Origin of the sequence: Thauera phenylacetica B4P, assembly GCF_000310225.1 — a bacterium.
Taxonomy (GTDB): Bacteria; Pseudomonadota; Gammaproteobacteria; order Burkholderiales; family Rhodocyclaceae; genus Thauera; species Thauera phenylacetica.
Genome location: NZ_AMXF01000007.1, coordinates 1 through 50,569 on the forward strand (window position 1 = coordinate 1; position 50,569 = coordinate 50,569).

General features: G+C 67.6%; 48 protein-coding genes and 1 pseudogene. 19 read left to right on the top strand and 30 right to left on the bottom strand.

Annotated elements, in window-relative coordinates; all coding sequences use genetic code 11:
* The 5 genes and pseudogenes from C667_RS02425 to acs all read right to left on the bottom strand — a co-directional run.
* Positions 1-864: pseudogene (locus C667_RS02425) on the bottom strand (DNA polymerase III subunit epsilon); the annotation flags it as partial.
* Positions 865-867: 3 nt separating this feature from the next.
* Positions 868-1,236 (bottom strand): response regulator transcription factor, encoded by a 369-nt coding sequence (locus tag C667_RS02430; protein ID WP_004356430.1) that lies wholly within the window; start codon positions 1,234-1,236, stop codon positions 868-870.
* A gap of 29 nt (positions 1,237-1,265) precedes the next feature.
* Positions 1,266-4,007 carry a sensor histidine kinase gene (locus tag C667_RS02435; protein WP_004356431.1) on the bottom strand — a complete coding sequence of 914 codons (2,742 nt, stop codon included), beginning with the start codon at positions 4,005-4,007 and terminating at the stop codon, positions 1,266-1,268.
* Positions 4,008-4,020: 13 nt separating this feature from the next.
* A complete protein-coding gene (locus C667_RS02440; protein ID WP_004356432.1) occupies positions 4,021-4,218 on the bottom strand; it encodes a hypothetical protein in 198 nt (65 codons plus the stop codon).
* A gap of 195 nt (positions 4,219-4,413) precedes the next feature.
* A complete protein-coding gene (gene acs, locus C667_RS02445) occupies positions 4,414-6,378 on the bottom strand; it encodes an acetate--CoA ligase (protein ID WP_004356433.1) in 1,965 nt (654 codons plus the stop codon).
* A gap of 289 nt (positions 6,379-6,667) precedes the next feature.
* Here acs and C667_RS02450 point away from each other — a divergent pair, with 289 nt between their 5' ends.
* A complete protein-coding gene (locus C667_RS02450) occupies positions 6,668-8,200 on the top strand; it encodes a fumarate hydratase (protein ID WP_004356434.1) in 1,533 nt (510 codons plus the stop codon).
* 67 nt (positions 8,201-8,267) lie between these two features.
* On the opposite strand, the gene C667_RS02455 is transcribed toward C667_RS02450, so the two are convergent.
* On the bottom strand, positions 8,268-11,909 hold the full coding sequence (locus tag C667_RS02455) for a bifunctional diguanylate cyclase/phosphodiesterase (protein WP_004356436.1): 3,642 nt from the start codon (positions 11,907-11,909) through the stop codon (positions 8,268-8,270).
* 261 nt (positions 11,910-12,170) lie between these two features.
* Positions 12,171-14,537, bottom strand: a complete 2,367-nt coding sequence (gene ppsA, locus C667_RS02460; RefSeq protein ID WP_004356438.1) for a phosphoenolpyruvate synthase — start codon at positions 14,535-14,537, stop codon at positions 12,171-12,173.
* Positions 14,538-14,674: 137 nt separating this feature from the next.
* Between ppsA and ppsR the strand changes: the two genes are divergently transcribed.
* The 3 genes from ppsR (at position 14,675) to msrB (ending at position 17,203) form a co-directional block, all read left to right on the top strand.
* Positions 14,675-15,508, top strand: coding sequence for a posphoenolpyruvate synthetase regulatory kinase/phosphorylase PpsR (ppsR, locus tag C667_RS02465; RefSeq protein ID WP_004356440.1), 834 nt, complete (start codon positions 14,675-14,677; stop codon positions 15,506-15,508).
* Positions 15,509-15,614: 106 nt separating this feature from the next.
* The gene (locus C667_RS02470; RefSeq protein ID WP_004356443.1) at positions 15,615-16,784 is read left to right on the top strand and encodes a DUF2863 family protein; all 1,170 of its coding nucleotides are present in this window, start codon (positions 15,615-15,617) and stop codon (positions 16,782-16,784) included.
* Positions 16,785-16,801: 17 nt separating this feature from the next.
* The gene (msrB, locus tag C667_RS02475) at positions 16,802-17,203 is read left to right on the top strand and encodes a peptide-methionine (R)-S-oxide reductase MsrB (RefSeq protein ID WP_004356445.1); all 402 of its coding nucleotides are present in this window, start codon (positions 16,802-16,804) and stop codon (positions 17,201-17,203) included.
* A gap of 26 nt (positions 17,204-17,229) precedes the next feature.
* On the opposite strand, the gene C667_RS02480 is transcribed toward msrB, so the two are convergent.
* The 9 genes from C667_RS02480 to C667_RS02520 all read right to left on the bottom strand — a co-directional run bounded on the left by C667_RS02480 (position 17,230) and on the right by C667_RS02520 (position 27,364).
* Positions 17,230-17,811: a DUF6036 family nucleotidyltransferase gene (locus C667_RS02480; RefSeq protein WP_039920613.1), complete on the bottom strand. Its 582-nt coding sequence runs from the start codon at positions 17,809-17,811 to the stop codon at positions 17,230-17,232.
* Between the two features lie 3 nt (positions 17,812-17,814).
* Complete coding sequence (locus C667_RS26315) at positions 17,815-17,991, bottom strand: hypothetical protein (protein ID WP_245538410.1); 177 nt, start codon at positions 17,989-17,991, stop codon at positions 17,815-17,817.
* Between the two features lie 606 nt (positions 17,992-18,597).
* Positions 18,598-19,779 (bottom strand): acetyl-CoA C-acyltransferase family protein, encoded by a 1,182-nt coding sequence (locus tag C667_RS02490; RefSeq protein WP_004356452.1) that lies wholly within the window; start codon positions 19,777-19,779, stop codon positions 18,598-18,600.
* Positions 19,780-19,808: 29 nt separating this feature from the next.
* Entirely contained in the window at positions 19,809-20,732 is a 924-nt protein-coding gene (locus C667_RS02495; protein WP_004356455.1) for a CobD/CbiB family protein, read from the bottom strand.
* 113 nt (positions 20,733-20,845) lie between these two features.
* The gene (locus C667_RS02500) at positions 20,846-21,469 is read right to left on the bottom strand and encodes a CoA pyrophosphatase (RefSeq protein WP_004356458.1); all 624 of its coding nucleotides are present in this window, start codon (positions 21,467-21,469) and stop codon (positions 20,846-20,848) included.
* An 8-nt stretch (positions 21,470-21,477) separates the two neighbouring features.
* Positions 21,478-22,119: a retropepsin-like aspartic protease family protein gene (locus C667_RS02505; protein WP_004356459.1), complete on the bottom strand. Its 642-nt coding sequence runs from the start codon at positions 22,117-22,119 to the stop codon at positions 21,478-21,480.
* 40 nt (positions 22,120-22,159) lie between these two features.
* Positions 22,160-25,474: a pilus assembly protein gene (locus C667_RS02510; RefSeq protein WP_157302124.1), complete on the bottom strand. Its 3,315-nt coding sequence runs from the start codon at positions 25,472-25,474 to the stop codon at positions 22,160-22,162.
* A gap of 140 nt (positions 25,475-25,614) precedes the next feature.
* Positions 25,615-26,283 carry a pilus assembly PilX family protein gene (locus tag C667_RS24255; protein ID WP_004356464.1) on the bottom strand — a complete coding sequence of 223 codons (669 nt, stop codon included), beginning with the start codon at positions 26,281-26,283 and terminating at the stop codon, positions 25,615-25,617.
* 10 nt (positions 26,284-26,293) lie between these two features.
* Complete coding sequence (locus tag C667_RS02520; protein WP_004356465.1) at positions 26,294-27,364, bottom strand: PilW family protein; 1,071 nt, start codon at positions 27,362-27,364, stop codon at positions 26,294-26,296.
* 67 nt (positions 27,365-27,431) lie between these two features.
* Between C667_RS02520 and C667_RS02525 the strand changes: the two genes are divergently transcribed.
* Positions 27,432-28,790: an IS1182 family transposase gene (locus C667_RS02525; RefSeq protein WP_004356467.1), complete on the top strand. Its 1,359-nt coding sequence runs from the start codon at positions 27,432-27,434 to the stop codon at positions 28,788-28,790.
* A 130-nt stretch (positions 28,791-28,920) separates the two neighbouring features.
* On the opposite strand, the gene C667_RS02530 is transcribed toward C667_RS02525, so the two are convergent.
* Genes C667_RS02530 through C667_RS02540 form a run of 3 tightly spaced genes read right to left on the bottom strand, consistent with a single transcriptional unit; the run spans position 28,921 to position 30,347 of the window.
* Positions 28,921-29,316: a type IV pilus modification PilV family protein gene (locus C667_RS02530; protein WP_004356469.1), complete on the bottom strand. Its 396-nt coding sequence runs from the start codon at positions 29,314-29,316 to the stop codon at positions 28,921-28,923.
* A 2-nt stretch (positions 29,317-29,318) separates the two neighbouring features.
* Positions 29,319-29,888, bottom strand: coding sequence for a GspH/FimT family pseudopilin (locus tag C667_RS02535; protein WP_245538412.1), 570 nt, complete (start codon positions 29,886-29,888; stop codon positions 29,319-29,321).
* A gap of 39 nt (positions 29,889-29,927) precedes the next feature.
* Positions 29,928-30,347, bottom strand: a complete 420-nt coding sequence (locus C667_RS02540) for a type IV pilin protein (protein WP_004356473.1) — start codon at positions 30,345-30,347, stop codon at positions 29,928-29,930.
* Between the two features lie 313 nt (positions 30,348-30,660).
* Here C667_RS02540 and C667_RS02545 point away from each other — a divergent pair, with 313 nt between their 5' ends.
* The gene (locus tag C667_RS02545) at positions 30,661-31,293 is read left to right on the top strand and encodes a PEP-CTERM sorting domain-containing protein (RefSeq protein ID WP_004356474.1); all 633 of its coding nucleotides are present in this window, start codon (positions 30,661-30,663) and stop codon (positions 31,291-31,293) included.
* A gap of 1 nt (position 31,294) precedes the next feature.
* Here the strand turns inward: C667_RS02545 and C667_RS02550 are convergent, their stop codons facing one another.
* The 7 genes from C667_RS02550 to C667_RS02580 all read right to left on the bottom strand — a co-directional run bounded on the left by C667_RS02550 (position 31,295) and on the right by C667_RS02580 (position 36,159).
* Positions 31,295-31,486, bottom strand: a complete 192-nt coding sequence (locus C667_RS02550; protein ID WP_004356476.1) for a YjfB family protein — start codon at positions 31,484-31,486, stop codon at positions 31,295-31,297.
* A 172-nt stretch (positions 31,487-31,658) separates the two neighbouring features.
* A complete protein-coding gene (locus tag C667_RS02555; RefSeq protein WP_004356479.1) occupies positions 31,659-32,144 on the bottom strand; it encodes a YajQ family cyclic di-GMP-binding protein in 486 nt (161 codons plus the stop codon).
* Between the two features lie 16 nt (positions 32,145-32,160).
* Complete coding sequence (gene ppnP / locus C667_RS02560) at positions 32,161-32,484, bottom strand: pyrimidine/purine nucleoside phosphorylase (RefSeq protein WP_004356481.1); 324 nt, start codon at positions 32,482-32,484, stop codon at positions 32,161-32,163.
* 14 nt (positions 32,485-32,498) lie between these two features.
* Positions 32,499-32,729 (bottom strand): DUF2788 domain-containing protein, encoded by a 231-nt coding sequence (locus tag C667_RS02565; RefSeq protein WP_004356483.1) that lies wholly within the window; start codon positions 32,727-32,729, stop codon positions 32,499-32,501.
* A gap of 21 nt (positions 32,730-32,750) precedes the next feature.
* Positions 32,751-33,980, bottom strand: a complete 1,230-nt coding sequence (locus C667_RS02570) for an argininosuccinate synthase (RefSeq protein WP_004356485.1) — start codon at positions 33,978-33,980, stop codon at positions 32,751-32,753.
* 67 nt (positions 33,981-34,047) lie between these two features.
* Positions 34,048-34,974, bottom strand: a complete 927-nt coding sequence (gene argF / locus C667_RS02575) for an ornithine carbamoyltransferase (RefSeq protein WP_004356488.1) — start codon at positions 34,972-34,974, stop codon at positions 34,048-34,050.
* A 9-nt stretch (positions 34,975-34,983) separates the two neighbouring features.
* Entirely contained in the window at positions 34,984-36,159 is a 1,176-nt protein-coding gene (locus tag C667_RS02580; protein ID WP_004356490.1) for an aspartate aminotransferase family protein, read from the bottom strand.
* Between the two features lie 246 nt (positions 36,160-36,405).
* On the opposite strand from C667_RS02580, the gene C667_RS02585 reads away from it, so the two are divergent.
* The gene (locus C667_RS02585; RefSeq protein WP_039920625.1) at positions 36,406-36,696 is read left to right on the top strand and encodes a DUF3579 domain-containing protein; all 291 of its coding nucleotides are present in this window, start codon (positions 36,406-36,408) and stop codon (positions 36,694-36,696) included.
* Positions 36,697-36,985: 289 nt separating this feature from the next.
* Here the strand turns inward: C667_RS02585 and rpsT are convergent, their stop codons facing one another.
* Entirely contained in the window at positions 36,986-37,252 is a 267-nt protein-coding gene (gene rpsT, locus C667_RS02590) for a 30S ribosomal protein S20 (RefSeq protein ID WP_004356493.1), read from the bottom strand.
* Between the two features lie 169 nt (positions 37,253-37,421).
* Here rpsT and murJ point away from each other — a divergent pair, with 169 nt between their 5' ends.
* A complete protein-coding gene (murJ, locus tag C667_RS02595) occupies positions 37,422-38,960 on the top strand; it encodes a murein biosynthesis integral membrane protein MurJ (RefSeq protein ID WP_004356495.1) in 1,539 nt (512 codons plus the stop codon).
* Between the two features lie 1,463 nt (positions 38,961-40,423).
* Here the strand turns inward: murJ and C667_RS02600 are convergent.
* Positions 40,424-41,350, bottom strand: coding sequence for a LysR family transcriptional regulator (locus C667_RS02600; RefSeq protein ID WP_004356497.1), 927 nt, complete (start codon positions 41,348-41,350; stop codon positions 40,424-40,426).
* Between the two features lie 107 nt (positions 41,351-41,457).
* On the opposite strand from C667_RS02600, the gene C667_RS02605 reads away from it, so the two are divergent.
* From C667_RS02605 to C667_RS02620, 4 genes are all read left to right on the top strand, one after another.
* Positions 41,458-42,234 (top strand): ferredoxin--NADP reductase, encoded by a 777-nt coding sequence (locus C667_RS02605; RefSeq protein WP_004356498.1) that lies wholly within the window; start codon positions 41,458-41,460, stop codon positions 42,232-42,234.
* Positions 42,235-42,344: 110 nt separating this feature from the next.
* Positions 42,345-42,827: a glutathione peroxidase gene (locus C667_RS02610; RefSeq protein ID WP_004356501.1), complete on the top strand. Its 483-nt coding sequence runs from the start codon at positions 42,345-42,347 to the stop codon at positions 42,825-42,827.
* Positions 42,828-42,958: 131 nt separating this feature from the next.
* On the top strand, positions 42,959-43,207 hold the full coding sequence (locus tag C667_RS02615) for a type II toxin-antitoxin system Phd/YefM family antitoxin (protein ID WP_004356505.1): 249 nt from the start codon (positions 42,959-42,961) through the stop codon (positions 43,205-43,207).
* On the top strand, positions 43,197-43,478 hold the full coding sequence (locus C667_RS02620) for a type II toxin-antitoxin system RelE family toxin (RefSeq protein ID WP_004356508.1): 282 nt from the start codon (positions 43,197-43,199) through the stop codon (positions 43,476-43,478). The genes C667_RS02615 and C667_RS02620 overlap by 11 nt, the downstream gene beginning before the upstream one ends.
* A 128-nt stretch (positions 43,479-43,606) precedes the next feature.
* On the opposite strand, the gene C667_RS02625 is transcribed toward C667_RS02620, so the two are convergent.
* Both C667_RS02625 and C667_RS02630 read right to left on the bottom strand, forming a co-directional pair.
* Positions 43,607-44,005, bottom strand: coding sequence for a type II toxin-antitoxin system VapC family toxin (locus tag C667_RS02625; RefSeq protein WP_004356509.1), 399 nt, complete (start codon positions 44,003-44,005; stop codon positions 43,607-43,609).
* Positions 44,005-44,241, bottom strand: coding sequence for an AbrB/MazE/SpoVT family DNA-binding domain-containing protein (locus tag C667_RS02630; RefSeq protein ID WP_004356512.1), 237 nt, complete (start codon positions 44,239-44,241; stop codon positions 44,005-44,007). Before C667_RS02630 ends, C667_RS02625 begins: the two co-directional genes overlap by 1 nt.
* Before the next feature lie 151 nt (positions 44,242-44,392).
* Here C667_RS02630 and ettA point away from each other — a divergent pair, with 151 nt between their 5' ends.
* The 7 genes from ettA (at position 44,393) to cpaB (ending at position 50,538) form a co-directional block, all read left to right on the top strand.
* A complete protein-coding gene (gene ettA, locus C667_RS02635; protein WP_004356513.1) occupies positions 44,393-46,057 on the top strand; it encodes an energy-dependent translational throttle protein EttA in 1,665 nt (554 codons plus the stop codon).
* Between the two features lie 209 nt (positions 46,058-46,266).
* Positions 46,267-46,494, top strand: coding sequence for a Flp family type IVb pilin (locus tag C667_RS02640; RefSeq protein ID WP_004356515.1), 228 nt, complete (start codon positions 46,267-46,269; stop codon positions 46,492-46,494).
* 62 nt (positions 46,495-46,556) lie between these two features.
* Positions 46,557-47,957 (top strand): hypothetical protein, encoded by a 1,401-nt coding sequence (locus tag C667_RS02645; protein WP_004356517.1) that lies wholly within the window; start codon positions 46,557-46,559, stop codon positions 47,955-47,957.
* Positions 47,954-48,724 carry a hypothetical protein gene (locus C667_RS02650; protein ID WP_039920620.1) on the top strand — a complete coding sequence of 257 codons (771 nt, stop codon included), beginning with the start codon at positions 47,954-47,956 and terminating at the stop codon, positions 48,722-48,724. The genes C667_RS02645 and C667_RS02650 overlap by 4 nt, the downstream gene beginning before the upstream one ends.
* A gap of 92 nt (positions 48,725-48,816) precedes the next feature.
* A complete protein-coding gene (locus C667_RS02655; RefSeq protein ID WP_004356521.1) occupies positions 48,817-49,494 on the top strand; it encodes a hypothetical protein in 678 nt (225 codons plus the stop codon).
* The gene (locus tag C667_RS02660; protein WP_004356522.1) at positions 49,491-49,670 is read left to right on the top strand and encodes a hypothetical protein; all 180 of its coding nucleotides are present in this window, start codon (positions 49,491-49,493) and stop codon (positions 49,668-49,670) included. The genes C667_RS02655 and C667_RS02660 overlap by 4 nt, the downstream gene beginning before the upstream one ends.
* Before the next feature lie 7 nt (positions 49,671-49,677).
* On the top strand, positions 49,678-50,538 hold the full coding sequence (gene cpaB, locus C667_RS02665) for a Flp pilus assembly protein CpaB (RefSeq protein WP_004356523.1): 861 nt from the start codon (positions 49,678-49,680) through the stop codon (positions 50,536-50,538).
* Positions 50,539-50,569 lie beyond the last annotated feature (31 nt).

Below are 50,569 nucleotides of genomic sequence, written 5' to 3' on the forward strand. Positions count from 1 at the left end.
GGGCGGCAACTCGCCCGCCGGGCCGACCGCGTCCGCCTCGCCCTGCGGCGCGGCGCCCTCCCCGCCCACGGCCTCACCCACGACCTCGCTCTCCGCCGCGGCCGCCAGCGCGGGCGCCGCCAGCGACAGCACCGGCGCCATCTGCACGCGCAGCAGCTGGCCGGCACGGGTGGTGGTGACGAAGTTGGCCTGGGCCTGGGTGGCGCCGCGGCGCAGGCGCTGCTGGATGGTGTCGAGCGCATGCGCGATCAGGTTGCGCTCGAAGACACCGTAGATCGAGCGCCCGAGGCCGATCAGCTCACCGCCGCCGGCCACGCCGGGCGCCTCGGAGAGCGCGCGGAACTGCGCGCGCGCGCGGTTGTTGTAGAGCAGCACGCGGCCGTCGAGGTTGCACACCACCACGCTCTGGGTGAGCTCGGACATCAGCGCGGCAAGGCGATCCTTCTCGAGCTCCACCGAGGCTTTGGCGCGCGCGATCTGCGCCTCCACGTCCTGCAGCAGCGCGTCGCGCTGGCTGGCGAGCTCGTTGGTGGCGAGCGCGAGGCGCTGCACCTCGGGCGGCCCCTCGGGCTGCACGCGGAAGCCGCGGTTGGCGCCCAGCATCAGGCGCAGGTTCTCCGACATGCGCAGCAGACCCTGGACGTACTGGCGGAACAGCACCCGCACCACGCCCACGCCGGCGGCGAAGCCCATCGCGGTGAGCAGGGTGCCGAGCGTGAGGTGCGGCGACAGCACCCGCACCAGCAGGTCGCGCGCCTCGCCCTCGGTCTCGAGCCAGACGATCAGCGCGGTGAGCAGGAAGGGTCCGGTCATCAGCAGGAACAGCACGACGACTGCGAGCATGAATCGCGCACGTGCCTGCATGGTTCACTGCTCCAGCAGGTTGCGCACCTTGTCCACCAGCTCGCGGGTGGAGAAGGGCTTGGTCATGTAGGCGTCGGCGCCGAGCGCGAGGCCCTTGGCGACCTCGGTGTCGCGGCCCTTGGCGGTCAGCATCAGGATGCGCACGCCCGCCATCTCGGGATCGGAGCGGATCTCCTGGCAGACCTCGAAGCCGCTCTTCTTCGGCATCATCACGTCGAGCAGCACCAGGTCGGGCCGCGACGCGCGGATCCGGCGCACGGCCTCCTCGCCGTCGTTGGCCACCTCCACCTGGTAGCCCTCGCGCTTCATGAGGAACTCCAGCGAAATGACGATGTTCTGTTCGTCGTCGGCAATCAGTACTTTCTTGTCCATCACGTCTCCTCCCCGCCCGATATTCTATGTCATCCCTCGCCTGCCGCCGACTTCAGCGGCAGCTCGAAGGAGAAGGTCGCGCCCTCGCCGGGCACCGACTCCAGCCACAGCCGGCCGCCGAAGTGCTCGACGATCTGGCGGCTGATCGGCAGCCCGAGGCCGGTCCCCTGCGGCCGCGAGCGCTCGTCGCCGCCCTGGCGGAACTTCTCGAACACCACCGGCTGCTGCGCGGGCTCGATCCCCGGCCCGTTGTCCTTGACCGCGACGCGGAAGCGCTCGCCGTCGCAGCTCAGCGTCACATCCACCCGCCCGCTGCCCGTGGGCACGAACTTCGCCGCGTTCGACAGCAGGTTGAGCATCACCTGCAGCAGGCGGTCGTGGTCGGCGCGCAGGGTCGGCACCGACTCCGGCAGGTGCAGGTGCAGCTCGGCGCCGCGGTCGCGGAAGAGCTGCAGGGTGGCGTCGCCGGAGTGGCGCACGAGCTCGCACAGGTCGATGTCGGTGTTGTGCCACTCGGCGTGGCCGGATTCGATCTTGGCCATGTCGAGCACCTGGTTCACCAGGCGCGACAGGCGCACCGTCTCGGACACGATGATGCCGAGGAAGCGCTGGCGGTCCTCGACGTCGATGTCGGGGTCGTCGAGCATCATCTCGGAGAGCGCGCGGATCGAGGTCAGCGGCGTGCGCAGCTCGTGCGTCACCGAGGACATGAAGTCGTCCTTGAGGCGGTCGAGCTCCTTCAGCTGCTCGTTGGCGGCGCGCAGCTCGGCGGTGGCGGCCTCGAGCGCGCGCGACTTCTCCTCGAGCTTGTGCGAGTAGGCGCGCACCTGCGAGGCCTCGTCGAGGATGTCCATGACCTCGCCGAGGCCGAGCGGCTCCGCCTGCACCACGGTCGACACCATCACCCGCGCCGAGGCGCTGCCGATGGCGCCGGCGAGCAGGGTCTCGGCGAAGTGCACCAGCTCGGGGTCGGCCTTGAGTTCGGAGACCTGCTGCAGGCCGTGCGAGCGCGCGTAGGCGCCGAAGGCCTCCTCGGTGCGGCGCTGGCCGAGGAAGCGCGCCACCAGCGGCACCAGCTCGCCGGCCTCGGCGCCGGTGCGCCAGAAGCTCGCCGGCGGCGCGTCGCCGCGCCGGAACACGTCCACGAAGAGCGCACCCTGGGTCGCCTCGGGCCCGGTCGGCACGCGCAGCATCGACACCCCGACGTAGCAGCCGATGTTGGCGAGCAGGCTCCAGAACAGCGCGTGGCTGATGTTGTCCAGGCCGGTGAGGCCGAAGAGCTGCTCGGGCTTGAGCCAGCCGAGGCCGAGCACGCCGTGCTCGAGGAAGCCCGGATCGAGCCAGCCCGACTTGGCAAAGGAGGGCAGCAGCAGCGTATAGACCCACACCGCGAAGCCAGCGAGCAGGCCGGCGAGCGCGCCCTCGCGCGTGCCGCCGCGCCAGTACATGCCGCCGATGACCACCGGGGCGAACTGCGCCACCGCGGCGAAGCTGATGAGGCCGATGCTGACCAGCGCGTAGGCCTCGCCGGCGAGGCGGAAGTAGAGGTAGCCGAGCAGCAGCAACACCACGATCGCGCCGCGGCGGATCCCGAGCAGCAGGCCGGTGAGGTCGCGCTCGCGCGCGAGGTCGAGGCGGCGGCTGCGCAGCAGCATCGGCATCACGAGGTCGTTGCACACCATCGTGGACAGCGCGATGGCCTCCACGATGACCATGCCGGTGGCCGCCGACAAGCCGCCGATGAACACGAGCAGGGCGAGCGCGTTCTGCCCGTGCGCGAGCGGCAGGGTCAGCACGAAGGTGTCCGGATCCACCGTACCGCTGCCGAAATGCAGCAGGCCGCCGATGGCGACCGGGATCACGAAGATGTTGATCGCCAGCAGGTAGGCGGGGAAGACCCAGGTAGCGCGGCGCAGGTGCTGCTCGTTGACGTTCTCCACCACCGCGATCTGGAACTGCCGCGGCAGGAAGATGATCGACAGCATCGCCAGCAGCACGTGGGCGAACCAGCCGCCGTAGCCGAGCCGGCCGGCGCCGTCGAAGGCGAGCAGACGCTGCAGTTCCGGCACCGCCGAGGCGCGCGCGTAGAGGTCGCCGAAGCCGTCGTAGAGCCAGTAGGTGACGTAGATGCCGACCGCGAGGAAGGCGAGCAGCTTGACCACCGACTCGAAGGCGATCGCCGCCACCATGCCCTCGTGGCGCTCGGTGGTGTCGAGGTGGCGCGTGCCGAACAGCACCGTGAAGGCGGCGAGCGCGAGCGCGATGTAGAGCGTGCCGTCCTGCCACCAGCCCGCCTGGCTCTCGATGCGGAACAGCGTGTCGTGCTCGCCCACCAGCAGCGCGTAGCCGCTGGAGATCGCCTTCAGCTGCAGCGCGATGTAGGGCACGATGCCCACCACCGCGATCAGCGTGACCAGCCCGCCGAGCAGGTGGCTCTTGCCGTAGCGCGAGGCGACGAAGTCGGCGATCGAGGTGACCCGGTAGCTGCGCGCGATGCGGATCATCTTGAGCACGACCAGCCATGCCAGGGTCAGGCCCAGCGTGGGCCCGAGGTAGGTGGGCAGGAACCACGGCCCGCCAGAGGCGGCGCGGCCGACGCTGCCGAAATACGTCCACGCGGTGCAATACACCGCGAGCGACAGACTGAACACCCAGGGATTGTCGATGACCGAGCGCCCGGCATCCGCACGCCGGTCACCGAAGTAGGCCACCGCGAACAGCAGCAGCAGGTAGGCGAACGAAGCGCCGACGATCAGCCAGCCCGGCAGCATCCCGACCTCCGCATCAGCGTGCCCCGTGCTCGGCGATCCAGGCCACGACCAGGATCAGCGCCAGCCACACCGAGAATAGATAGACGTGGAGCAGCGGCAGCCCGAAGACGGTCTGCGGCCGGTCGAACAGGGACAGAATGGGATAGTTCAGCAACACGAGGCCGGCGATGAACACGGCCACCAGCCGCTGCCCGGCCAGACCCTTGCGCATCCTGTCGCTCCCATGAAACGAGCCACGGCAAACGAAATGGCGAAGCACCGCCCTGCTCTTTGCGGCAGGGCCGGCGCGACGCACGAACAGGGGCACGCCTTGCGCGTACCCGGTCTCCCCCGGCACCGGCTCGCTGGCCGGCTTCCTCCTGTCGTTCAGGAGCGGCCGGGTGCGGGGCACCCGGCCTGCACTGCATCAGCCCTTGAGCTGCTCGAGGATGTGCGGGTTCTCGAGCGTCGAGGTGTCCTGCGTGACATCCTCGCCCTTGGCGAGCTGGCGCAGCAGGCGGCGCATGATCTTGCCGGAGCGGGTCTTGGGCAGGTTCTCACCGAAGCGGATGTCCTTCGGCTTGGCGATCGGCCCGATCTCGTGACCGACCCAGTTCTGCAGCTCCTTGATCATCTTGGCGGCTTCGTCGCCGGTGGGGCGCGCGCCCTTCAACACCACGAAGGCCACGATCGCCTCGCCGGTCAGGTCGTCCGGACGGCCGACTACGGCGGCCTCGGCCACCTTCTCGTGCGCGACCAGGGCGGACTCGATCTCCATCGTGCCCATGCGGTGACCGGAGACGTTGAGCACGTCGTCGATACGGCCGGTGATGGTGAAATAGCCGGTCTCGGCGTCACGGATGGCACCGTCGCCCGCGAGGTAGAGCTTGCCCTTGAAGTCCTCGGGGTAGTAGGTCTTCTTGAAGCGGTCGGGGTCGCCCCAGACGTTGCGGATCATCGCGGGCCACGGCTTGGTAACCACCAGGATGCCACCCTGGCCCCAGGGCACCTCGGTGCCGGTCTCGTCCACCACCGCGGCCATGATGCCCGGGAAGGGCAGCGTGCACGAACCCGGAACCATCGGCGTGGCGCCCGGCATCGGGGTGATCATGTGCGCGCCGGTCTCGGTCTGCCAGAAGGTATCCACGATCGGGCAGCGGCCACCGCCGACGTTCTCGTAGTACCACTCCCAGGCCGCCGGGTTGATCGGCTCGCCGACCGACCCCAGGATGCGCAGCGACGACAGGTCGTACTGCTTCGGATGCACGGCCGGGTTGTTGTCGGCCGCCTTGATCAGCGAACGGATCGCGGTCGGCGCGGTGTAGAAGATGCTGACCTTGTGGTCCTGGATCATCTTCCAGAAGCGGCCGGCGTCCGGGTAGGTGGGCACGCCCTCGAACACGATCTCGGTCGCGCCGCAGGCGAGCGGGCCGTAGGTGATGTAGGTGTGGCCGGTGACCCAGCCGATGTCGGCGGTGCACCAATAGACGTCGTCGGCCTTGATGTCGAAGGTGTACTTCATCGACAGCACGGCCTGCAGCAGGTAGCCGCCCGACGAGTGCTGCACGCCCTTCGGCTTGCCGGTGGAACCCGAGGTATAGAGCACGAACAGCGGATGCTCGGCCTCGACCCACTCCGGCTCGCAGACCTCGGACTGGGTGGCGACCACGTCGTGGAACCAGCTGTCGCGGCCGGCGACCATGGCGACGTCGGCGCCGGTGCGCTTGACGACGATGACGTTCTTGACGGTATCGCAGCCGCCGAGCGACAGCGCCTCGTCGGCGATCGGCTTGAGCGGAAGCGCCTTGCCGCCGCGGAACTGGCCGTCGGAGGTGATCACGGCGACCGCCGCCGCATCCTCGATGCGGTCGCGCAGCGCCTGGGCGGAGAAGCCGCCGAACACGATCGAGTGGGTCGCGCCGATGCGGGCGCAGGCCTGCATCGCGACCACGCCTTCGATCGACATCGGCAGGTAGATGATGACGCGATCGCCCTTCTTGACGCCCATGCCGCGCAGGGCGTTGGCGAACTTGCTGACGCGGGCGAGCAGGTCCTTGTAGGTGACCTTGGTGACTTCGCCGCTGTCGGCTTCGAAGATCAGCGCGACCTTGTCGCCGAGGCCGTTGGCGACGTTGCGGTCGAGGCAGTTGTAGGAGACGTTGAGCTTGCCGTCGGCGAACCACTTGAAGAAGGGCGCGTTCGACTGATCGAGGACCTGGGTGAACGGCACCTTCCAGTCCAGCAACTCCTTGGCGCGACGGCCCCAGTAACCCTCGTAGTCGTCCTCGGCCTCCTTGCACAGCGCGCGATAACCGTCCATGCCGGACACGGCTGCGTTCTTGACCATCTCTTCCGAGGGGTTGTAAATGCGGACTTGTTGCTCGTTGGACATGCTCACCTCTCCTCAACTGTTCAAATGGTTGAAGCTACCCGTTGCGGGTGGGCTGGTTGAACCCAGCCTTTGATTCGCCCGAACGCCGGTGCCCCCTTGCGGACCATCCCCGTCCGGGCACTCTAATGCCGTTCGAAACGCCGGCATTAGAGAACAGCTATCTTACACAGGACTTACACCGCCCCGCCAGCGACGGCCGGCGGGGCCGGTGGTAGAATCCGGCGCCACTCCGGGCCTTCCGGTCCGGTCGCGTCATTCTGCCCCCATGTCATTCCGGAGACCAAGCGCCATGACGATCATTCGCCAGGAAGACCTCATCCAGTCGATCGCGGATGCCTTCCAGTACATCAGCTACTACCACCCGCTCGACTACATCCAGGCGCTCGGCGAGGCCTACGCGCGCGAGGAAAGCCCGGCCGCGAAGGACGCGATCGCGCAGATCCTGACCAACTCGCGCATGGCCGCCGAAGGCCATCGCCCGATCTGCCAGGACACGGGCATCGCGGTGGTCTTCCTCAAGGTGGGCATGAACGTGCAGTGGGACGCGAAGATGAGCGTCCAGGGAATGATCGACGAGGGCGTGCGGCGCGCCTACAACCATCCCGACAACAAGCTGCGCGCCTCGGTGCTGCTCGACCCCGCCGGCAAGCGCCAGAACAGCAAGGACAACACCCCGGCGGTGGTGCACTACGAGCTCGTCGCGGGCGACGACGTCGAGGTCATCTGCGCGGCCAAGGGCGGCGGCTCCGAGAACAAGACCAAGATGGTCATGCTCAATCCCTCCGACTCGATCGTAGACTGGGTGCTCAAGACCGTGCCGACCATGGGCGCCGGCTGGTGTCCGCCGGGCATCCTCGGCATCGGCATCGGCGGCACGCCCGAGAAGGCGATGCTGCTGGCGAAGGAGTCGCTGATGGAGCCGGTCAACATCCACGAGCTGCGCGAGAAGGCCGCCTCGGGCGCCACGCTCTCCCGCGTCGAAGAACTCCGCCTCGAGCTCATGGACAAGGTGAACGCGCTCGGCATCGGCGCCCAAGGCCTGGGCGGCCTCACCACCGTGCTCGATGTCAAGATCATGGACTACCCGACCCATGCCGCCTCGCTGCCGGTCGCGATGATCCCCAACTGCGCCGCCACCCGCCACGTGCACTTCCACCTCGACGGCTCGGGCCCCGCCCACCTGCCGACGCCCAAGCTCGAGGACTGGCCGCAGGTCACCTGGAAGGCCGACACCAACGTCGCCACCCGGGTCAATCTCGACACATTGACCCGCGAAGAGGTCGCGTCCTGGAAGCCGGGCCAGATCCTGCTCCTCAACGGCAAGATGCTCACCGGCCGCGACGCCGCGCACAAGCGCATCGCCGACATGCTCGAGAAGGGCGAGAAGCTGCCGGTCGACTTCACCAACCGCGTCATTTACTACGTCGGCCCGGTCGACCCGGTGCGTGACGAGGTCGTCGGCCCCGCCGGCCCCACCACCGCCACGCGCATGGACAAGTTCACCCGCATGATGCTGGAGAAGACCGGCCTCATCTCGATGATCGGCAAGTCCGAGCGCGGCCCGGTCGCCATCGAGGCCATCAAGGACAACGAGTCGGCCTACCTGATGGCGGTGGGCGGTGCGGCCTACCTGGTGTCGAAGGCGATCAAGGAAGCCAAGGTGGTCGGCTTCGCCGACCTGGGCATGGAAGCGATCTACGAGTTCACCGTGCAGGACATGCCGGTGACGGTCGCGGTCGACGCCAAGGGCACGAGCGTGCACAACACCGGCCCGCAGGAGTGGCAGGCGAAGATCGGCAAGATCCCGGTCGTCGTCGCCTGAGCCGCTTCCCGAAGCGCCCTCGCCCTCGGCATCTCGGGGGGCGGGGCGCAGGGCGCGGGCTGCGGACTCAGCCCTGTGCCCGCAGCCACGCCACGGGCGGTCTCCAGCTCGCCGCCCAGGACGGAATCTCCTCCGCCGGCATCGGGCGCGCGATCCCGTAGCCCTGCGCCACCTCGCAGCCGAGCTCCAGCAGCAGGCTGCCATGCTCGACCTCCTCCACGCCCTCCGCGATCACCTCGCGCTTGAAGGCATGGGCCAGCCCCATGATCGCCTCCAGGATGGCGAGGTCCTCGGCGTCATCCACCATGCCGCGCACGAACAGCTGGTCGATCTTGAGGCGCGCCGCCGGCAGGCGCTTGAGGTAGGCGAGCGAGGAGTACCCGGTGCCGAAGTCGTCGAGCGCAAAGGACACGCCGATGTCTGCGCAGGCCTCGACGATGCGCGTGACCTGGGCGATGCTCTCCAGCGCACTCGTCTCCAGCACCTCCAGCTCGAGCGCACCCGGACCCAGCTCGGGGTGGCGTGCGAGCGCAGCCTGCAGCCGCGGCATGAAATCCGCAGCCTGCAGGTGGCGCGCGCCCACATTCACGCTCACCGGCAGGAACAATCCCTCGCGTTGCCAGGCCACGACCTGCGCGAGCGCCTGCTCGATGACCCAGTCGCCGACCTCGACCGCGAGCGGGTGGTCGGCCACCACCGGCAGGAAGGCCGCCGGCTCGAGCTCGCCCTGGCGCGGATGCCGCCAGCGGATCAGCGCCTCGGCGCCCACCACCGCACCGCTGCGCATGTTCACCTTGGGCTGGTACAGAAGCTGGAACTCGCCCGCGCGCAGCGCGCCGCGGATCGCCGCCAGGGTCTGGTGGCGGCCGCGCTGGGAGCGGTCGTGCGCGGTGTCGAAGAGGTGGTAGCGATTCTTGCCCGCGAGCTTCGCCTGGTACATGGCGAGGTCGGCCTGGCGCAGCAGCTGGTCGGCGTCGACCTCCTCCGCCTGCGGATACAGCGTGAGGCCGACGCTCGCCGAGACCTTGACCTCCTGCCCTGCGAGCGCAACCGCCTGCGAGACCGCGCCGAGCAGGCGGCGCACGAGCAGCTCGCAGGCCTCGACGTCGGGCAGGTCGAGCAGCAGCGCCACGAACTCGTCGCCGCCCAGGCGCGAGATGCTATCGCCCTCGCGCAGCGCCGCCTTCATGCGCGCCGCCACGACCGCGAGCAGTTGGTCGCCGGCCTGGTGGCCGAGGGTGTCGTTGATCGCCTTGAAGCCGTCGAGATCGATGTAGGCGAGCGCGAGCTGCTGGCCGCGTCGGCGCGCCTGCGCCATCCCGCGCTGCATGCGGTCGCTGAGCAGGACACGGTTGGGCAGCCCGGTGAGCGCGTCGTAGTGCGCGATGTACTCCAGGCGGGACTCGTGCTCCTTCTGCCGGGTGATGTCGGTCAGCGTCCCCGACAGGCCCGCAGGCGCGCCCTGCGCATCGAAGGCGCGCCGCGCGCTCATCTCCAGCCAGCGGAAGCCACCGCCCGCGCAGCGGTAGCGCGCCGCGTGGGTGCAGGACTCGAGCTCGCCGGCGAGCACCTGCTCGACCATCTCGCCGTGCTGCTCGCGATCGTCCGCATGCACGTGCGCCAGCACGTGACGCCCGCGGCTTTCTTCCAGGGGGTAGCCGGTGATGTCGGCCCAGGCCTTGTTGAGGAAAGTCCAGCGCCCCTCCCCGTCGAGCTGGAAGATCACCTCCCGCACGCTCTCGACCACCGAGCGGTAGCGCGCCTCGCTCGCCTTCAGCCCGCCGTGCGCGCGCTTGCGCTCGATGACCCCGCTGAAGGCGTTGCCCACCAGGGTCATCAGGGTCTTGTCCTCGTCGGTCCAGGTGCGCTCGCGGCACACCGCGTCGAGCCCGATGATGCCGCGCACCTGCCCGTCCACCACCATGGGCACCCCGAGCACCGACTGGATCGACTGCGCCTCGAGCAGCACGCGGTCGGCCTCGGCCTCGGCCGGCAGCGCGGCGACGCTGGGGTAGTCGACGATCCCGAGCTGCTTGATGGTGCGCAGGAAGAGCAGCGAATCGTCGAAGGGCAAGCCCTGGAGCTTGTCGATCTGCGGCTCGATGCCCTCGGCGCACCACTCGTGGGTGTTGTCGAGCTGGCAGCCGTCCTCGGAGACCTGGAACACATAGGCGCGATCGGCCTCGGCGAAGCGGCCGAGCTCGCCGAGGGCCTGGTCGAGGTGCCCGTCCAGCTCGGCCGGCGCGGCCAGGATCAGCTCGGACGAGATCCGCCCCACGAGGCGCTCGAACGCGATCCGCCCGGTCAGCACGCGCTCGGCGCGCTCGCGCACCAGCTCGGCCGCCACCCGGTCGTCGAAGATCTCGAGCAGGGTGCGCACCGCCGCGTCGTCGTCGAAGGGACGGCGACGCAGCGCGACGATCAGCCCGAGCACGTCCCCCTCGCGATCGAACAGCGGCATGCCGGCATAGGCCTCGATCCCCATGCGCACGAGTTCGCGGTCGCGCGGAAAGCGTTCATGCACCCCGCGCGGGTAGATGCAGGCCCCCCGCCCGATCGTGCCGTCGCAGGGAGACTCGGCGAGCGCGTAGCGGAACGGGCGCATCGAGCCGCCATCGCCCCAGCCCGCGCGTACCTCGATGTGCGCGCCGTCGGCGCAGAGCTGGCCGACGAAGACGATGTCGACATCGAGCGCCTCGACGATGTGCCGGCACACCGCCTCGTGGAAGGCTTCGCCCGAAAGCCGCGCGTAGCGCGCGGCGAGCGCATCGAGCGCGAGGTCGCCGCGCTTGCGCTCGGTGATGTCGTAGCAATATCCGATGTAGCCGACAAAGGCGTCGTCCGCGTCGCGGCGCGGGTTCCCCTCGTCCGAGATCCAGCGGTAGCCGCCGTCGGCGTGGCGCAGGCGGTATTCCATGCGGAAGGGCTCGCGGCGCGCGAAGGCCTGCTGCCAGGTGCCGAGGCAGCCGTCGGCGTCGTCCGGGTGCACATCGGCCACCCAGCCGCTGCCCTGGGACTGCGCCAGCGTGCGCCCGGTGAACTGCAGCCAGGTGTCGTTGAAGTAGTTGCACCCGCCCTCGGCGTCGGAGGTCCAGATCAGCGCCGACTTGCTGTTGGCGAGCTCGCGGAAATGGCGCTCGCTCTCCTCCAGGGCGCGACGCGCGAGCTTGCGGTCCTGCTCGGTGCGCAGCGCGATGATCATGCTCGCGCAGGTGACCAGCATGGGCTCGAGCTCGACGATCAAGGCCTCGTCGTAGCCCTGCGCCGCGTTCGCCAGGCCCACCATGCCGATCAGCTGTCCGCCGTGGAACAGCGGCAGGCCCAGAAAGGCGCGCAGCTCGGGGTGGCCGGGGGGCACGCCGCCGCCGCGCGGGTCGTCCTTGGGCGCGTTGCAGATCACCGGCGTCGCGGTTCGCACGACCGAACCGAACAGGGTGTCGAGGTTGTGGAACTCGAAACCGCCGCTGCGCATGCCCTCGAACAGGGTGCGCGACTCGGGGCTCCAGGAGATGTCGCTGAGTCCGTGCATGCGCAGGAAGGACTCGCCCGCCTCGTCGTGCAGCACCTCGCCGATGAAGCCGTACTCGCTGCCGGTCAAGGCCACCAGCTGGTCGAGCATCGCGGAGAAGGTGTCGGCCGACGAACGCCCCACCAGCATGCCGCGCTGCAGCGTGGACAGCACCGCGAGCATCTGCGCCTGGCGCGCCACGGTGCGCTGCAGATCGGCAGGCGCAGCGGGCGCCGGCGACGGCGCTGGCGGCGCACCCCCTTGTCCTGGCCAGGCGGGCACCTCCCCCGGCGAATCGATCCGCAAGCCCGACATCCGATCCCCTCGAATCCGCAAGCACGACAAGCGCGCATCTTAACGGGAAGCATTTTCCTGCGGCATGGCTGCAACGACCGGATGCATAAAAAAAGGCGCCGACCTTGCGGTCGGCGCCCTCGACGCGAGAGCCGGTCGAAGCGACGCTCAGCGCTTGCCGTGCGCGGCGAGCTTGAGCCAGGTATCGACCACCGTGTCCGGGTTCAGCGAGATGGTCTGGATGCCTTCGTCCATCAGCCACTCGGCCAGGTCGGGGTGGTCCGACGGACCCTGGCCGCAGATGCCCACGTACTTGCCGAGCCTGTTGGCGGCCTGGATGGACATCGACAGCAGCTGCTTGACCGCCGGGTCGCGCTCATCGAAGGCGTGCGCCACCAGGCCGGAGTCGCGGTCCAGGCCCAGGGTGAGTTGGGTGAGGTCGTTGGAGCCGATCGAGTAGCCGTCGAAGTGCTCAAGGAACTGCTCGGCCAGGATGGCGTTCGACGGGATCTCGCACATCATGATCAGCTTGAGCTCATTGACGCCGCGCTTGAGGCCATGCTCGGCGAGCAGATCCACCACGCCCTTGGCCTCTTCGACGTTGCGCACGAACGGAATCATGATCTGCACGTTGGTGAGGCCGAGCTCGTTGCGCACCTTCTTCATCGCGGCGACTTCCATCTCGAAGCAGTCGCGGAAGCTGTGGGCGATGTAGCGCGAGGCGCCACGGAAGCCGAGCATCGGGTTCTCTTCTTCCGGCTCGTAGATCTCGCCGCCGAGCAGCTTGCGGTACTCGTTCGACTTGAAGTCGGACATGCGCACGATCACGGGCTTCGGATAGAAGGCCGCGGCGATGGTGGCGACGCCCTCGACCAGCTTCTCGATGAAGAACTGCTTGGGCGTCGCGTAGCCGCGCGAGCGGCGGGTGATCTCGTCGCGCAGGCTGGCCGGCACCTGGCCGATGTCGAGGATGGCCTTGGGGTGGATGCCGATCATGTTGTTGATGACGAACTCCAGGCGCGCCAGGCCGACGCCGCCGTTGGGGATCTGCGCGAACTCGAAGGCGAGCTCCGGGTTGCCCACGTTCATCATGATCTTCACCGGGATCTCGGGCAGGTTGCCCATGTCGGTGGTGATGACCTCGAACTCCAGCTTGCCGCGGTACACGTAGCCGGTGTCGCCCTCGGCGCAGGACACGGTGACCGACTCGCCCTCGTGCAGAACGTCGGTGGCGTTGCCGCAGCCGACGATGGCCGGGATGCCCAGCTCGCGCGCGATGATGGCGGCGTGGCAGGTGCGCCCGCCACGGTTGGTGACGATGGCGCTGGCGCGCTTCATCACCGGCTCCCAGTTGGGGTCGGTCATGTCGGTGACGAGGATGTCGCCGGCCTGCACGCGGTTCATCTCGGAGGCGTCGCTGACGATGCGGACCACGCCGGCACCGATCTTCTGGCCGATCGCGCGACCGTGGGTCAGCGCCTTGCCGTATTGCTTGAGGCGGTACTTCTCCATCACCAGGCCGAAGTCCTGGCTCTTCACCGTCTCGGGGCGGGCCTGCAGGATGTAGAGCTTGCCGTCGACGCCGTCCTTGCCCCACTCGACGTCCATCGGGCGGCCGTAGTGCTTCTCGATGATCACCGCGTAGCGCGCGAGCTCGAGCACGTCGGCGTCGGTCAGCGAGAAGCGGTTGCGGTCGGCCTCGGGCACATCGACCGTGCGCACCGACTTGCCGGCCACGGCCTTGTCGGTGAACACCATCTTGATGAGCTTTGAGCCGAGGTTGCGGCGGATGATCGCCGGCTTGTCGAGCGCCAGGGTGGGCTTGTGGACATAGAACTCGTCCGGGTTCACCGCGCCCTGCACCACGGTCTCGCCCAAGCCGTAGGAGGCGGTGATGAACACCACCTGGTCGAAGCCCGACTCGGTGTCGATCGAGAACATCACGCCCGAGGCGCCCGAGTCCGAGCGCACCATGCGCTGCACGCCGGCCGACAGCGCGACGTCGGCGTGAGCGAAGTTCTTGTGCACGCGATAGGCGATCGCGCGGTCGTTGTACAGCGACGCGAACACTTCCTTCATCGCGTGCAGGATGTTCTCGTAGCCGTGGATGTTGAGGAAGGTCTCCTGCTGGCCGGCGAAGGAGGCGTCCGGCAGGTCCTCGGCGGTCGCCGAGGAGCGCACCGCGAAGCTGCCCTCGCCCTCGGCGGTGATCTGCTCGTACGCGGTCTTGATCTCGGCCTCGAGCTTGGCCGGGAAGGGCAGGTCCACGATCCACTGGCGGATCTGCGCGCCGGTCTTGGCGAGCGTATCGACGTCATCCACGTCGAGCGCGTCGAGCGCGGCGTTGATGCGGTCGGCCAGGCCGTCGTGGGCGAGGAACTCGCGATAGGCCTCGGCGGTGGTGGCGAAGCCGCCCGGGACACGGACGCTGGAAGGCAGCTGGCTGATCATCTCGCCGAGCGAGGCGTTCTTGCCGCCGACCTTCTCGACGTCGGACATGCGCAGTTCGTTGAAAGGGATCACGTAACGTGTCATGGGTGGCTTCCGCAAATGTTGGGGAAAAAGCAAAATATCGCGAACGGCAGTGTACGATTTTTTGTGCTGTGCCGCATCACAGGGTTTGCCCCAATACTCGCCCCGCACCGCTGGTCGGGGCCGCAAGGTCCGAAATCATGAACGACATCGCCCGCCGCACCGTCTTCTTCGTCTCCGACGGCACCGGCATCACCGCCGAAACCCTTGGCCACAGCCTGTTGGCGCAGTTTCCCGAGGCGCGCTTCCGCCAGGTGCGCGCGCCTTTCATCGACGACATCGACAAGGCGATCGACTGCGCGACGCAGATCCGCGAGGCCGCGGCCGAGGACGGCGTGCGCCCGATCGTGTTCAGCACGCTGGTCAACCAGGCCACCGTTGATGCACTGCACAAATCCGACGCGCTCTTCCTGGACCTCTTCGAGCGCTTCATCGGCCCGCTCGAGGCCGAGCTCGGCCAGCGCTCCACCCATGCGGTGGGCCGCTTCCACGGCATCGCCGACAGCCTGAACTACAAGCACCGCATCGAGGCGATCAACTTCGCCATGGCGCACGACGACGGCATCTCCAGCGAGGGCGAGCTCGCCGAGGCCGACGTGATCCTGGTCGGCGTGTCGCGCTCGGGCAAGACCCCCACCAGCCTCTACCTGGCCATGCAGTTCGGCGTCAAGGCGGCCAACTATCCGCTGATCCCCGAGGACTTCGAGCGCAACAAGCTTCCCGGCGAGCTGCACAAGTACCGCGGCAAGCTCTTCGGGCTCACCATCGCGCCCGAGCGCCTGTCGCAGATCCGCCAGGAACGCCGCCCCAACAGCCGCTACGCAGCGCTGGAGAACTGTCGCTACGAGATTGACGCCGCGCACAAGCTGATGCGCCGCGAGAACATCCGCTGCCTCGACTCCACCACCAAGTCGATCGAGGAGATCTCCGCCACCATCCTGCAGACCATCCGGGTCGATCGCCCGGGTTTCTGAGCGTACGGCGGGCGCTTCGACCGGCGTTTTCCTGCGGCATTGGTAGAATGCGGGGTCATGGGTGTCGCCCAAGCCGGCACCCCGAACAGCGCAACAGGAAACCGACATGAAAAGAACGCGCCTCAAGCGCCGCGGCGGCCTCGGTCGCACTGCCGAACAACTCGTCTGGCTCGCCGGCGGGCTGGCCCAGTCCGGCAGCCGGATCGAGGACCACTACTGGGAGACGCAGCTCGCCAAGCTGATCGACGAGACCCTGGCCGACAACGACGAGGAAGTGCTCAACGCCGCGCTCGACCACCTCTACAGCGCCGACGCGCGCGCCTACGACGATCTCGCCGACAACATCGAGTCGCGCGCCGAATGCGCCGCCGGCAGCCTCGCCGAGCACGACGTCGTGCTGATCGCCGCGCCGGTGCTGGCGTGGTCGCGCTACCGCATCCCGGCCGCCAACATCCCCGCCGCGGTGCTCGCCAACCTGCGCGTGCACCTGCAGGCCCACGTGCTCGCCAAGGGCGCCAGGCTGTCCGTCGCCGACTTCCTCTTCAGCCCCGACCAGCTGCCGCAGGGCTACTGCAGCACCGCGGAGTTCGCCAAGGTGATCTGCGGCGCGGCGGCCGAAAACCTCGACCTGCACATTGACACCGACGGCATGCCCGAGACCGCGCAGTTCCTGTCCGACACCCGCTACCTGCTCGCCGCGGTGGCGGTGCCGCGCGGAGGCGCGCTGTTCCGCTGGCAGGAGCCCGACGGCACGCGCGACGGCGCGCTCGAGCAATGGCGCGCCCAGGGCGGCGCCTGCCTCACCCCGCTGCTGCCCGGCTGCGCGGTCGACCTCGTGCTGCCCGACTCCTACTTCGCCGCCAGCCGCGCCGCCGACAAGGACAGCCGACCCTACTCGGTGCGTGCCTCGGTCGCCTTCCTCGCCACCACGCTGGAGACACCCGCCGCCAGCCTGCGCGCGGTGGTCGCCCCCTTCTGGGATCGCAACCTCGAGGAATACCGCATCGGCTTCACCGCGCGGGGCCGCGACGCGGTGGTGCATGGCGTGGTGTGGCCGCTCCTGGGTGCCGAGGACGAGACCACCGACTGCGTCGCGCAGATCGAAACCGTATTGCGCGAATCCGGTCTCACCGACGTCGTGTCCCTCGAGCACCACTTCCCGCTCGAGTACTGCGACGACTGCGGCGCCCCGCTCTACCCCTCCCCCGAGGGCGAGGTCGTGCATGCCGAGATGCCCGAGGAACAGGGTGTGCAGGCGCCGCGCCATCTCCACTGATCCGGATCGAGGTCCCCATGGCCCGCGAAGTCGACAAACCCGACGCCGAGTGGCGTCGGAAGCTCTCCGACCTGCAATACCGCGTCACCCGCGAGAAGGGCACCGAGCGCGCCTTCACCGGCGAGTACTGGGACGTCTGGGACAAGGGCGCCTACAACTGCGTGTGCTGCGGCGCCCCGCTGTTCCGCTCCGAGCACAAGTTCGACGCCGGCTGCGGCTGGCCCAGCTTCTGGACCGCGGCCGAGCCCGACAACGTCGAGAGCGCGGTCGATCGCAGCCACTTCATGGTCCGCACCGAGGTGCTCTGCCACCAGTGCGGCGCCCACCTCGGCCACGTCTTCGAGGATGGTCCCCAGCCCACCGGCCTGCGCTACTGCATCAACTCGGCGTCGATCAAGCTGGAGAAGAACGAAGGCTGAAGGGACGCGGTTTCAGCGGGCTCCGTCTAAGCGCCGCGCCCCGCCTCGACCTCGCGCGCCAGCGCAACTGCATCACGCAAATTGAGCAACAACATCGACTGTCCACCCACGTAGCCGCCCAGCGCGGCTCTGGCGCGGGCATCGATCTCGTCTGCTGAGGTCAGTCCCAAGCGCACCAACTCCGCTACATCTTCACGATCGTTCGGCGCCCAGCGCGCGATCTTGCTCACCGCGAGATCGATCGGCGACAGCACAAACAGGTGAAAAGGCTCCACTCCAAGATCCACCGGGATTGCATCATCCTGGTAGTCCTCGTGCATCAAGGCAAAAGTCGGGTTGTAGTTGGTGTCGAAATAGATGACCTGACTGCTACCGTCTTCGAGTTGCACCTCGACCATCAGATCATTCGGCAGCAGGATCCGTGCGCCGAACTCGGCATCGACGTCGCAGGTGACACGCTTCGCGGTATAGAGGTGAACCGCCATGCCGCCCGCCAGGAAAACCTTGACCGGCCGACCGATGCGCAGACGCTGCTCAAGCTTCTCGAACAGCCGGCGCATGCCATCGGACAGCGCGGTATGCGTTTTCAGGACAGGTCGGCTCGACATGGGTCAGCGCCCCCGCAGTTCGCTGGTGAGGATCTGACGTGTGCGTGGAAGGCTGAACAGCCAACCCCGATGAATGACCTCCTCCGCAGCCAGTCTGTCGTCCGGACGCGTGCGGAAATAGGCCTCGCTCAACTGGCGCAGCCTTGCAGCCTCATCGGGGAAGGTGGAGCGCAGCAACATCGCGGCCAACCTGAAAACGTTGGCATCGGTTACGTCGTCCGCAGACAGTCGCTTCCCGGTCGCTGCATCCGTGCATCGTCGCAACAACTCGGCTTCTGTTGATCTGGCAGTCACGACTCACCTCGCAGCGAAATTTTCGCCTCAACCTTAGCGCAGCCGCAGAACGAGTGCCAGTTCGCCTGCGCTACTGCGTCAACTCCGCATTGACATGAAACAGTCAGCTCGGCGCCGAAGAACCACACAAGGGACGGCACGCGGCGTAGCGCGCTCTACCCGTCGCCCCGCCGCGGCATACGTCCGCGCCCAGCTCTTCAAACAGACGCAGCACCGTCCGCGCCGATACGTCCAGTTGCCGCGCCAGGTCGGCCGCACGCACAGGCCCGCGCCGCAGCAGGGCGGCCAGGCGCTGGCGGACTTCAAGATTCCTGGGGCGCATAATGTCGAGGAGACTGCATCTCTAAACCGAAACAATCTTATTAATCATCAGCAATTTGCGCTAGCACGCAGCTTCATAATGTCCAGAGTTTTGTCCGTAACCTGATACGGACGAAAAAAACCCGCGCCAGCCTCACGGCCGCGCGGGTTTTTATCAGGCGAAAACTACGCTTACACGCGTTCCCACACCGTGGTGATGCCCTGGCCGCCGCCGATGCACATGGTGGCGACGCCGTAGCGGCCATTCACGCGGATCAGCTCGTGCAGCAGCTTGGTGATGATCACCGAGCCGGTCGCGCCCACCGGGTGGCCGAGCGAGATGGCGCCGCCGTTGGGGTTGACCTTGGCGGTGTCGAGGCCGAGGCCACGGTTCACCGTGATCGACTGCGCCGCGAAGGCTTCGTTGGACTCGATCACGTCGATCTGGTCCAGCTTCAGGCCGGCGCGCTGCAGCGCGAGCTTGGTGGCGGGGATCGGGCCTTCGCCCATCACGTCGTTGGGCACACCGGCGATCGCGTACGAAACCAGGCGGGCGATCGGCTTGTGGCCACCGGCAGCAGCCTTGGCAGCGTCGGCAAGCACCAGGAAGGCGGCGGCGTCGTTGATGCCCGAGGCGTTGCCGGCGGTGACCGAACCGTCCTTCTTGAACGCCGGCTTCATCTTGCCCAGCGCTTCCATGGTGGTCATGCGCGGATGCTCGTCGGTGTCGAACACCACGGTGCCCTTGCGGGTCTCGAAGGTGATCGGGACGATCTGGCCCTTGAAGCGGCCCTCGGCGATCGCGGCGGCGGCGCGCTTCTGCGACTCGAGCGCAAAGGCGTCCTGCTCTTCACGGGTGATGCCGTGCTTGCTGCAGAGGTTCTCGGCGGTGATGCCCATGTGGCCGACGCCGAAGGGGTCGGTCAGCACGGCGACCATCGAGTCGATGGCCTTGGTGTCGCCCATGCGCGCGCCGTTGCGCAGCGCGGGCAGCAGGTAGGCACCGCGCGACATCACTTCGACGCCGCCGCCGATGGCGAAGTCGGCATCGCCCAGCATGATGGCCTGCGCCGAGCTGACGATGGCCTGCTGCGCCGAGCCGCACAGGCGGCTGACCTGGAAGGCGACGGAATCCATCGACATGCCGGCGTTGACCGTGGCGACGCGCGACACGTAGGCGTAGCGGGAGTCGGTCGGAATGCAGTGGCCGACGGAGGCGAACGAGACCGCCTTCGGATCCACACCGGCACGCGCGATCGCTTCCTTGATCACCACCGCGCCCAGATCGGACGGCTCCATGTCCTTCAGCGAACCACCGAAGCCACCCACGGCGGAACGAACAGCACTCAGAACGACGACTTCACGATTTGCCATAACCCACTCCCTTGTTGAGATTAGACGTGTCACCGCCCCGCCCAGCCCGCGACCGCGAGCAGGAAGAGCAGGAACAGACACACGAGCAGAGCCCGCCAGAGCAGACTCACTGTGTTTTGCATGTGATCGACGCCCGCCTCGCTCCCCAGGCCCATCTCGGGCCGGTCCACGAGCTTGCCGGCTTCATGAACCGGCATGCCGAGCCGCACGCCCAGCGCGCCGCCACCACTCGCGATCAGTATAGCCGACGACCTCTCCGGCCACAGCACCGCCTGCGAACGCCAGCAGTAGATGGCGTCCTCGAAGTTGCCCATGATGGAAAACACGATCGCCGTGATCCGCACCGGCAGCCACTCCATCGCCTCGCGCGCACGCCGCGCGAAGCGCCCAAAGCCGGCGGCGCGCACATCGCGCCCACCCCACTCCTCGGCCAGCAGCCCCGCGAGGCGATACATCACCGCGCCGCTCGGGCCGGGCAGCAGCACGAACCAGAACATCACGCCGAACAGCCTGCGGTGCGAGACGACCAGCGCCTCCTCGATGGCCAGGCGGGCGATCTCGTTCGCCGACGCGCCGTCATGGCGCGTGCCGCGCCAATCCTCAAGCAGGCTGCGTGCGCCCTCCGGCTCGCCCAGGCGCAGCGCCATGTGGATGGCGGAGAAGAAGCGGGTGTCGTGGCGGAAACCGACGCAGAGGTAGAGCACCACCACGTTGAAGAGGAAGGCCAGCGCCGGATGCATCTCCCACAGCAACCAGAAGCCGAGCGCGCTCGACAACGCCGCGGCGGGCACCAGCAGCAGCCAGGCGAGGCGCCCTTGCGCGACCGAAGCGCCGTCGAAGCGGGCGCGCACCCCCCCGACCACGCTACGCACCCCGCGCACCGTCCAGCCACGCGCCGGAAGCGGGCGCAGTTGTTCGAGCACGAGGGCAAGGATCAGGGAGAAGAAGGTCATGCAGCCAAAGCATCGCGGGCGCCAGCGGCCCCCACCCATGAAGCGGATTTATCGGTGCAGCAAGATAGCACAAAGGCAAGCCCGCGCAGCAAGCAGGGCACCCGCATATGCGCTCAGGCGTCGTCGTGCAGCAGGCGATACAGCGACATCAGGATCCCCGCCGTCGCGCCCCAGATGAAATAGCCGTGCCAGGGCATGGCGTGGAAGCGCCGCATCCGCCCCTCGTGCAGGATGCTGTGCTCCTGGTGGTTGCGCGGATCGAGGAAGTGCGCAAGCGGGACCTCGAAGGCCTCGGCGACCTCGAAGGCGTCGAGCGTGAGCTCGAGCGGCGGATGGACCACGCCGACCACCGGGGTCACACGGAACCCGGTGCCGGTGAAATAGTCGGGCAGCGCCCCGATCAGCTCGACGTGACGGCGGGCGAGCCCGATCTCCTCCTCCGTCTCGCGCAGCGCGGCGTGCAATGGCGAGGCGTCGCCGTCCTCGAGCCGGCCGCCCGGAAAGCTGATCTCGCCCGGGTGATGATGCAGGTGGTCGGTGCGCCGGGTCAGCAGCACCGAGGGCGCCTCGTCGCGCACCACCAGCGGCACCAGCACCGCGGCGGGCTTGGGCGGCCGCGAGCGCGCCAGGTCGCGGCCGTCGCCGTTGAACTCGCCGTCCCGACGCGGCCCCTCGGCGAGCCGGCGGCGGATCTGTTCCAGGGCTGGGAGACCATGCGGTCCGCTTGCAGGATTCACGCGATGCCTCAATAACGTTTCTTGAGCAGCAGGCGGTCGCCCTCGCGCCGCCAGTCCATGCGCCCGAGAAAACTCATGCCGAGCAGGACGTAGGGCAATTCGGACTCATGCACCGCCGCGTCGATCCCATACAGGCGCATCCCCTTGAGCTCGACCGAGTCCAGCTTCACCCGCCACACCCGCGCCGTGCCATTGGCGGTCTCGCTCTGCCCGGGCTGGCCGGAACGGTAGTCGATCCCGAGCCGCAGCGCCTCGTTTCGGCCCAGCGCAACCAGGGTGGCGCCCGTGTCGACCAGCACTCGCACGCCCCGGCCGTTGACGGTCGCATCAGCAAAAAAGTGCCCGCCCCCATCCGCGACCAGGCTCACTTCGCTGGCGCTCCCGCCCGGCGCGCTCGCCGCGTGCTCGCCGACCCGCGCCTGGAAGGCGCGCCCCTCGTGCTCGAGCGTCGCAGTCTGGCCCACAAGCGCACGCAGGCGAACGCCTTCGCGGGTGCTCTGGCTCACACCGACCGTCTGCGGCGCGCCGCCATCCACTACGAGGACCGCCTTGCTCCCGAAAGCGCCGGCCATGACGACATCCAGCGCCAAAAGCGGTGGCGCGAAGCCGAATCCGACGCTCATCAGCAGGATCGACTTGTTCACGCACATCCTCGTTCGCCGCTCCGGCAGCGCTCCCCCCGACGAAATCTCATTGCGCCCCCCCCGGGTGCTCCGTCACCAACTCTCGCCACATCACCCGGCGGAAGTCACCGCTGGAAGACGCCGGCGGCACGGGAACGGTGATCTGCCGATTGTCAGACGTATTGATGATCGCCACCTCCTTGCCATCGACCCGAATCACCGAGAGGCCGACCGCGAGCGCCTGAGTGAGGAATTCTCCGACCTTGGAGTCCTGGACCGTCTGCACGCTGCTGCCGGTGCGGTAATCGAAGAAATACAGGTAGCTGCTGCCACCTACGGTGCAGGCCTTGCGCTCGGGGACGTTGGTCACCACCGTGAGCACGCCGCTGACGATCTTGAAATCCACGTTGATGCGTTCGCCCGAGGCCGCATCGAGGTCAACAAACCACCCCGGCCCGGTCGTCCAGTCGAGCGCATTGTTCGTGATGCTGCGGCGGGTTCCGTCGGCTGTGATGACCTGCTCGACGACCCCTGCCGCGCTCCTGAACTCGCCCCAACCGGTCGCACCGAGCGGGTCCCGGACTGCGTAGATCGACTGCAGGGACGCGTCGCTCAGATCACCCTGGCCCAGGTACTTGCCAGTGCCGACAAAGATCACACGCTTGCGCGTTCCATCCTCCGCCTTGACCTCCGCGAGCTCCGGGCGCGTCGTGATCGGTTGCGTGCTGCCGAAGCTGGCGAGCTCGATTGCGCTCTCGGCGGTGAGGTCGAAGCGCCACAGCCTGCCCGAGAGGTCGCCGGCGTAGACGTAGCGCGTGGTGTCGTCGAGGCGAAGCTCGTCGACCCAGTTGCTGATCTTCGCGATGCCGCTGCGCGCGGGATCGGTGCCGGTGTCGGCGACGATCTCGGAGAGCTTTACGCCGGTATGGGCGTTCAATACGTATAGCCGACCCATGCCGTCGCCAGGAGATTCGTTGTTGTACCCGGAGGCGAACAGCACGACCCACTGCCCGGCCCGCTTGGTGATGATCGGGTTGCCGAAGCTGAGTCCCAGGTCCGTATCGCTCTTGCTGTCGAACTCCCACAGCACCTTCGGCGCCGTCGTGTCGGTAATGTCGAGGGCGAAATACGCCTGCCCGCCCTTGCCCAGGCCGACCACCGCGATGGTCCGCCAGTCGGAACTGCCGGCATCGGAACAATCGTTCGCGACGCAGATGTCGCCCACCGTGATCGAACCGTCGACGTAGTACTGATGGGGCACCACCGCCGTGTTGCCGTAGTCCTTGTTCGCCAGCTTGTGGAGATTCGGGATCACCGCCGCGGGTACGTATGCCCAGCGCTCGGCGCCGGTATCCGCATCGAAGGCGTGCAGCATGCCGTCATTCGCCCCCACCAGCACGATCCCGGCGCGCGCCGTCTTGTCGGCCGCGAAATCCGCGTATCCGGAATCCGAATACTTGTACGGCGGCCGCCGCACATAGACCGGGTGCGAACTGACGATGTCGCCGAGCACATGCGTGCGGTCGCGCAGCGTGCGGGTGGTGTTTCCGGTCTGGTCCTCCTTCGACGAATCGCCCCGGATGAAGTCGATCACGTCGTTGGTCAGCTCGACCGGCAGCGAATGCAAGGCGCGCAAGTTGGTGGAGTTGAAAGCCACCAGGCTCGTCCCGCTTTTCATGTAGATGTTGCGCGCGCTCCAGCCCGTGCCGGCAGCCTGCTCGTCCAGCTTCGCCTGAGCCGACCAGGCACGGTCCGCTTCGGCGGCGATCCTTCCGGTGCTCACATTGATCTCGCGTGCCTGCAGGTCGCCTTCCCAGTACTGCGTGCGATAGCTCGCCACGAAGGCGTAGTTGTCGCCCGCGACCGGCTCGAGGCTGCTGGTGGCCGCCCCTGAACCCGCCCCGAATCGTGCAGCGGCCGAGTTGAGCGCACGCACGAGCCCGCTCACCAGGGCATCCGGCGTCTTCGCGCTGAAGTAGGTGCCGCGCCCGTTCACCGCCGCATGCCAGAGGTCGTCGATGCGGAACAGGTTGTAGTCGACGTCGTTCGGTCGATCGGGCCGGGGATTCGGCCAGTTCTTCGAACCGCCGAGGATCGCGCGATAGTCGAGCGAGGCGGTTTCGTAGTTCTCGGCGTACTTCAAGGAGCCGTCGATGCCGAACCCGAGCGTGAAGCTGACCATGTGCTGCGTCGACCGCCCCCCGGGGCCCCCTGCCGCCACATCGTTCGTGCACACGTCCTCGTCGGCGAGCCTGCCGCTGCAGTTGCCCAGCGTGCTGTCGCGCAGGTCCGTCTCGTTGTAGTACATCGCGATGTCCGCGAGGGTGTTCGCTGCCCCGCTCGCGTCGTACATCGGCCGTGGCGTCGTGCCGCCATCGCGGTCGCCAACCGTGTCCCCGCTGCGGATCCCGAAGCTCGCGTTGGCGTCGTTGTTCCACGCGCCATCGGTCGCCATGATCAGGAAGTTCTGCTGGCACGAATACAGCACGGGGTCGTCCGCCTGGCTCAGACGTCCGCTACCCCCGTAGCCCGCGTACATCCTGCCGATCTTCGCCATCGCGCTGCGCAGCGGCGTCCCGCCCGCGACGCTGGTGCCGTAGAGCTTCTCGAAGAACTTGTCGCGCTGGTCGGTCGGCGCGCATTTCGCCCCGCCGGATACGCAGAAGTCACCGATCGGCTGGAACTCGGCATTCGCACTCAAGCCCGTGTCGCTGTGGGTCGAAAAGCCCATGCGCAGCCCGTCCGGGTTGCGCAGCTGGCCGATCGCCCGGCCCGCGGCGCTCTTCATCGCGTTGATGCGGGTGCGGTAGAAGCTGTACCAGATGGCGAAGTTCTGCTGCTTGTCGGCGGGGACGGCAACCTTGGCGCTGAAGATGCCCTTGGCCTTGTTGTCGCCGACCTCGAGCTTGCAGTACTGGTAGATGCCCGCCTTCTTCTGCACGGTGCCATCGGACGAATAGGCGTACTCGAGCGGCTCGGGCCCCTTGTTGGGCTTGGTGTAGTTGAAGTAATAGGCGTGCTCCCGATGACTCCGGCACTCGGCAGGATTGGTAACGCAGCGGGTCTCGTAGGGGCTGAAGTTGACTGCCAGGTCGACCTTTGCCGAATTGGGGTTAAACCCATCCTGGGGTGCTGCATTGAAAGACGGCGCGGGATAGGAGGACCCATCCGCCTTGACCGGCAGCACGTAGGTGACCTCGGGGTTGTAGTAAACCCCGTTGCAGGCGGCACTGGCCCAGCCGTAGGTGCCGAAGGGGAACGTCTCCACCGTATCCGGCATGTAGTCCCAGGCCATCGATCCCGAGTCGTCGAGGACGAACATGACATTGGGCTTGACCTCGATGGTGCCGCCGGTCGGGATCGGCGCGTCGGCGATCTCCACCGTCGCCGCACCCGCCGCCTGCGAGAGCACCACGCAGGCGAACAGCGAATTCAGCAGCCATGCCGCGAGCTTGCGCCGACGGCAAGCGCTCGCCACACGAGCGACAAGATCCAGAGAATTGTTGGACATTTGCGCACCTCTCAATTGACCAGCACGACCTGCACGTGGCTGACGGCGTTGTTGGGCCCCACCACACGCGTCGTCACCCGGTAATAAAGCTGCGAGGACGTCGGGCTGCGACTTTGGTAACCGATGCTCGTCTTCGTGCCGCCGTCGTCCGCGGCCGCAGTCGTGCGGATATAGTTATCGCAAAGCACCGCGACCCCGCCGGCCGAGACGCCGTTGACCGGGCCGTCGATGTTGCACATCCGGTTGATGACGTAAGAAGCCGAATACCCCGGCGGAAGCAGGGTGGAATCGACGGCGACGGCAACCATGCCGCAGTCGAGGCTGGCCGGATCGCCCGCCTCCCACCGCACATTGTCTCCCGCCGCAGCGGTTTCACCGCCGGTGAGGTCGCAGCCCGGGCGGGCCGTCGCGTAATAGCCCGAGGTCTTGGTCGTCTCCAGCTCGCTCGCGCCGCCATCACCAAGACGCGCCTGGATCCACCCCAGCGCCGCCTCGGTGCCGGCGTCGGCGGCCTGCGTTGCGGCCTGGCGGAAGGCGAGGTTGCCGGCGATCGTGACGCCGGTGTCGATCGAGCGCACCAGCGCCACCGACGCCAGCGACAGCACCACGAGCGCGATCAGGACGGTGAACAGCACGATGCCGTGCTGTGATCCCGCCAGGTTTCGGTCATGCAGTTTCATGCTCTCCTCCTCACGGCGCCCAGATCACGTTGCGCAGCGGGATCACGGTCTCGAAGACGCGGTGGCGGTAGTTCGGGTTCGCCGCGATCAAGCTGCTCGTCGCCGTGCCCATCCATGCGGGGGCGGGTGCCGCGGGGACCGCGGTCTTCTCGAACTGGGGATGGCGGGTGACCACGCCGACGCGGATCGCGCGGATCTGCAGGATCTCGTCGGCATCCAGTGCGGCCCAGCTGCCGGTCGCAGGAACCCAGGTCAGGACACCGCCATCGACGACGCCATACTCGGCCTGCAGGTCGACCACCTGCGCGACCATCCGCATGCTGTTGGCGCAGGTCACTTCATCGAGGTCCTGCACGACGGGATCGCTCTCCACGAGGTGGTCGCACCCATCGGGCGGAACGGAGAAGCGCCGCCCCATTCCCCCGTCACCCATGACGAAGGCGATATCGCCGATCTCATAGGCTTCCGTATCGCTGAAGGTCTCCGAGATTTTGCTCGGGTTGTACGGAGAGCCCGCGCCGGAGTTGTGGTTGAGATTCACGCCGTTGCCGGTGTCCTGCGGCGACCTCGAAAGCTGCATGAGCGTGCACACCTTGTTTCCTTCGCGAGCGCCAACGATGAACAGATCGCCCTCCTTCAGCCCGCCGTCCGAGCCCACCGTGACGATCGAAGATGGGTTTGGCATCGCCTTCACGATCGACAGGGGAAGGGCGTCACCCGCGGCCTGGCTGCGCGTCACCACAATGGCATCCGGGCCCGCGCCGCCATCGATGATGCGGGCCGGCGCGAACGGCTCCGCGTTCTTCACCACCCCGCCATCTTTGTAGATGTTGATCCCGTTCCTGCAGTACGCCCCCTCCGGCCCGAACAGCCCGTAGCCCGCCATGCGGATCTCCTGCTCGAGCAGGTAGAGCGCAACCGCCCCGTTGGTCTGGGAATCGTTGCCGCCCGTGCTGGTGCGCTTCTGCCCCTCGAAGGACTGCATGACCTGCGAGACCACCAGCAACACCACCAGCCCGGTGGCCAGGCCGACCAGCAGTTCCACCAGGGTGAGGCCGTGCTGTGCCGAATTCCTTGTCATGACTGCTCCTAGCAGCCTGTCGGACTACCCCCTGTAAAATGCCGCATCGCCCCCGGATCCTGAGAGCATGAGCCGCTTCCGCCCGATCGACCGCCAAACGGACTACCTGCTGCCGCCCTCGGTACAGGAGTGGCTGCCCGAAACGCACCTGGCGCGCTATGTGGTCGACGTGGTCGAGGCACTGGACCTGTCGGCGCTGGAGCGGGCGTATGCGGGGCGTGGGAGCGATGCGTACCACCCGGCGATGCTGCTGTCGCTGCTGATCTACGGCTACGCGACGGGGACGCATTCGAGCCGCCGGATCGAGCGGGCGACTTACGATTCGCTGGCGTTTAGGTTCATCGCCTGCAACCAGCACCCGGACCACGACACCCTGGCGAGTTTCCGGCGCCGCTTCGGCGAACAGTTCGCCGAGCTCTTCGTGCAAGTGCTGCAGGTCGCACGCGAGAACCAGCTCTCGCGCTTTGGCACGGTCAGCCTGGACGGCACCAAGCTGCACGCCAACGCCTCCCGGCACAGTGCGCTGTCTTACGGGCACGCGCAGAAGATCGAAGCGCAGCTCAAAGCCGAGGTGCAGGAGATGCTCAAGCTGGCCGAGGCTGCCGACCAAGGCAATGTGCCTGAGGGGGTGGATTTACCGGCGGAGATCAAGCGCCGCGAAGACCGTCTGGCGGCCATCGCGACGGCCAAAGCCAAGATCGAAGCCCGCGCGAAGGAACGTTTCGAGCGCGAGCAAGCCGAGTACGAGGCGAAGATGGCCCAGCGCCAGGCCAAGCAGGCGAGCACGGGCAAGAAGCCCGGTGGCAAGCCCCCCAAGCCCCCGCAGACGGGGCCACAGGCCGAGGATCAGATCAATCTGACCGATGAAGACTCGCGCATCATGAAGGTGGCGGGCGGTGGTTTCGAGCAGTGCTACAACGCGCAAGCTGTGGTCGATACCGAATCGATGCTGGTGGTGGCGCCCCACATCACCACCGCCGGTAACGACAAGGAGCAGGTCGCGCCGATGCTCGAGTGCATCCAGGCACTGCCCGATGGGCTCAATCAACCCGCGCGGCTGCTGGCCGACACCGGCTTTTACAGCGAACGCAACGTCCAGCACTGCCACGACGCCGGGGTCGAGCCGCTGATCGCAGTGGGGCGCGATGCGCATCATCCGGATTGGCGCAGCCGCTTCGAGGAGCCCGCACCGCTCGAGACGCCCACCTCCCACGTCGAGCAGATGAAGCACGCCCTCAAGACCCAGACCGGTCGCGCCGCCTACGCGCTGCGCAAACAGACCGTCGAGCCGGTGTTCGGCATCATCAAGTCCGTGATGGGTTTCCGTCAGTTCCTGCTGCGCGGTGTTGGCAACGTGCGCAACGAATGGACGCTGGTCTGCCTCGCGTGGAACTTCAAGCGCATGGCCGTATTGCGTCTGCAGTGAGAAGAAACGACAGGAGCATGGCGATTTCACGCGAAAAAGGCGCTTTCGGCTCTGAAATGCCGATTATTTTTCACATCATGAAAACCCGCCTGCCGGTACGCCGTCCGCCGGCTTCAAGTCCGACAGGCTGCTAGATCCCGACGATGTGCGCAACCACGACCACGTTGCTCGCCCGATCCGCCCCCGGCGCCTGCCAGGTGACCGTGACGGTGACACGCTCGCCCGCGATCGTCGTGGTGCGCTTGCCATTCGGCAGCGAAGCGCCCGGGAAGGCGGCACTGACGTCGGTTCCCGACTCGCCGAAGGTGCTCAGCGCACCCGGTCGCGCCCAGATCTCCCCAACCCGCGCATTGGCGATGAAGCTGGCGTCGGTACGGTATTTCGCGGCCGTCGTGTGCTGGATGGCCGCGGCCTGCAGGCCGATGATCCCCAGCACCCCGAAGGCCAGCACCAGCACCGAGATGAGCACCTCGAGCAGGACGATCCCTTCGACGCGGCGCGGACGGCGAGAAGCACGCTTGCCCATGATCAGCACTTCCTCGGATCGGTGGAGTTGCTTACGTTGGGGTCGCACATGCGGACCCCGCCGGTGCCGATGGTGATCCTCAGATCGCGCGACTGCGCGGCTGGCAACGCCGAGGTCGGCACGTCGACATCGACCGCGGTCAGCGGGTTGTCCCTGGTGTCGGCCCTGCCCAGCCCATCGAACACCACCGTGGTGGCGTCCGCAGGCACGGTGCTCAGCACCACGCCGCCCGCGCCTTCGCCGCCGGAGCGTTCCTGGATGGTCTCCCCGCCGCCGGCGAGCCGCACCACCCAGCCACCGCCGGTACCGACCAGGGCGAACTCGATCCGGGTGTTGCGCCGCACGGCCTCCGCACGCGCAAGCTGCACGCCGTTCTGGATGGACTCCGCCGCGGTGCGGATGCGGCTGTTCTGGATCCACTCGCTGAAGGAAGGCACCGCCAGCGTCATCAGCAGGCCCAGCACCGCCACAGTGACCATCAACTCGACGAGGGAGAACCCGCGCCGGACACGATGCCCGAGCGAATGCAATCGCACCATGGCAGGAGAAGAATTCGAGATCATCGCCAGCATCCCTTGCTCAGGCCCGGCGGCCCGCATGCGCTCCATCACTCAGCAGCCACCGTTCTTGGAGACGACCCAGCAGTTGGTCTTGTTGCCCCAGGACGTCGTCGAGGTCATTACGTTGGCCTCGTTGATCGTGTAGACGAAACCGCTCATCGCCCCGGCCCCGGTCGCGGTGAGGGTGTAGGTCGTGGCGCTCTCCGACGGGCAGCCGCTGAAGGTGAAATACTGTGTATTCGCCGGACAGGGCGGCGAAACATCACGGACTTTCGCGTAGGTCCGGTTGTCCTGGAACCACTGCTCGAGCAGCACCCGCCCGTTCGCCAGGCCGGAGGTGGCCTGCGGGATGCGGCCCTTGGTCAGGTAGTCGTTGTAGGCGGGCAGCGCGATCGAGGCGAGGATGCCGATGATGGCGACGGTGACCATCAGTTCGATCAGGGTGAAGCCCGCTTGTGGTTGTCTTTGCATGGTGGGAGCGAGAGTTCGTGATGGTTCTTGAAGGAATTTGCGAGTTCAGACTAACCCGCCTCCGACGCCAACCCCAGCCCGGCACGACGAACGGCAAGGCGGACGGGATCTGCGGTGCCCACACCAGCGGGAACAAAAGCCCCGGACTGGGGCGTTCACCGTGGAGCGCCCCGCCAAGACTGTCGGAAAACTTTACAGCTGAACCCAAGAGCTCGTTTTAAGCCTCTGTTTTCCATGACTTTTACCCGCTGGCCCGGATTTTGCTAGTTGTGCAACATCTCCGCCCACACATGGCGACACAAAAAGGCAAATCATGAAAACCAAGACCCTGACCGCCGCTTTCGCCGCCGCCACCCTGAGCTTCGGCGCCCAGGCAGCCCTTTTGAACTTCGATGACAGCTCGCTGAGCGATGGCACCACGCTGAGCAGTTACGGCGGTATGACGTGGAAGAACATCGGGATCGCGACACCTGGGTCGAACACGAACTACAACAACACCGGTTTCGTGAATGGCCTCAAGTCGGCGCCGAACGTTGCCGCCAGCCAGACCGACACGGCTGCCTCCTTCGGAACCACCCAGGGTTTCCTGCTCAACAGCGGCTGGTTCACCTCGGCGTCCCTCAACGGCCTGATCCTCGACTTCACCGGCACCTCCGGCGCCAACAAGTTCAGCAAGAGCGTCACGCTCAGCGTGCTTCAGCCGCTCTTCGTCAAGTTCGACTGGACCATCGACGAACTCGTGATGGCCACCCGCTGCAAGACCGGCACCAATAACGACTGCACCCGCCAGCCGGACACGCTGAATTTCGGGCAGAGATTCGTCATGGACGATCTGAGCATCGGCGACTCGAACAACACGGTGCCGGAGCCCGGCGTGCTCGCGCTGCTCGGCGCCAGCCTGCTCGGCATGACGCTGCTGCGCCGCCGCGGAACCCCCGCCGCCTGACTCAGGCCCAGGTATCGAGGACTCCGCCCGCCGTGCTCCCGACCGCCGGCGGACGCGGGATCGCCTGAAGCAATTGCATCGCGCTCTGGCCCTGGAGGTCGAGCGCCTTGCGCAGCACCTCCACCGAGGCCTCCTGCTGCACCTGCGCGAGCGCGTTGTTCGAGGCCATCGCGGCGATCGCGGATGTTTCCATGTCGATTCTCCTGGCGACCCCTCATGCGGGCCGGTGATGATGGAGAACATATCGGCAGCGGATGGCGCAGCTTGAGCGGCCCTCGTCTGCGGATGCCGCCCCGCGGCACGCCCCCCTCCAAAGAACGACGGGCGCCTCGCGGCGCCCGTCGTATATTTCGAACCTCCCGCGCTCAGTCGCGGAAGTTGCCGTACTGCAGCGGGAAGTCGGTGATCTGCTTCTTGACCAGCGCGATCGCCTCCTGCAGCACGTCGCGCTTGGCGCCCGAGACGCGCACGGCGTCGCCCTGGATCGCGGCCTGCACCTTCATCTTGCTGTCCTTCAACAGCTTGACGAGCTTCTTGGCCAGTTCCTGCTCCACGCCGACGCGCACCTTGACCTCCTGCTTGACCTTGTTGCCGGAGATCTTCTGCACGTCGCCGTAGTCCAGGCAGCGCACGTCCACGTTCTTCTTGGTCATCTCGGGCAGCAGGATGGTCTTGATCTGCTCGAGCTGGAAGTCGCTATCGCCGTAGAGCGTCAGCAGCTTCTCGGCGAGCTCGATCTTCGCGCTCGTGCCCTTGAAGTCGTGGCGACCGTCGACCTTGCGGTTGGCCTGCTCGACCGCGTTGCGCAGCGCGGGCTGGTCGACCTCGGACAGGATGTCGAAAGACGGCATGGCTCCCCTCCCCCGCTCAGCCGAAGTGGCAGATGTAGTGGTAGGGCTCGCCGGCGACTTCGATGTCGAAGCTGGCGTTGCCCGGCACGTCGAAGGACTCGCCGGCGCCGTAGGTCTTCCATTCGGCGGCACCCTTGAGGCGCACGCGGCAGGAGCCGGCCACGCCTTCCATGATCTCGGGCGCGCCGGTGTTGAAGGTGAGCGAGGCCGGCAGGATGACGCCGACCGACTTCTTCGTGCCGTCGGCGAACTGCACGCTGTGGCTGACGCACTTGCCGTCGAAGTAGACGTTGGCCTGGGTGGTGACGGCGACGCCGTCGAACTTGGCGGTAATGCCCATCGCTTGGGTTTTCCTTATTCGATGCCGAGCAGCTTCTGGATGATGCCCTTGGCGACAAAGCCGACGAAGCCCACGCCCAGGCCGAGGAACAGCCACATCATGCCGTAGCGGCCGGCCTTGGATTCCTTGCCCAGGTTCCAGATGATGAAGACCATGAACAGGATCAGGCCGGTGAGGCCGAGCTTGAGGGCGAGATCCTCGAACTCGGTGAACGTGAGTCCGAAGATGAAGGCTTCGTTGTCCATCGCAAGGGGTCCGTTGCGGGTTTAGCCGCGCCTGGCCTTGGCGTTGGCCGCGATGCGCATGCGCAGCGCGTTGAGGCGGATGAAGCCGTGCGCGTCCTTCTGGTTGTAGGCGCCGGCGTCGTCCTCGAAGGTGGCGATCGTCGGGTCGAACAGCGAGTCGGTCTTGGAGTCGCGGCCGGTGACGATGACGTTGCCCTTGTAGAGCTTGAGGCGCACCCAGCCGTTGACGGTCTGCTGGGTGTGGTCGATGAGCGCCTGGATGGCGCGGCGCTCGGGGCTCCACCAGTAGCCGTTGTAGATCATGCTGGCGTAGCGCGGCATGAGGTCGTCCTTCAGGTGGGCGACCTCGCGGTCGAGCGTGATCGACTCGATGGCGCGGTGGGCGCGCAGCAGGATGGTGCCGCCCGGGGTCTCGTAGCAGCCGCGGCTCTTCATGCCGACGTAGCGGTTCTCCACCAGGTCGAGGCGGCCGATGCCGTGCTTGCCACCGAGCTCGTTGAGCCTGGCGAGCAGCTCATGCGGCTTCATGCGCTTGCCGTCGATCGCGACCAGGTCGCCGTGCTCGAACTCGAGGTCGATGTACTCGGCGGCGTCGGGCGCGGCCTCGGGCGACACCGTCCAGCGCCACATCGACTCCTCGGCCTCGGCGGCGGGGTTCTCGAGGTGGCGGCCCTCGAAGGAAATGTGCAGCAGGTTGGCGTCCATCGAGTAGGGCGAGCCGCCCTGCTTGTGCTTCATCTCGATGGGGATGCCGTGCTGCTCGGCGTAGGCGAGCAGCTTCTCGCGCGACAGCAGGTCCCACTCGCGCCACGGCGCGATGACCTTCACTCCCGGCATCAGCGCGTAGTAGCCGAGCTCGAAGCGGACCTGGTCGTTGCCCTTGCCGGTCGCGCCGTGCGACACGGCCTCGGCGCCGGTGGCGCGGGCGATCTCGATCTGGCGCTTGGCGATCAGCGGACGCGCGATCGAGGTGCCGAGCAGGTACTCGCCTTCATAAATCGTATTGGCGCGGAACATCGGGAAGACGAAGTCGCGCACGAACTCCTCGCGCAGGTCGTCGATGAAGATGTTCTCGGGCTGGATGCCGAACTTGAGCGCCTTGGTGCGCGCGGGCTCGAGCTCTTCGCCCTGGCCGAGGTCGGCGGTGAAGGTGACCACTTCGCACTGGTAGGTGTCCTGCAGCCACTTCAGGATGACCGAAGTGTCCAGCCCGCCCGAGTAGGCGAGCACTACTTTATTGACGTCGCTCATGCTGTTTTCCTGTTTCCTGCTGTGTTGCCGGTGCGCACGCCCGTACGTACCGTGATTGTTCGTCGGCTCAGCCGTCGATGCGGCCGAGCACCAGGTATTCCATCAGCGCCTTCTGCGCGTGCAGGCGGTTCTCGGCCTCGTCCCACACCACCGACTGCGGGCCGTCGATGACCTCGGCGGTGACCTCCTCGCCGCGGTGCGCGGGCAGGCAGTGCATGAAGACGGCGTCCTTGTGCGCCACCGACATCATGTCGGCGTCCACGCACCAGTCGGCGAAGGCCTTCATGCGCGCCTCGTTCTCGGCCTCGAAGCCCATCGAGGTCCACACGTCGGTGGTCACCAGGTCGGCGCCCTTGCAGGCCTCCATCGGGTCGGCGAACTGCTCGAAATGGTCGGTGCCGTAGAGGCCCGCGCGCTCGGGCTCGACCTCGTAGCCCGGCGGGGTCGACACATGGACGTTGAAGTCCAGCACCTCGGCGGCCTGCAGCCAGGTGTTGCACATGTTGTTGCTGTCGCCGATCCAGGCCACCGTCTTGCCCTGGATCGAGCCGCGGTGCTCGATGAAGGTGAGGATGTCGGCGAGGATCTGGCAGGGGTGGTACTCGTTGGTGAGGCCGTTGATGATGGGCACCCGCGAGTTGGCGGCGAAGCGCTCGACGATGTCCTGCTCGAAGGTCCGGATCATGACCAGGTCGCTCATGCGCGAGATGACCTGGCCAGCGTCCTCCACCGGCTCGCCGCGGCCGAGCTGCGAGTCGCGGGTGTTGAGATAGATCGCCGAGCCGCCGAGCTGGTGCATGCCGGCCTCGAACGACAGGCGCGTGCGCGTGCTGGCCTTCTCGAAGATCATCACCAGCGTGCGGTCGAAGAGCGGGTGGTAGGGCTCGTAGCGCTTGAACTTGTCCTTGATCCACTTCGCGCGCGCGAACACATAGTCGTATTCCTCGCGGGTGAAATCCTTGAACTGCAGGTAGTGCTTGATGGGAGAGCTCATACGCGGTCCTTAGCCGTTCGCGAGGAAGTCGCGGATCATCGGCGCCAGCATGGACACCAGGGTCTGCGCGTCGGCGGCGGTGAAGGTGAGCGCCGGCAGCAGGCGCACCACGCGCTCGGAGGTCACCGACAGCAGCAGGCCGTTCTCGGCGGCGCGCGCCATCAGCACGCCGCAGGGGCGGTCGAGCTCGATGCCGATCATGAGCCCGCGGCCGCGGATGTCGACCACGCCGGCCTCGCCGGCGAGCGCCTCGGCCATGCCCTTGCGGATCGCCTCGCCGACGGCGACGGCGTTGTCCATGAGCCTGTCCTCGACGATGGCGTCGAAGGTGGCCAGGCCCGCCGCGCAGGCGAGCGGGTTGCCGCCGAAGGTGGAGCCGTGGTTGCCCGGCCCGAACAGGCCCCTGGCCAGGCCGCTGGTCACGCAGGCGCCGATCGGTACGCCCGAGGCCAGGCCCTTGGCCAGCGTCATCACGTCGGGCTTGGTGCCCGCATGCTGCCAGCCGAACCACTTGCCGGTGCGGCCCATGCCGCACTGCACCTCGTCGCAGATCATCAGCCAGCCCTTCTCGTCGCACAGGGCGCGCAGCTCGCGCTGGAAGCTGTCGTCGGCGACGTTCACGCCGCCCTCGCCCTGGATCATCTCGAGCATCACCGCGGCGACGCTGTGGTTGTGCTCGGCGATCTTGCGGATGGCCTCGATGTCCTTGTAGGGGACGCGGATGAAGCCCTGCACCAGGGGCTCGAAGCCGGCCTGGGCCTTGCGGTTGCCGGTGGCCGACAGCGTCGCCATGGTGCGGCCGTGGAAGGCGCTCTCCATGACGATGATGTGCGGCAGCTCGATGCCTTTGTTGTGGCCGAACATGCGCGCGAGCTTGATCGCCGCCTCGTTGGCCTCGCAGCCGGAGTTGCAGAAGAACACCTCGTCCATGCCGGAGACTTCGGCGATGCGGTCCGAGAGCTTGTCCTGCAAGGGGATGCCGTAGAGGTTGGACGTGTGCAGCACGCGCGCGGCCTGGTCGGCGATGGCCTTGACCAGGCGCGGGTGCTTGTGGCCGAGCGTGTTGACGGCGATGCCGGAGAGGGCATCGAGATAGCGCTTGCCTGCCTCGTCGTACAGCCACACGCCCTCGCCGTGCGTGAAGGCCACGGGCAGGCGGGCGTAGGTATTCATGACATGGGACATGCGGGCACCTCGATCTGTGCGAAGCCGGAAAACGCACACGGCGGCAGACGCCGCCGTGCAGGAAATGTGCCGATGTTAAGCCAAAACGGCCGGACCTGTACATAAGCGGACCGCCCACGCACCCGACCGCCGGCGGTCCGCGCGGCGGAATGAGCGCAGGCGATTTCTGCTAGAATCGCGGCCGTCCTGATTCCGGCGACGAAGAACCGGAACATGCGCATCCCCGAAGCCGGCAAGGCATCACACATGAATCAGAAGATCGAGAACTTCATCATCGTCGGGGTCACGAGGGAGGGGAAGAAATTCCGTCCGAGCGACTGGTCCGACCGCCTGTGCGGCGTCATGTCCGCCTTCGGCGCCGACCACCGCATGACGTACTCGCCCTACGTGCGCCCGGGTTGCACGCTCAAGGGCGACAAGACCGTCCTCGTCGACGCCCGCCTCTACGACGTCGAGCCGCTGGCCTACAAGTTCATGGTGAACTTCGCCAACGACAACAAGCTCCAGATCGAGTGGATGGGCGACGCACCGCTCTGAGACGGCAGGGCCTGCGGGAGAACCCGTTCGCGGCTGCCGCCGCTCCTCCATGAACCGCCGCGCCTGCACCGACCGTGGCACCTGCGCGGACACCCGTTCGCAACTGCCGCTCCTCCTGCATCAACCCTCGCGGCTGCGGCCCCCCTCCATCCCGTGCACGCCCCCTGTAGCAGCGCCGGAAGGCGCGAACAGGGCCCCCGCCGCTCTCATGCGAACGACGCCCAACAAAAAAGCGACCCGCAGGTCGCTTTCTCGATCTCGGCGCCGGAGCGCCGGCATGCGGCAAGGATCAGACAGCCATCGACTTGACGGCGGCCGACAGGCGGCTCTTGTGGCGAGCGGCCTTGTTCTTGTGGATGATCTTCTTGTCGGCGATGCTGTCGATGGTGCTCATCGAGGTGCGAAAGACCGACTGAGCCGCCGCCTTGTCGCCACCCACGATGGCCTTGCGCACGGCCTTGATCGCGGTACGCAGGCGGGAACGCAGGCTGGCGTTGTGGGCGCGGGCCTTGGTCGCCTGACGGGCGCGCTTGCGAGCTTGTGCCGAGTTGGCCATAAATTTCGTGTCCGTATTGGTGGTTCTGGAAAAGTCCGCGATTATAGGGACCCACTCCGATGAATGCAAGCGTCTTTTCCGTCTTTCCGCTTATCGAGACCGCGGCAGGCGGCTATGATGCGCGCTCCGCATTTTCCGCGCGCAGCCAGCCGGCGCACGCCCCCACCGAATGAACCTCCTGCGCGCGCTCGCCACCGTCAGCGGCATGACCCTGCTGTCCCGCATCCTGGGCTTCGTGCGCGACCTCGTGATCGCGCGCGCCTTTGGCGCAGGCATGGCGACCGACGCCTTCTTCGTCGCCTTCCGCCTGCCCAACCTGCTGCGCCGCATGTTCGCCGAGGGCGCCTTCTCGCAGGCCTTCGTACCCATCCTCGCCGAGTACAAGAACCGCCAGGGCGAGGCCGCCACCCACACCCTGGTCAGCCGCGTCGCCACCGTGCTGGGGCTGGTGGTGGCGGTGGTCGCGGCGCTCGGCGCGCTCGCCGCGCCGCTGATCATCTACGTGTCGGCGCCGGGCTTCTCCGGGGACCCGGGCAAGTTCGAGCTCACCGTCGAGCTCACCCGCATCACCTTCCCCTACATCTTCTTCATGTCGCTGGTGGCGCTCGCGGGCGGCGTGCTCAACACCTGGAGCCGCTTCGCCATCCCGGCCTTCACGCCGGTGCTGCTCAACCTCGCCTTCATCGGCATGGCGCTGTTCGCGGTGCCCTGGTTCGACCCGCCGGTGCTGGCGCTGGCCTGGGCGGTGTTCCTCGGCGGCCTGCTGCAGCTCGCACTGCAGATCCGCCCGCTGATGAAGATCGGCATGATGCCCCGCTTCGACCTCGACCTCTCCGACCCCGGCGTGCGCCGCGTCATGAAGCTGATGGCGCCGGCCATCCTGGGCGTCTCGGTGAGCCAGATCTCGCTGCTGATCAACACCATCTTCGCCTCCTTCCTCGAGAGCGGCAGCGTGTCCTGGCTGTATTACGCCGACCGCCTGATGGAGTTCCCCGCCGGCCTGCTCGGTGTGGCGCTGGGCACCATCCTGCTGCCCAGCCTCTCCAAGCTGCACGCCGACGACAAGGCCGAGGAGTTCTCCTCGCTGCTCGACTGGGGGCTGCGCCTGACCCTGATGCTGACCCTGCCCGCCGCGCTCGGGCTGGCGCTGCTGGCGGTACCGCTGGTGGCGACGCTGTTCAACTATGGCGCCTTCACCCCCGCGGACGTGATGCAGACGCGCAGCGCGCTGGTCGCCTACAGCGTGGGGCTGACCGGGCTGATCCTGGTGAAGGTGCTGGCGCCGGGCTTCTACGCGCGCCAGGACATCCGCACGCCGGTGAAGATCGCGATCCTGACCCTGGCGGCGACGCAGCTGATGAACCTCGCCTTCGTGATCCCCCTGCGCCACGCGGGGCTGGCGCTGGCGATCGGCCTGGCGTCCTGCCTCAACGCCGCCCTGCTGTATCGGGGGCTGCGCAAGCGCGAGGTGTACATCCCCCAGCCGGGCTGGGGCCGGTTCGCGCTCAAGCTGCTGGTGGCGCTCTGCGTGATGGGCACGGCGCTGTGGTTCGCGAGCGGACCGACGAGCCTGTGGACCGAGATCGGCGGACTAGAGCGCGGCCTACGCCTGGCGCTGATCGTGCTGGGCGGCGCCATCGCCTACTTCGCCACCCTGTTCGCGCTCGGCTTCCGCCCGCGCGACTTCCGCCGCCGCGGCGCGGCCTGAAGCGGCCATTCGCGGCTGCCGCCGCTCCTACAACACCGGAGCTGCGGCAGCGCTCCTGCACGCACATCGTCGCCGCGCCGGTTCCTGTAGGAGCGCCGGCAGGCGCGAATGCGCGGTGCCGGCTGCGCAAGCCCTCGTCGCTCGTGACACGGCCGTTTTCGCGGCTGCCGCCGCTCCTACAACACCGGAGCGGCGGCGGCGCTCCTGCACGCACATCGTCGCCGCACCGGTTCCTGTAGGAGCGCCGGCAGGCGCGAATGGGCGGTGCCGGCTGCGCAAGCCCCCGTCGCTCGTGACACGGCCGTCTTCGCGGCTGCCGCCGCTCCTACAACACCCGGAGCTGTGGCGGTTCTCCTGCACGCACATCGTCGCCGCGCCGGTTCCTGTAGGAGCGCCGGCAGGCGCGAATGCGCGGTGCCGGCTGCGCAAGCCCTCGTCGCTCGTGACACGGCCGTCTTCGCGGCTGCCGCCGCTCCTACAACACCCGGAGCTGTGGCGGTTCTCCTGCACGCACATCGTCGCCGCGCCGGTTCCTGTAGGAGCGCCGGCAGGCGCGAATGCGCGGTGCCGGCTGCGCAAGCCCTCGTCGCTCGTGACACGGCCGTCTTCGCGGCTGCCGCCGCTCCTACAACACCGGAGCTGCGGCAGCGCTCCTGCACGCACATCGTCGGCACGCCGGTTCCTGTAGGAGCGCCGGCAGGCGCGAATGCGCGGTGCCGGCTGCGCAAGCCCTCGTCGCTCGCGACACGGCCGTCTTCGCGGCTGCCGCCGCTCCTACAACACCCGGAGCTGTGGCGGTTCTCCTGCACGCACATCGTCGCCGCGCCGGTTCCTGTAGGAGCGCCGGCAGGCGCGAATGCGCGGTGCCGGCTGCGCAAGCCCTCGTCGCTCGTGACACGGCCGTCTTCGCGGCTGCCGCCGCTCCTACAACACCGGAGCTGCGGCAGCGCTCCTGCACGCACATCGTCGCCGCGCCGGTTCCTGTAGGAGCGCCGGCAGGCGCGAATGCGCGGTGCCGGCTGCGCAAGCCCTCGTCGCTCGTGACACGGCCGTCTTCGCGGCTGCCGCCGCTCCTACAACACCCGGAGCTGTGGCGGTTCTCCTGCACGCACATCGTCGCCGCGCCGGTTCCTGTAGGAGCGCCGGCAGGCGCGAATGCGCGGTGCCGGCTGCGCAAGCCCTCGTCGCTCGTGACACGGCCGTCTTCGCGGCTGCCGCCGCTCCTACAACACCGGAGCTGCGGCAGCGCTCCTGCACGCACATCGTCGCCGCGCCGGTTCCTGTAGGAGCGCCGGCAGGCGCGAATGGGCGGTCCAGGCTGCGCAAGCCCCCGTCGCTCGCGACACGGCCGTCTTCGCGGCTGCCGCCGCTCCTACAACACCCGGAGCTGTGGCGGTTCTCCTGCACGCACATCGTCGCCGCGCCGGTTCCTGTAGGAGCGCCGGCAGGCGCGAATGCGGGCCTCAGGCAACCGGCGGCAGTGGGATCTCGTCACTGCGCCGGGCGCCGGCGGTGAAGGCGCGGCAATCCTCGACGAAGCGGCGCAGCGCGGCGCCGTGGTATTTGCCGCGATGCCAGACGAAACTGAAACGCCGGCGCAGGTCGAGTTCCGGCACCTCCACCGCCACCAGGCTGCCGCGCCGGAAGGCATCACGCAGCGCCAGCCGCGACAGGCAACCCAACCCAAGGCCGCTCTCCACCGCGCGCTTGATCGCCTCGGTGTGCTCGAGCTCGAGCCGCGGCACGACCCCGGCCGGGTGATGCCGCAGCGCGCGATCGAAGGTCTCGCGCGTGCCCGAGCCGCGCTCGCGCAGGATCCACGGCTGCCCCGCAAGCTCGGCCACGCTCGCGCGCCCGCGTGCCGCCAGCGCATGCCCCGGCGCGCAGAACACCACCAGCTCGTCCTCGACCCAGGGCTCGGTGTGCAGCTCGGCATCGACCACCTGGCCCTCGACCAGGCCGAGGTCGATCTCGTGATGCAGCAGGCGCTCGGCGATGGTCGCGGTGTTGCGCACCTGTAGCTGCACCCGGCTCTCGGGGTGGGCCTGGAGGAAATCCGACACGATCAAGGGCAGCAGGTAGTTGCCGATGGTCAGCGTCGCCCCCACACGCAGCGGGCCCAGGCCCTGCTCGCCGCGCATGCGGCCCTCGAGCTCGGCGGCGCGGTCGAGCAGCTCGACTGCGTACGGCAGCAGCAGGCTGCCCTGCTCGTTCAGGCGCAGGCGCTTGCCGTGGCGGTCGAAGAGCGGCTGGGCGCACTGGCTCTCCAGCTCGGAGAGCGCCGCGCTCGCCGCCGACTGGGACAGCGCGAGGCTCTCTGCCGCGCGCGAGACGTGCTCGGCGCGGGCCACCGCGACGAAGACCTGGATCTGGCGGAGGGTGAATCTCATATCGATGAAGTCGATTAAGGATATGAAGATTATCCACGATCCAGGTAACGAGGACGACCTAGAATCGCCCCATTCCCACCTCACGCAGCCTGCAGAGACCCGAAACCATGAGCAGCCTCGCTACCGAACGCGTCCTCAGCGTCCATCACTGGAACGACTCCCTCTTCAGCTTCCGCACCACCCGCGACCCCGGGCTGCGCTTCGAGAACGGCCAGTTCGTCATGATCGGGCTGGACGTCGGCGGCAAGCCGCTGACGCGCGCCTACAGCATCGCCAGCCCGAACTACGAGGAGCACCTCGAGTTCTTCAGCATCAAGGTGCAGGACGGCCCGCTCACCTCGCGCCTGCAGCACCTGCGCCCGGGCGACCCGATCGTGGTGAGCAAGAAGCCCACCGGCACCCTGGTGCTGCACGACCTCAACCCCGGCAAGCGCCTCTACCTGCTCGCCACCGGCACCGGCCTGGCGCCCTTCCTGAGCGTGATCCAGGATCCCGAGACCTACGAGCGCTTCGAGAAGGTGGTGCTGGTGCACGGCGTGCGCTTCGTCTCGGAGCTCGCCTACACTGACTTCATCACCCGCGAGCTGCCGCAGCACGAGTACTTCGGCCAGCAGGTCCGCGAGCAGCTGATCTACTACCCCACCGTCACCCGCGAGCCCTTCCGCAACACCGGCCGCATCACCCACGTGATCGAATCCGGCCGGCTCTTCGCCGACATCGGCCTGCCCGCGCTCGATCCGGCGCACGACCGGGTGATGATCTGCGGCAGCCAGGCGATGAACAAGGACTGCTGCGACCTGCTCGACGCGCACGGCTTTGCAATGTCGCCGCGCATCGGCGTGGCCGGCGACTACGTGATCGAGCGCGCCTTCGTCGACAAGTGAGCGCGGCCAGCTGAGCGCCCTGGCTGCGCAGGGCCGACGCGCCGATCAAACTTTTTCCGCATGCAGGGCTCGAAGCTCGTCCCAACCCCTCCTTTGCTGTGGAGCCCCGCATGTCTTCTTCCCTTTACGACATCGAAGTCGACCGCCTCGCCGGCGGCACCACCACGCTCGCCGAATACGCCGGCAAGCTGCTGCTGATCGTGAACACCGCCAGCCAGTGCGGCCTCACGCCGCATTACGCCGGCCTGGAAAAGCTGCACCAGACCTACAAGGACCGCGGCCTGGTCGTGCTCGGCTTTCCGTGCAACCAGTTCGGCGCCCAGGAGCCGGGCAGCGCGGAGGAGATCGGCGCGTTCTGCACGAAGAACTACGGCGTGAGCTTTCCAATGTTCGCCAAGATCGAGGTCAACGGCGACGGCGCCCACCCGCTGTACAAGCACCTCAAGCAGCACGCCAAAGGCATCCTCGGCACCGAGGCGATCAAGTGGAACTTCACCAAGTTTCTGGTGAGCCCGGACGGCGAGCGCATCGAACGCTACGCGCCGACGACGACGCCGGAGGAGCTGGTGAAGGACATCGAGGGGATGCTTTAGGCCACATCCCCGTCCCGGCTCAGACGTGGCTGAGGCGCTCGAGTGCGAACGCCGGGCCCTCTTCGCGGAGTCGCATCTTCCACATCAAGTGCCATTCTTCGTACTCTTATCAGGTCTTCAGGACGCTCGAAATGGCACATCAGATCCTGGTCGAGACGACCGCAAGCGTCTCCGAACTCAAGAAAAACCCCATGGGCACGGTCGCTGCCGGGGAAGGCTTCCCGGTTGCGATCCTCAATCGCAACGCCCCCGCCTTCTACTGCGTTCCCGCAAAGGTGTTCGAAGAGATGATGGAACGGCTGGAAGACCTCGAACTGAACGCGCTCGCCGATGCCCGCGCTGGCCAGCCGGTCGTCAAGGTGAGCCTCGATGACTTATGAGCTGGGCTTCGTCGACGGGGCCCTGGCCGAGTGGCGCAAGCTCGATGGAAGCATCCGCGAACAGTTCAAGAAGAAGCTCGCCGAACGGCTGGACGCGCCCCGCGTGCCAGCCGCCAGGTTGAGCGGACACCCCGACCGCTACAAGGTCAAGCTGCGCAGCGTGGACCATCGGCTGGTCCACGATGTTCGGGACGCGCAACTGATCGTGGTCGTCGTCGCGATCGGAAAGCGGGAGCGCAACGCGGTCTATCGAGCGGCGGCACGGCGCTGAGCGCGAGAAGCACCGGCGCGGCTCCAACGAGACCTGCGCCACTTCTGATGACGGCTCGCTTGCCCATCGCTCGAGCTCGGTGCCGGACGCTCTGACGCAGTAAACGCCACCGGAGGCCCCTGCACGCTTCACGGCGCCACAAGTTCGATCGACGAAAAATACTGCCGATACTTGCGCGGATCGCGCGTCATGATTGGCCAGGCTTCGACCGCGGCATGCGCACCGATGAAGAAGTCAGCCAGCACGTTGCTCCGCTGGCCGCCGTTTCGGCGATAGGCGACGAAGGCCTTGCCCGCGAGAAAGAGCGCCGGCCTGGGGATCTCGACGACTTCGACGCCGAAATCCGTGACCGCCTCATCCAGCGCCTCGACGGTCGAGAAGGTCAAGGAAAGTTCGGCGTAGATGATGGGATTGATCGCCAGTCGATGCACTCGAGACTGCCGACGCAGCGTGTCGATGGACCAATCCGCCCAGCGCGGATCGTCTTCCAGCACATCGATCAGCACATTGGTATCGACCAGCAGCATCAGTCGTCGCCACGCAGCATGGCCATCAGGTCGTCCGTGCGCCACTTGACGTCGGCCTTGCCGCGCAGGCGTTCGAAGCGATCATTCTCGTCTTGCAGCGTGCGGGGGCGTGTCAGTACCACCTCGCCCTCGCGGTTGATGCGGAATTCGATCGCGCATCCGGGCTCGAGGTGCAGCGCGTCGCGGATGTGCTTGGGGATCGTCACCTGCCCCTTGCTCGTCAGTGTGGTGTGCATGTCGACTCCCTCCTTCCTGCATTTCTTACAAGTAGGCGCAGCGTAATACCCCAATCGGCTAGCCGCAAGTTCCACGCGTGCCGGCCGCTGCCCACTCGGGTAGACTCCGCCCTTTTCCGCCCCACCGAACACCGCCAACGAGGTACCCGTAGTGGCCCAATACGTCATGTCGATGCTGCGCGTGAGCAAGATCGTTCCGCCCAAGCGTCAGATCATCAAGGACATCTCCCTCTCCTTCTTCCCCGGCGCCAAGATCGGCCTGCTCGGCCTCAACGGCTCGGGCAAGTCGACCGTGCTGCGCATCATGGCCGGCGTGGACAAGGACTACGACGGCGAGGTGCAGTGGCTCGCCGGCCAGCGCATCGGCTACCTGCCGCAGGAGCCCGAGCTCGACCCCGCCAAGACCGTCAAGGAAGAGGTCGAGGCTGCGCTCGGCGAGATCATGGAGGCGCGCCAGAAGCTGGAAGAGGTCTACGCCGCCTACGCCGAGCCCGACGCTGACTTCGACAAGCTCGCCGAGGAACAGGCGAAGTACGAGAACATCCTCGCGACCGCCGGCAGCGACGTCGAGACCCAGATGGAGATCGCCGCCGACGCGCTGCGCCTGCCGCCGTGGGACGCGGTGATCGGCAAGCTCTCCGGCGGCGAGAAGCGTCGCGTCGCGCTGTGCAAGCTGCTGCTGTCCAAGCCCGACATGCTGCTGCTCGACGAACCCACCAACCACCTCGACGCCGAATCGGTCGAGTGGCTCGAGCAGTTCCTCACCCGCTTCCCCGGCACCGTGGTCGCCGTCACCCACGACCGCTACTTCCTCGACAACGCCGCCGAGTGGATCCTCGAACTCGACCGCGGCCACGGCATCCCGTGGAAGGGCAACTACTCGTCCTGGCTGGAGCAGAAGGGCGACCGCCTGGCGCAGGAATCCAAGCAGGAGGCCGCGCACCAGAAGGCGATGAAGACCGAACTCGAATGGGCGCGCTCCAACCCCAAGGCGCGCCAGGCCAAGTCCAAGGCCCGCCTGGCCCGCTACGAGGAGATGGCGAGCGTCGAATACCAGCGCCGCAACGAGACCCAGGAGATCTTCATCCCGCCCGGCGAGCGCCTGGGCGACAAGGTCATCGAGTTCCACGGCGTCAGCAAGGCCTTCGGCGACAAGCTGCTGATGGACGACGTCAGCTTCGCCATCCCGGCGGGCGCCATCGTCGGCATCATCGGCCCCAACGGCGCCGGTAAATCGACGCTGTTCAAGATGATCGAGGGCCGCGACAAGCCGGATTCGGGCACGGTCGAGATCGGCACCACGGTGAAGATCGCCGCGGTCGACCAGACTCGCGAGGGTCTCGCCAACGACAAGACGGTGTTCGACACCATCGCCGATGGCGCCGACGTGCTCACCGTGGGCCGCTTCGAGATGCCCAGCCGCGCCTACATCGGTCGCTTCAACTTCAAGGGCGGCGACCAGCAGAAGATCGTCGGCAACCTGTCGGGCGGCGAGCGCGGGCGCCTGCACCTGGCCAAGACCCTGATCCAGGGCGGCAACGTGCTGCTGCTCGACGAACCCTCCAACGACCTCGACGTCGAGACCCTGCGCGCGCTCGAAGACGCGCTGCTGGAGTTCGCCGGCTGCGCGCTGGTGATCTCGCACGACCGCTGGTTCCTCGACCGCATCTGCACCCACATCCTCGCGGCCGAGGGCGACTCGCAGTGGTTCTTCTTCGAGGGCAACTACCAGGAATACGAGGAAGACAAGAAGAAGCGCCTGGGCGAGGAAGGCGCCAAGCCCAAGCGCATCCGCTACAAGCCGATCGCGCGCTGAGCCCGCGCCGGACGCATCGCCCCGCCGGAAGCCCGCTGCATGCCCTGCAGCGGGCTTCAGGGCGTTTACGACGCCAGGAGATACGAAAAAATTGATCTTATTTGCATATTGACTCCACTCATTCCGTTTGTCATTATCCTTTCATCATCATCCGGAAGGGGGCGATCATGGCGGCAGGCAGCGGATTCAGGCGGCAGCGCGGTCAGGGCATGACCGAGTACATCATCATCGTGGCGCTGATCGCCGTGGGTGCGATCGCGGTGTATCAATACTTCGGCCAGACGGTGCGCAACCAGACCGCGGCGATCGCCACCGAGATCGCCGGCAAGGATGGCAGCACCGCCAAGAGCGCCGCGCAAACCGCGGCCGGCAAGGCGGCGACCGAGGCCAACACGGCCCGCACGCTCGACACCTACACCGGCAACGCAGGCCGCTGACGGTCGCCACGGGTCTCCTCCAGGGCACTCCCATGGTCGTGATCCCGCATCCCCGAGCCCGAATGCGCTTGCCCCAGGTGGACTCCCACCGCGGCCAGGCCCTGGTGCTCGGGCTCTTCTTCGTCTTCGCCACCGCGGCGGTGCTGCTGTTGATGTTCAACAGCGGCAGGACGGTGGACGAGAAGATGCGTCTCGCCAACGCTGCAGACGCCACGGCCTGGAGCATCGCCACGCTCGAGGCACGCGCGCTCAACTACGACGCGTACACCAACCGGGCGATCGTCGCCAACGAAGTTGCCATCGCGCAGGCGATCAGCCTGATCTCGTGGATGCACTACTTCGAGACCGCGATCGAGAGTTCGCCGAACCTGAATCGCGTTGCCACGACCTGGCTATACAAGCCAGGCGAATATCCTCGCCTCTTGCAACTGCTCGCCGGAGTGAATGGCTCGACCTCCCTGGATGTCGGGAGCGGAGGCTCGCTGCATGCGATGGTGGCCACCCTCGACACCGCGCTGCAGACCATCGCCAGCGCGCACGACGCCGTCGCCAACGCACTCTCCCTGTCGCAGCGGGTGATGCATGCAAGCCTGGACACCGGCGTGGCCCAGAACACCTTCGCGAACGACTTCGTGCAGCGGATCGATCCCGACATGAAGGTGGCGATCAACCCCATCAGCCACGCGTTCCGCGATCTCACCCGTGCGATGACGAAGGATTCTGCGCAGGGCGATGCACGGGGCCGTGTCGCCGATGTCACGCTGCGCTCGCGCGACGACTTCACCCGGGAGCGCGTGTGGTCCATCCACGGCATGAACCTGCCACCGCTGCAGCGCAAGGTCGAGCTCAAGCGCCGCGGCGGCACCGAGCTGATCGGCTACGACGAATGGCGAGCGCTCGACACCCTCGAGCACCAGGGTCAGCGCATGAAACGCTGGCGCTGGCGCTGGCGTCGCACCCCGCTCGCCTGGGGCGGGGCGAGCTTCGCGGGCGATGCTGGGGCAGAGGCCGGACGAGGACGTCACGGCAACACCTACGCAAGCAATCCGCTCACCACGCTGCGCCTTGCCGAGCCCTCCATGATCGGAGCGGACACCGGTGGCTCCCGCTTCGGCGGACTGCCGGAGACACGCGAATTGCGCGACCTTTCCGTCACCTCCGATCACCGCTCCGGCGTCACCGTCCACGTTGCCAAGGCACGTGAAAAGCTGCGCGGCTCGGGGGGCGTCGGCAGCGTGCAACCGCAGGGGAGGCTGCGTGCATTCGACGCGAACGCACCCGGCGGCCACCTCGCCGCGATGGCGCGTGCCGAGGTCTTCTTCGAGCGTCCAGCTGCGCGCAGCGACCACAAGACGGAGCGAGCCAGTCTTTACAGCCCCTACTGGCAGTCCAGGCTCACCACCGTCACCGCGGTGGACCGTGCGTGGGCCGCTGGGCGTCAGGACGGGATGGCGCTGCCATGAGGCCCGGCCACCCCCTCGGCTCGAATACGCGCGCAGCACAAGACGGCCAGTCGACAACCGAGTTCCTCGTGCTGGCGCTGGTCCTCATGCCGCTCTTCCTGAGCTTGCCCCTGCTCGGGAAGTACCTCGATCTCGCCCATGCGGCCGAGCAGGCCGCACGCTACGTGGCCTTCGAGACCTCGATCGTGGGCCCTGCCCGGCGCTCCCCCACGGCGGAGGTCCTCGCCGCCCAGGTCCGCGAGCGCATCTTCTCGACGAGCACGGCCCCGATCCTCAGCCGCAGCGCCAGCGACTCCACAAGCGCACATTCCGCCAACCCCCTGTGGACCGATCATCGCGGCGCCCACCTGCTCGCCGAGCCGGCCAGCCGCATCGGCGTCCACCTGGCAGCCCGCAGCAACGCGGCACCGGCGTCCGCGTTGCTCGCCGGCCCGCTCGGGCTCGACCTGCCCGCCGGCACGGAGCACACCGGAACGGTCCGCGTATCCCCGCAAGACGTGCCCGGCCTGGCGCCCTTCGACACCCTGGGGCTGTCGATCCGCCGGCACCAGGTCCTGCTCGGGCACAACTGGTCGGCGGCCGGATCGGCCGACTACGCCCGCCGCATCGAGCACGCCGGCCCGCTCGCCTACCCGATCCAGCCGCTTGCGCTGATCGGCAACACGGTCGGGCGCACCCTGCCGCCGCTTGTGCTCGACGAGGCCATCGAGGTCGGGCGCGTCGAGGCCGAGATCCTGCCTTGCGACCGTCTCGCACAGGGGTGCTGACCATGCCCATGCAAGCCGATTCGCGCCACCCGACGCCCGCACCCGGCCCCCGGCGCCGTCCCGATCTGCGTCACTGCGGCACGCTCGCACGCATGTGCCTTGCTTTTGCCCTGCTCGCCGGTGCCGACACGAGGGCAGCCCTGCCCGAACCGCTGCCACACTTCGCCGGAGCCCGCATCACGCCGGTGTTCGACGACGCGCGCATCCATGGCGTGCCGACCCGGATCCGCCAGTTCGAGGCTCGAGCTTCGACAGCCACCGTGCGCGCCTTCTACCAGGGAGCGTTCGCGGACAAGCCCGCGAGCGCACGCATCGACGACTGGGAGATCCTATCCTGGAAGCAAGGCACGGCCTTGCGCACCTTGCGCCTGCGTCCATGCCGGTCGGCACCCGCCGCCTGCACCGAAGGCACCCTGTCCGAGTCCGATCTCGCGCTCGCCGCGGCGACCTTCTCGCCCGCTCCAGGCCGACCATCGGACAGCATCCTCAGCACCGACCTCGAAACCAGCGACGCCGGTCGGCGCGCACGCATCCTGGTGTGGCACGACGAATCGTCGCCCTCCTGGGCCGCGGCCCGCCTGGTGCGCGAGCTCGCGGCCCAGGGCCTGGCGCTCGAGCGCCGCGTACCGGTCTCCCGGCCCGGACTGGATGGCGTGGGGCTTTGGTTCGGGGCCCGGGGCCGCGAGGCGGTCGCGACCATCGTTCGCCACGGCAGCGGGACCACCGTGACGCTGCAGACGATCGAGCACGGCGAGCGGGGCGGACGATGAGGCCGATCCTGCGCCTCCGCGGCCAGGCGATGGTCGAACATCTGCTGCTCCTCGCCATCGTGCTCGGCGTCTTCGCCCTCCCGGCCTTCGACGGCAAGCCGCTCGTCCTCTTTTTCGCCGAGGCCGTGGCCACCGGCTTCGCACGCTTTCTCGCCAGCATTTCACTCCCGGTATGACCCGACCATGCTCCAGCGCGTCCCCCGCAACCTGATCATCCTGGCCGTCGCCGCCGTCTTCGGCCTCGGCGCCGCGTGGCTCGCCGCGCGCTATCTGGAAGAGCGCGCCACCGAGATCGAACAACGCCAGCTCGGACAGATGGGGCGCGCGGTCGTCGCCAAGACCGACCTCGCGGTCGGTACGCCGCTCACCCACGACCTCGTGGCCGTGCGCGAAGTCCCGGTCGAATGGCTGCACTCGAGCGCGATCACGCCGGAACAGTTCGAGCGTGCGGCAGGCGCGCTGCTCGCCCAGCCTGCACGCGGCGGCGAGCCGCTGGTGTGGTCGCAGCTCGAGGAACGGCGAGCCGCCAGCCTTTCCGCGCAGCTCGCCCCGGGCCGGCGCGCGACCACGATCCCGGTCGACGAGACCAGCTCGCTATCGGGCCTGCTGCGCCCGGGCGACCGCATCGATCTGCTCGCAACCGTGCAGCGCGACAACCAACACCTGACCCTGCCCCTGCTGCAAGGCGTGCGCGTGCTCGCCACCGGGAACCGCACCCGGCCCGGCGAGGATGACGGCGCAGGCGAACTCCTCGGCGGCACCTTCGGCACGCTGACCCTGGATCTCTCGGAGGAGGAGGCAACCCGACTCGTCGCCGCACGCGCACTCGCCCGCCTGACCGCGGTGCTCCGCCATCCGCAGGACACGCGACCGCTCACGGTGCAGCGGACCGACGCGCTCGCGCTGCTCGGTCTCGCAGCCCCCCCACCGGCAGCGGGCGTGCCCGTCATCTACGGCGGCATCGAGAACCCCGCGCTGATCCCGACCTCCTCCCCCCTTTCCCGTCCCACCCCGCGAGCCGACCCCGCCCATGCCCTGGATTGACCCGATCCTCCGAGCCGGCCGCCGCCGCTCG

What these genes read in the sequence shown, in the direction of transcription:
- C667_RS02520 (WP_004356465.1), bottom strand. Translation starts at nt 27,364, where the DNA reads ATGACAAGGAATTCGGCACAGCACGGCCTCACCCTGGTGGAACTGCTG.
- ppnP (WP_004356481.1), bottom strand. Translation starts at nt 32,484, where the DNA reads ATGGGCATTACCGCCAAGTTCGACGGCGTCGCCGTCACCACCCAGGCC.
- C667_RS02580 (WP_004356490.1), bottom strand. Translation starts at nt 36,159, where the DNA reads ATGTCCCATGTCATGAATACCTACGCCCGCCTGCCCGTGGCCTTCACG.
- C667_RS02430 (WP_004356430.1), bottom strand. Translation starts at nt 1,236, where the DNA reads ATGGACAAGAAAGTACTGATTGCCGACGACGAACAGAACATCGTCATT.
- ppsR (WP_004356440.1), top strand. Translation starts at nt 14,675, where the DNA reads ATGAACGACATCGCCCGCCGCACCGTCTTCTTCGTCTCCGACGGCACC.
- C667_RS02470 (WP_004356443.1), top strand. Translation starts at nt 15,615, where the DNA reads ATGAAAAGAACGCGCCTCAAGCGCCGCGGCGGCCTCGGTCGCACTGCC.
- C667_RS02545 (WP_004356474.1), top strand. Translation starts at nt 30,661, where the DNA reads ATGAAAACCAAGACCCTGACCGCCGCTTTCGCCGCCGCCACCCTGAGC.
- cpaB (WP_004356523.1), top strand. Translation starts at nt 49,678, where the DNA reads ATGCTCCAGCGCGTCCCCCGCAACCTGATCATCCTGGCCGTCGCCGCC.
- C667_RS02570 (WP_004356485.1), bottom strand. Translation starts at nt 33,980, where the DNA reads ATGAGCGACGTCAATAAAGTAGTGCTCGCCTACTCGGGCGGGCTGGAC.
- C667_RS02495 (WP_004356455.1), bottom strand. Translation starts at nt 20,732, where the DNA reads ATGACCTTCTTCTCCCTGATCCTTGCCCTCGTGCTCGAACAACTGCGC.
- argF (WP_004356488.1), bottom strand. Translation starts at nt 34,974, where the DNA reads ATGAGCTCTCCCATCAAGCACTACCTGCAGTTCAAGGATTTCACCCGC.
- C667_RS02610 (WP_004356501.1), top strand. Translation starts at nt 42,345, where the DNA reads ATGTCTTCTTCCCTTTACGACATCGAAGTCGACCGCCTCGCCGGCGGC.
- C667_RS02620 (WP_004356508.1), top strand. Translation starts at nt 43,197, where the DNA reads ATGACTTATGAGCTGGGCTTCGTCGACGGGGCCCTGGCCGAGTGGCGC.
- C667_RS02640 (WP_004356515.1), top strand. Translation starts at nt 46,267, where the DNA reads ATGACCGAGTACATCATCATCGTGGCGCTGATCGCCGTGGGTGCGATC.
- acs (WP_004356433.1), bottom strand. Translation starts at nt 6,378, where the DNA reads ATGTCCAACGAGCAACAAGTCCGCATTTACAACCCCTCGGAAGAGATG.
- C667_RS02540 (WP_004356473.1), bottom strand. Translation starts at nt 30,347, where the DNA reads ATGCAAAGACAACCACAAGCGGGCTTCACCCTGATCGAACTGATGGTC.
- C667_RS02480 (WP_039920613.1), bottom strand. Translation starts at nt 17,811, where the DNA reads ATGTCGAGCCGACCTGTCCTGAAAACGCATACCGCGCTGTCCGATGGC.
- C667_RS02550 (WP_004356476.1), bottom strand. Translation starts at nt 31,486, where the DNA reads ATGGAAACATCCGCGATCGCCGCGATGGCCTCGAACAACGCGCTCGCG.
- C667_RS02530 (WP_004356469.1), bottom strand. Translation starts at nt 29,316, where the DNA reads ATGGGCAAGCGTGCTTCTCGCCGTCCGCGCCGCGTCGAAGGGATCGTC.
- C667_RS02655 (WP_004356521.1), top strand. Translation starts at nt 48,817, where the DNA reads ATGTGCCTTGCTTTTGCCCTGCTCGCCGGTGCCGACACGAGGGCAGCC.
- C667_RS02600 (WP_004356497.1), bottom strand. Translation starts at nt 41,350, where the DNA reads ATGAGATTCACCCTCCGCCAGATCCAGGTCTTCGTCGCGGTGGCCCGC.
- C667_RS02435 (WP_004356431.1), bottom strand. Translation starts at nt 4,007, where the DNA reads ATGCTGCCGGGCTGGCTGATCGTCGGCGCTTCGTTCGCCTACCTGCTG.
- C667_RS26315 (WP_245538410.1), bottom strand. Translation starts at nt 17,991, where the DNA reads ATGTTGCTGCGCTCCACCTTCCCCGATGAGGCTGCAAGGCTGCGCCAG.
- C667_RS02440 (WP_004356432.1), bottom strand. Translation starts at nt 4,218, where the DNA reads ATGCGCAAGGGTCTGGCCGGGCAGCGGCTGGTGGCCGTGTTCATCGCC.
- C667_RS02660 (WP_004356522.1), top strand. Translation starts at nt 49,491, where the DNA reads ATGAGGCCGATCCTGCGCCTCCGCGGCCAGGCGATGGTCGAACATCTG.
- C667_RS02615 (WP_004356505.1), top strand. Translation starts at nt 42,959, where the DNA reads ATGGCACATCAGATCCTGGTCGAGACGACCGCAAGCGTCTCCGAACTC.
- C667_RS02630 (WP_004356512.1), bottom strand. Translation starts at nt 44,241, where the DNA reads ATGCACACCACACTGACGAGCAAGGGGCAGGTGACGATCCCCAAGCAC.
- C667_RS02490 (WP_004356452.1), bottom strand. Translation starts at nt 19,779, where the DNA reads ATGGCAAATCGTGAAGTCGTCGTTCTGAGTGCTGTTCGTTCCGCCGTG.
- C667_RS02525 (WP_004356467.1), top strand. Translation starts at nt 27,432, where the DNA reads ATGAGCCGCTTCCGCCCGATCGACCGCCAAACGGACTACCTGCTGCCG.
- C667_RS02625 (WP_004356509.1), bottom strand. Translation starts at nt 44,005, where the DNA reads ATGCTGCTGGTCGATACCAATGTGCTGATCGATGTGCTGGAAGACGAT.
- C667_RS02645 (WP_004356517.1), top strand. Translation starts at nt 46,557, where the DNA reads ATGCGCTTGCCCCAGGTGGACTCCCACCGCGGCCAGGCCCTGGTGCTC.
- ppsA (WP_004356438.1), bottom strand. Translation starts at nt 14,537, where the DNA reads ATGACACGTTACGTGATCCCTTTCAACGAACTGCGCATGTCCGACGTC.
- C667_RS02535 (WP_245538412.1), bottom strand. Translation starts at nt 29,888, where the DNA reads ATGCTGGCGATGATCTCGAATTCTTCTCCTGCCATGGTGCGATTGCAT.
- C667_RS02585 (WP_039920625.1), top strand. Translation starts at nt 36,406, where the DNA reads ATGAATCAGAAGATCGAGAACTTCATCATCGTCGGGGTCACGAGGGAG.
- C667_RS02505 (WP_004356459.1), bottom strand. Translation starts at nt 22,119, where the DNA reads ATGTGCGTGAACAAGTCGATCCTGCTGATGAGCGTCGGATTCGGCTTC.
- murJ (WP_004356495.1), top strand. Translation starts at nt 37,422, where the DNA reads ATGAACCTCCTGCGCGCGCTCGCCACCGTCAGCGGCATGACCCTGCTG.
- C667_RS02605 (WP_004356498.1), top strand. Translation starts at nt 41,458, where the DNA reads ATGAGCAGCCTCGCTACCGAACGCGTCCTCAGCGTCCATCACTGGAAC.
- C667_RS02650 (WP_039920620.1), top strand. Translation starts at nt 47,954, where the DNA reads ATGAGGCCCGGCCACCCCCTCGGCTCGAATACGCGCGCAGCACAAGAC.
- rpsT (WP_004356493.1), bottom strand. Translation starts at nt 37,252, where the DNA reads ATGGCCAACTCGGCACAAGCTCGCAAGCGCGCCCGTCAGGCGACCAAG.
- C667_RS24255 (WP_004356464.1), bottom strand. Translation starts at nt 26,283, where the DNA reads ATGAAACTGCATGACCGAAACCTGGCGGGATCACAGCACGGCATCGTG.
- msrB (WP_004356445.1), top strand. Translation starts at nt 16,802, where the DNA reads ATGGCCCGCGAAGTCGACAAACCCGACGCCGAGTGGCGTCGGAAGCTC.
- C667_RS02555 (WP_004356479.1), bottom strand. Translation starts at nt 32,144, where the DNA reads ATGCCGTCTTTCGACATCCTGTCCGAGGTCGACCAGCCCGCGCTGCGC.
- C667_RS02565 (WP_004356483.1), bottom strand. Translation starts at nt 32,729, where the DNA reads ATGGACAACGAAGCCTTCATCTTCGGACTCACGTTCACCGAGTTCGAG.
- C667_RS02450 (WP_004356434.1), top strand. Translation starts at nt 6,668, where the DNA reads ATGACGATCATTCGCCAGGAAGACCTCATCCAGTCGATCGCGGATGCC.